This is a genomic window from Agrococcus sp. AC640b, from assembly GCF_979255995.1.
Genome location: NZ_CEEDMM010000011.1, coordinates 1 through 56,325, shown reverse-complemented (window position 1 = coordinate 56,325; position 56,325 = coordinate 1). Strand labels below are relative to the sequence as shown.

At 72.4% G+C, this 56,325-nt stretch carries 52 protein-coding genes and 1 pseudogene (1 of these 53 only partly in view); 41 read left to right on the top strand and 12 right to left on the bottom strand.

What is annotated here, in order from left to right; translation table 11 throughout:
- The 3 genes from ACZ6H8_RS06320 to ACZ6H8_RS06310 all read left to right on the top strand — a co-directional run.
- A protein-coding gene (locus tag ACZ6H8_RS06320; RefSeq protein ID WP_464145586.1) for a DUF7882 family protein crosses the window boundary here: on the top strand, positions 1-14 show its final stretch. The gene continues 322 nt to the left of window position 1, outside the view; the window shows 14 of its 336 coding nt (coding positions 323-336); its start codon lies off the left edge, out of view; its stop codon occupies positions 12-14.
- A 122-nt stretch (positions 15-136) separates the two neighbouring features.
- Positions 137-1,318, top strand: coding sequence for an acetyl-CoA C-acyltransferase (locus tag ACZ6H8_RS06315; RefSeq protein WP_464145584.1), 1,182 nt, complete (start codon positions 137-139; stop codon positions 1,316-1,318).
- Between the two features lie 19 nt (positions 1,319-1,337).
- Positions 1,338-2,357, top strand: a complete 1,020-nt coding sequence (locus ACZ6H8_RS06310; RefSeq protein ID WP_464145582.1) for an LLM class flavin-dependent oxidoreductase — start codon at positions 1,338-1,340, stop codon at positions 2,355-2,357.
- Positions 2,358-2,367: 10 nt separating this feature from the next.
- Here the strand turns inward: ACZ6H8_RS06310 and ACZ6H8_RS06305 are convergent, their stop codons facing one another.
- Positions 2,368-2,958 (bottom strand): DNA-3-methyladenine glycosylase I, encoded by a 591-nt coding sequence (locus tag ACZ6H8_RS06305; protein WP_464145580.1) that lies wholly within the window; start codon positions 2,956-2,958, stop codon positions 2,368-2,370.
- Positions 2,959-2,981: 23 nt separating this feature from the next.
- On the opposite strand from ACZ6H8_RS06305, the gene ACZ6H8_RS06300 reads away from it, so the two are divergent.
- The 5 genes from ACZ6H8_RS06300 (at position 2,982) to ACZ6H8_RS06280 (ending at position 5,969) form a co-directional block, all read left to right on the top strand.
- Positions 2,982-3,674, top strand: a complete 693-nt coding sequence (locus ACZ6H8_RS06300; RefSeq protein WP_464145578.1) for an AzlC family ABC transporter permease — start codon at positions 2,982-2,984, stop codon at positions 3,672-3,674.
- Positions 3,671-3,985: an AzlD domain-containing protein gene (locus ACZ6H8_RS06295; RefSeq protein WP_464145576.1), complete on the top strand. Its 315-nt coding sequence runs from the start codon at positions 3,671-3,673 to the stop codon at positions 3,983-3,985. The genes ACZ6H8_RS06300 and ACZ6H8_RS06295 overlap by 4 nt, the downstream gene beginning before the upstream one ends.
- Positions 3,986-4,124: 139 nt before the next feature.
- A complete protein-coding gene (locus ACZ6H8_RS06290) occupies positions 4,125-4,574 on the top strand; it encodes an FHA domain-containing protein (RefSeq protein ID WP_464145574.1) in 450 nt (149 codons plus the stop codon).
- On the top strand, positions 4,571-5,263 hold the full coding sequence (ftsR, locus tag ACZ6H8_RS06285) for a transcriptional regulator FtsR (protein ID WP_464145572.1): 693 nt from the start codon (positions 4,571-4,573) through the stop codon (positions 5,261-5,263). Before ACZ6H8_RS06290 ends, ftsR begins: the two co-directional genes overlap by 4 nt.
- A gap of 154 nt (positions 5,264-5,417) precedes the next feature.
- Positions 5,418-5,969 (top strand): MerR family transcriptional regulator, encoded by a 552-nt coding sequence (locus ACZ6H8_RS06280; protein ID WP_464145570.1) that lies wholly within the window; start codon positions 5,418-5,420, stop codon positions 5,967-5,969.
- An 83-nt stretch (positions 5,970-6,052) separates the two neighbouring features.
- Here ACZ6H8_RS06280 and ACZ6H8_RS06275 read toward each other — a convergent pair whose 3' ends face one another.
- Positions 6,053-6,970: a ParA family protein gene (locus ACZ6H8_RS06275; RefSeq protein ID WP_464145568.1), complete on the bottom strand. Its 918-nt coding sequence runs from the start codon at positions 6,968-6,970 to the stop codon at positions 6,053-6,055.
- Between the two features lie 74 nt (positions 6,971-7,044).
- Between ACZ6H8_RS06275 and ACZ6H8_RS06270 the strand changes: the two genes are divergently transcribed.
- Genes ACZ6H8_RS06270 through ACZ6H8_RS06260 form a run of 3 tightly spaced genes read left to right on the top strand, consistent with a single transcriptional unit; the run spans position 7,045 to position 12,283 of the window.
- Positions 7,045-10,443: a pyruvate carboxylase gene (locus ACZ6H8_RS06270; RefSeq protein ID WP_464145566.1), complete on the top strand. Its 3,399-nt coding sequence runs from the start codon at positions 7,045-7,047 to the stop codon at positions 10,441-10,443.
- Entirely contained in the window at positions 10,440-11,795 is a 1,356-nt protein-coding gene (locus ACZ6H8_RS06265; protein WP_464145565.1) for an FAD-dependent oxidoreductase, read from the top strand. The genes ACZ6H8_RS06270 and ACZ6H8_RS06265 overlap by 4 nt, the downstream gene beginning before the upstream one ends.
- Positions 11,792-12,283 carry a peptide deformylase gene (locus tag ACZ6H8_RS06260; protein ID WP_464145563.1) on the top strand — a complete coding sequence of 164 codons (492 nt, stop codon included), beginning with the start codon at positions 11,792-11,794 and terminating at the stop codon, positions 12,281-12,283. The genes ACZ6H8_RS06265 and ACZ6H8_RS06260 overlap by 4 nt, the downstream gene beginning before the upstream one ends.
- 64 nt (positions 12,284-12,347) lie before the next feature.
- Here the strand turns inward: ACZ6H8_RS06260 and ACZ6H8_RS06255 are convergent, their stop codons facing one another.
- Positions 12,348-14,192, bottom strand: a complete 1,845-nt coding sequence (locus ACZ6H8_RS06255) for an AMP-dependent synthetase/ligase (protein WP_464145561.1) — start codon at positions 14,190-14,192, stop codon at positions 12,348-12,350.
- 107 nt (positions 14,193-14,299) lie between these two features.
- Here ACZ6H8_RS06255 and ACZ6H8_RS06250 point away from each other — a divergent pair, with 107 nt between their 5' ends.
- Both ACZ6H8_RS06250 and ACZ6H8_RS06245 read left to right on the top strand, forming a co-directional pair.
- Positions 14,300-15,007 (top strand): lysophospholipid acyltransferase family protein, encoded by a 708-nt coding sequence (locus ACZ6H8_RS06250; RefSeq protein ID WP_464145559.1) that lies wholly within the window; start codon positions 14,300-14,302, stop codon positions 15,005-15,007.
- Positions 15,008-15,072: 65 nt separating this feature from the next.
- Entirely contained in the window at positions 15,073-16,437 is a 1,365-nt protein-coding gene (locus ACZ6H8_RS06245; RefSeq protein WP_464145558.1) for a class II 3-deoxy-7-phosphoheptulonate synthase, read from the top strand.
- A gap of 56 nt (positions 16,438-16,493) precedes the next feature.
- Here the strand turns inward: ACZ6H8_RS06245 and pknB are convergent, their stop codons facing one another.
- Positions 16,494-18,470, bottom strand: coding sequence for a Stk1 family PASTA domain-containing Ser/Thr kinase (pknB, locus tag ACZ6H8_RS06240; RefSeq protein WP_464145556.1), 1,977 nt, complete (start codon positions 18,468-18,470; stop codon positions 16,494-16,496).
- Between the two features lie 69 nt (positions 18,471-18,539).
- Between pknB and ACZ6H8_RS06235 the strand changes: the two genes are divergently transcribed.
- Positions 18,540-18,866 (top strand): Rv2175c family DNA-binding protein, encoded by a 327-nt coding sequence (locus ACZ6H8_RS06235; protein WP_464145554.1) that lies wholly within the window; start codon positions 18,540-18,542, stop codon positions 18,864-18,866.
- 13 nt (positions 18,867-18,879) lie between these two features.
- On the opposite strand, the gene ACZ6H8_RS06230 is transcribed toward ACZ6H8_RS06235, so the two are convergent.
- Positions 18,880-20,004, bottom strand: coding sequence for a polyprenyl synthetase family protein (locus tag ACZ6H8_RS06230; RefSeq protein ID WP_464145552.1), 1,125 nt, complete (start codon positions 20,002-20,004; stop codon positions 18,880-18,882).
- Positions 20,005-20,062: 58 nt separating this feature from the next.
- Between ACZ6H8_RS06230 and ACZ6H8_RS06225 the strand changes: the two genes are divergently transcribed.
- The 24 genes and pseudogenes from ACZ6H8_RS06225 to ACZ6H8_RS06110 all read left to right on the top strand — a co-directional run bounded on the left by ACZ6H8_RS06225 (position 20,063) and on the right by ACZ6H8_RS06110 (position 45,863).
- Complete coding sequence (locus tag ACZ6H8_RS06225; RefSeq protein ID WP_464145550.1) at positions 20,063-20,443, top strand: DUF3040 domain-containing protein; 381 nt, start codon at positions 20,063-20,065, stop codon at positions 20,441-20,443.
- Positions 20,444-20,748: 305 nt separating this feature from the next.
- Complete coding sequence (gene mraZ, locus ACZ6H8_RS06220) at positions 20,749-21,180, top strand: division/cell wall cluster transcriptional repressor MraZ (protein WP_464145548.1); 432 nt, start codon at positions 20,749-20,751, stop codon at positions 21,178-21,180.
- Between the two features lie 100 nt (positions 21,181-21,280).
- Positions 21,281-22,231, top strand: coding sequence for a 16S rRNA (cytosine(1402)-N(4))-methyltransferase RsmH (gene rsmH, locus ACZ6H8_RS06215; RefSeq protein ID WP_464145546.1), 951 nt, complete (start codon positions 21,281-21,283; stop codon positions 22,229-22,231).
- Positions 22,228-22,797, top strand: coding sequence for a cell division protein FtsL (ftsL, locus tag ACZ6H8_RS06210; RefSeq protein ID WP_464145544.1), 570 nt, complete (start codon positions 22,228-22,230; stop codon positions 22,795-22,797). The genes rsmH and ftsL overlap by 4 nt, the downstream gene beginning before the upstream one ends.
- Positions 22,798-22,856: 59 nt before the next feature.
- Positions 22,857-24,662, top strand: coding sequence for a peptidoglycan D,D-transpeptidase FtsI family protein (locus ACZ6H8_RS06205; protein WP_464145542.1), 1,806 nt, complete (start codon positions 22,857-22,859; stop codon positions 24,660-24,662).
- A gap of 16 nt (positions 24,663-24,678) precedes the next feature.
- A complete protein-coding gene (locus tag ACZ6H8_RS06200) occupies positions 24,679-26,208 on the top strand; it encodes a Mur ligase family protein (protein WP_464145540.1) in 1,530 nt (509 codons plus the stop codon).
- Entirely contained in the window at positions 26,205-27,605 is a 1,401-nt protein-coding gene (locus ACZ6H8_RS06195) for a UDP-N-acetylmuramoyl-tripeptide--D-alanyl-D-alanine ligase (protein WP_464145538.1), read from the top strand. The genes ACZ6H8_RS06200 and ACZ6H8_RS06195 overlap by 4 nt, the downstream gene beginning before the upstream one ends.
- A complete protein-coding gene (gene mraY, locus ACZ6H8_RS06190) occupies positions 27,602-28,747 on the top strand; it encodes a phospho-N-acetylmuramoyl-pentapeptide-transferase (RefSeq protein WP_464145536.1) in 1,146 nt (381 codons plus the stop codon). Before ACZ6H8_RS06195 ends, mraY begins: the two co-directional genes overlap by 4 nt.
- Before the next feature lie 75 nt (positions 28,748-28,822).
- Positions 28,823-29,776, top strand: a pseudogene (gene murD / locus ACZ6H8_RS06185) (UDP-N-acetylmuramoyl-L-alanine--D-glutamate ligase); the annotation flags it as partial.
- A gap of 14 nt (positions 29,777-29,790) precedes the next feature.
- On the top strand, positions 29,791-31,002 hold the full coding sequence (gene ftsW / locus ACZ6H8_RS06180; protein ID WP_464145534.1) for a putative lipid II flippase FtsW: 1,212 nt from the start codon (positions 29,791-29,793) through the stop codon (positions 31,000-31,002).
- A complete protein-coding gene (locus ACZ6H8_RS06175) occupies positions 31,002-32,081 on the top strand; it encodes a UDP-N-acetylglucosamine--N-acetylmuramyl-(pentapeptide) pyrophosphoryl-undecaprenol N-acetylglucosamine transferase (protein WP_464145531.1) in 1,080 nt (359 codons plus the stop codon). Before ftsW ends, ACZ6H8_RS06175 begins: the two co-directional genes overlap by 1 nt.
- A 13-nt stretch (positions 32,082-32,094) precedes the next feature.
- Positions 32,095-33,501: a UDP-N-acetylmuramate--L-alanine ligase gene (gene murC, locus ACZ6H8_RS06170; protein ID WP_464145529.1), complete on the top strand. Its 1,407-nt coding sequence runs from the start codon at positions 32,095-32,097 to the stop codon at positions 33,499-33,501.
- Positions 33,498-34,502 (top strand): cell division protein FtsQ/DivIB, encoded by a 1,005-nt coding sequence (locus ACZ6H8_RS06165; RefSeq protein WP_464145527.1) that lies wholly within the window; start codon positions 33,498-33,500, stop codon positions 34,500-34,502. Before murC ends, ACZ6H8_RS06165 begins: the two co-directional genes overlap by 4 nt.
- 164 nt (positions 34,503-34,666) lie before the next feature.
- Positions 34,667-35,851: a cell division protein FtsZ gene (gene ftsZ, locus ACZ6H8_RS06160; protein WP_464145525.1), complete on the top strand. Its 1,185-nt coding sequence runs from the start codon at positions 34,667-34,669 to the stop codon at positions 35,849-35,851.
- Between the two features lie 10 nt (positions 35,852-35,861).
- Complete coding sequence (locus tag ACZ6H8_RS06155) at positions 35,862-36,533, top strand: YggS family pyridoxal phosphate-dependent enzyme (protein WP_464145523.1); 672 nt, start codon at positions 35,862-35,864, stop codon at positions 36,531-36,533.
- A gap of 25 nt (positions 36,534-36,558) precedes the next feature.
- A complete protein-coding gene (locus ACZ6H8_RS06150) occupies positions 36,559-37,032 on the top strand; it encodes a cell division protein SepF (RefSeq protein WP_464145521.1) in 474 nt (157 codons plus the stop codon).
- 1 nt (position 37,033) lies between these two features.
- Entirely contained in the window at positions 37,034-37,321 is a 288-nt protein-coding gene (locus ACZ6H8_RS06145; protein ID WP_464145519.1) for a YggT family protein, read from the top strand.
- A gap of 94 nt (positions 37,322-37,415) precedes the next feature.
- A complete protein-coding gene (locus ACZ6H8_RS06140) occupies positions 37,416-38,039 on the top strand; it encodes a DivIVA domain-containing protein (RefSeq protein ID WP_464145517.1) in 624 nt (207 codons plus the stop codon).
- Positions 38,040-38,591, top strand: coding sequence for a signal peptidase II (gene lspA / locus ACZ6H8_RS06135; RefSeq protein WP_464145515.1), 552 nt, complete (start codon positions 38,040-38,042; stop codon positions 38,589-38,591).
- A complete protein-coding gene (locus ACZ6H8_RS06130) occupies positions 38,591-39,508 on the top strand; it encodes an RluA family pseudouridine synthase (RefSeq protein ID WP_464145513.1) in 918 nt (305 codons plus the stop codon). Before lspA ends, ACZ6H8_RS06130 begins: the two co-directional genes overlap by 1 nt.
- A 71-nt stretch (positions 39,509-39,579) precedes the next feature.
- On the top strand, positions 39,580-43,080 hold the full coding sequence (dnaE, locus tag ACZ6H8_RS06125) for a DNA polymerase III subunit alpha (RefSeq protein ID WP_464145511.1): 3,501 nt from the start codon (positions 39,580-39,582) through the stop codon (positions 43,078-43,080).
- 17 nt (positions 43,081-43,097) lie between these two features.
- The gene (gene hisD, locus ACZ6H8_RS06120) at positions 43,098-44,381 is read left to right on the top strand and encodes a histidinol dehydrogenase (RefSeq protein ID WP_464145509.1); all 1,284 of its coding nucleotides are present in this window, start codon (positions 43,098-43,100) and stop codon (positions 44,379-44,381) included.
- 1 nt (position 44,382) lies between these two features.
- Entirely contained in the window at positions 44,383-44,841 is a 459-nt protein-coding gene (gene nrdR, locus ACZ6H8_RS06115) for a transcriptional regulator NrdR (protein ID WP_464145507.1), read from the top strand.
- Between the two features lie 2 nt (positions 44,842-44,843).
- Positions 44,844-45,863 carry a quinone-dependent dihydroorotate dehydrogenase gene (locus ACZ6H8_RS06110; RefSeq protein WP_464145615.1) on the top strand — a complete coding sequence of 340 codons (1,020 nt, stop codon included), beginning with the start codon at positions 44,844-44,846 and terminating at the stop codon, positions 45,861-45,863.
- On the opposite strand, the gene ACZ6H8_RS06105 is transcribed toward ACZ6H8_RS06110, so the two are convergent.
- From ACZ6H8_RS06105 to ku, 4 genes are all read right to left on the bottom strand, one after another.
- Positions 45,860-46,012, bottom strand: coding sequence for a hypothetical protein (locus ACZ6H8_RS06105; RefSeq protein ID WP_464145505.1), 153 nt, complete (start codon positions 46,010-46,012; stop codon positions 45,860-45,862). The genes ACZ6H8_RS06110 and ACZ6H8_RS06105 overlap by 4 nt on opposite strands.
- 77 nt (positions 46,013-46,089) lie before the next feature.
- On the bottom strand, positions 46,090-47,037 hold the full coding sequence (locus ACZ6H8_RS06100) for a methyltransferase family protein (RefSeq protein ID WP_464145503.1): 948 nt from the start codon (positions 47,035-47,037) through the stop codon (positions 46,090-46,092).
- Positions 47,038-47,200: 163 nt separating this feature from the next.
- Positions 47,201-49,552 carry a non-homologous end-joining DNA ligase gene (gene ligD / locus ACZ6H8_RS06095; protein ID WP_464145501.1) on the bottom strand — a complete coding sequence of 784 codons (2,352 nt, stop codon included), beginning with the start codon at positions 49,550-49,552 and terminating at the stop codon, positions 47,201-47,203.
- Positions 49,553-49,561: 9 nt separating this feature from the next.
- A complete protein-coding gene (ku, locus tag ACZ6H8_RS06090; RefSeq protein WP_464145499.1) occupies positions 49,562-50,410 on the bottom strand; it encodes a non-homologous end joining protein Ku in 849 nt (282 codons plus the stop codon).
- Between the two features lie 213 nt (positions 50,411-50,623).
- Here ku and ACZ6H8_RS06085 point away from each other — a divergent pair, with 213 nt between their 5' ends.
- Positions 50,624-52,363: a hypothetical protein gene (locus ACZ6H8_RS06085; protein ID WP_464145497.1), complete on the top strand. Its 1,740-nt coding sequence runs from the start codon at positions 50,624-50,626 to the stop codon at positions 52,361-52,363.
- A gap of 76 nt (positions 52,364-52,439) precedes the next feature.
- Entirely contained in the window at positions 52,440-53,897 is a 1,458-nt protein-coding gene (locus tag ACZ6H8_RS06080) for an MFS transporter (RefSeq protein ID WP_464145496.1), read from the top strand.
- Here ACZ6H8_RS06080 and ACZ6H8_RS06075 read toward each other — a convergent pair.
- The 3 genes from ACZ6H8_RS06075 to ACZ6H8_RS06065 form a co-directional block, all read right to left on the bottom strand.
- Positions 53,894-54,400, bottom strand: coding sequence for a DUF6328 family protein (locus ACZ6H8_RS06075; RefSeq protein ID WP_464145494.1), 507 nt, complete (start codon positions 54,398-54,400; stop codon positions 53,894-53,896). The genes ACZ6H8_RS06080 and ACZ6H8_RS06075 overlap by 4 nt on opposite strands.
- Positions 54,401-54,455: 55 nt before the next feature.
- Entirely contained in the window at positions 54,456-54,713 is a 258-nt protein-coding gene (locus ACZ6H8_RS06070; RefSeq protein ID WP_464145493.1) for a Rho termination factor N-terminal domain-containing protein, read from the bottom strand.
- A gap of 108 nt (positions 54,714-54,821) precedes the next feature.
- Positions 54,822-55,736 carry a DMT family transporter gene (locus ACZ6H8_RS06065; RefSeq protein WP_464145491.1) on the bottom strand — a complete coding sequence of 305 codons (915 nt, stop codon included), beginning with the start codon at positions 55,734-55,736 and terminating at the stop codon, positions 54,822-54,824.
- Positions 55,737-55,810: 74 nt separating this feature from the next.
- Between ACZ6H8_RS06065 and ACZ6H8_RS06060 the strand changes: the two genes are divergently transcribed.
- Positions 55,811-56,325 (top strand): EI24 domain-containing protein (locus tag ACZ6H8_RS06060; RefSeq protein ID WP_464145489.1); only part of this gene is annotated, 515 nt, incomplete at its 3' end.

Genomic DNA, 56,325 nt, shown 5'->3' with positions numbered 1-56,325 from the left:
CCGCCGAGCGCTGATCCCACCCTGGCACCCCTGCTCGTCGACCGGTTCGGCGTGCAGTGGCTCGTGGACGTCGTCCCGGCACCCACCGAGCAGCGCCGTCGTAGGCTGGCCGCACCGCCACTGCGAAGGAGCAGCCATGAACGACACGATCGTCGCCGGATACGCCCGCACCCCGTTCGCCCGCTACCTGGGGCAGCTCGCGCAGACCTCGTCGATCGAGCTCGGCGGCCATGCCGCCGCCGCCGCGCTCGCGAAGGCGGGCGTCGCACCCGAGGCGGTCCAGACGGTCATCGTCGGCCAGGTGCTGCCTGCCACGGTCGGGCAGAACCCGCCGCGCCAGGCGGCCGTCGCCGCAGGCGTGCCGATGAGCGTGCCCGCGCTCGGCATCAACGCCGTGTGCCTGTCGGGCACCGAGGCCGTCGTCGCCGCCCATCGCCTCATCCAGCTCGGCGAGGCCGACGTCGTGCTCGCGATCGGGCAGGAGTCGATGTCGCTCGCGCCGCACGCGGCACCCATGCGCACCGGCCAGCGATTCGGGCAGCTCGCCCTCGTCGACACCATGGAGCACGACGGCCTCACCGACGCGTTCGAGCGCCGCTCGATGGGGGCCTCGACCGAGTCGTACAACGCAGGCCTCGGCGTGAGCCGCGACGAGCAGGACGCCTTCGCGGCCGCGTCGCATCAGCGCCTCGCCGCGGCGCAGGACGCGGGCCTGCTCGACGACGAGATCGCCCCCATCGAGGTGCGCGCGGGGCGCGACACCGTGCTCGTGAGCGTCGACGACGGCGGGCGTCGCGACACGACCGCCGAGTCGCTGTCGTCGCTGCGTCCCGCCTTCGACCGCGAGCACGGCACCATCACGGCAGGCAACGCGTCGCAGATCACCGACGGTGCAGCCGCGGTCGTGCTCGTGTCGAGCTCCTACGCGGCCGAGCACGGCATCGCGGGACTCGCGAAGGTGCGGGCGACGGGTCTCGTGGCGGGCCCCGACGTGTCGCTGCACGCGCAGCCGTCGAACGCGATCGCGCAGGCGTTGGCGCGTGCGGGCGCGAGCGCCTCCGACCTCGTCGCCGTCGAGATCAACGAGGCGTTCGCCGCGGTCGGCATCGTCTCGACGCGCGAGCTCGGCGTCGACCCGGCGATCGTGAACGCGAACGGCGGCGCGATCGCGCTCGGCCACCCCATCGGCGCCTCCGGTGCACGCATCGTCGGGCACCTCGCGCGGCGCCTGCAGGCCGCGGGTCCCGGGTCGCTCGGCGCGGTCGGCATCTGCGGCGGCGGCGGCCAGGGCAGCGCCGTCGTGCTCGAGGCGCTGTAGGGCAGGAATGGCGCGAGGGATGCGCACGTTGCCCATGCACGTGCGCATCTCCATCCTCGACCTCGCCCCCGTCAGCAGGCACGAGTCGGTCGCCGACTCCCTGAGCGGCAGCGTGCAGCTTGCCCAGGCGGCCGAGCGGCACGGCTTCGAGCGCGTCTGGTACGCCGAGCACCACAACATGCCGACGATCGCCTCGAGCGCGACGGCCGTGCTCATCGCGCACATCGCCGCCCACACCTCGACGATCCGGCTCGGCGCGGGCGGCATCATGCTGCCGAACCATGCGCCGTTGACGATCGCCGAGCAGTTCGGCACGCTCGCGACCCTGCATCCGAACCGCATCGACCTCGGCCTCGGCCGAGCGCCGGGCACCGATCAGCGCACCCTGCACGCGCTGCGGCGCGACCCGCGCGTCGCCGAGCAGTTCCCGCACGACGTCCGCGAGCTGCAGGGCTACCTGTCGGGTGCGTCGATCGTGGAGGGCGTGCAGGCCGTGCCGGGTGCGGGCACGAACGTGCCGCTGACGATCCTCGGCTCGAGCCTGTTCGGCGCGGAGCTCGCGGCGGCGTACGGCCTGCCGTACGCGTTCGCGTCGCACTTCGCCCCCGACCTGCTGCTGCAGGCGGTGCGCGTCTACCGAGACGCGTTCCAGCCCTCCGCGCAGCTCGCGGAGCCGTTCGTGATCGCCGCGTTCAACGCGATCGTCGCGCCGACCCGCGAGGAGGCCGCCGAGATGGATGCCGTGGTGCGCCGCTCGCGCATCCGCGGGTTCCTGCTCCGCGGCGCCGCGCAGGCCGAGTCGGTGTCCGACGAGGACCTCGACGTGCTGTCCGAGTCTCCGCAGGGCAGGCAGATCCTCGGCATGATGCGTCGCTCGGTCGTGGGCACGGGCGACGACGCGGCTGCGGCGATCGAGGCGTTCGCCCAGGAGGCCTCGGCCGACGAGGTCATGCTCGCGGTGCACGGCACGAGCGCCGCCGAGCGGGTGCGCGCCCTCGACCTGCTCGCCGCAGCGCGCGCAGCGGTGTCCGCCGCGTAGTCGCCCCTCGTCAGCGCCAGACGCCGCTCGAGCCGCGCCGATGGCTGCCGAGCAGGTGGGTGTCGACGATGCCGACCGCCTCCATGAGCGCGTGCATCGTCGTGGGCCCGACGTGCGCGAAGCCTGCCGCGCGCAGCGCCTTCGCCAGCGCGACCGACTCCGGGCTCGACGTGGGCACGTCTGCGGACGTCTCGGGTCGCGGCGTCGACTCGGGCTGGAACGACCACACGAAGGATGCGAGCCCTTCGCCGTCGCGCAGGGCGATCGTCGCGCGCGCGTTGCCGATCGTCGCGTCGACCTTGCGACGGTTGCGCACGATGCCGGCGTCGGCGAGCAGGCGCTCGCGGTCGGCGTCGTCGAACGCGGCGACCACGTCGGGGTCGAAGCCTGCGAACGCCGCACGGAACGCGGGACGCTTCGCGAGGATCGTGCGCCACGACAGGCCCGACTGGAACGCCTCGAGCGAGAGACGCTCGAAGAGCCCGCGCTCGTCGCGCACCGGCATGCCCCACTCGGTGTCGTAGTAGTCGCGCAGCAGCGCGTCGGACGAGGCCCACGCGGGTCTCGCGAGCCCGTCGTCGCCCACCACGAGATCCGTCATGCACTCGACCCTAGGCTGATCGGGTGACGGACTCGCGGCGCACCCTCGCCGAGCGCCAGGCGTGGCGTCAGGGCCTCTCGGTCGCGCTCGCGACCGCCGCGTACGGCGTCTCGTTCGGTGCGCTGTCGGTCGCGAGCGGCCTCGACGTGCTGCAGACGTGCGCGCTGAGCCTGCTGATGTTCTCAGGCGGATCGCAGTTCGCGCTCGTCGGCGTCGTCGCAGGCGGCGGCGCGCCCGCGACGGCCGTGGCATCCGCCGCCGTGCTGGGCGTGCGCAACGCGCTCTACGGCCTCAGCGTGCGCCCGTGGCTCGGCGCACGCGGACCCATGCGGCTCGTCGCCGCGCATCTCACGATCGACGAGTCGACCGCGGTCGGGCTCGCGCAGACCGACGATCGCGCACGCCGCATCGGCTTCTGGGTGACCGGCATCGGCATCTACGCGGGGTGGAACGTCACGACCCTCGTCGGCGCGCTCGTGGGGGACGTGCTGGGCGACGTGCGCATGTGGGGGCTCGATGCCGCCGCGGCCGCGGCGTTCGTCGGGCTGCTGTGGCCCAGGCTGCGCTCGAGGCAGGCGATCGCGGTCGGCGTGGCGAGCGCCGTCGTCGCCGCGGCGCTCGTGCCTGCGCTGCCTGCAGGCGTCCCGGTGCTCGTCGCCGTCGTGGTCGCGCTCGTCGTCGGCTGGACGAACTGGCTCGGGGAGCGCGAGCGATGACGACGTGGCACGTCATCCTGCTCGCGTCGATCCTCGTCGCAGGCACGAAGGTGCTCGGCCACGTCGTGCCGGCGGGGCCGCTCGAGGGGCCGAGGCCGCGACGCATCCTCGAGCTCGTCACGGTGTCGCTGCTCGCGGCGCTCGTCGCGGTGCAGACGCTCGCCGACGGCACGGCGATCGTGCTCGACGCGCGCGTGCCCGCCGTGCTGCTCGCCGTCGTGCTCTACCGGCTGCGCGTGCCGTTCCTCGTCGTCGTCATCGCGGCCGCGGCGGTCGCGGCGCTGCTGCGCAGGCTCGCGGGCTGGGCGTAGCCTGGCGGGCCCCAGGCGCGTGACGTAGAGTGCCAGGATCCTCGAAGCACCGGCGAGGCGATCCTGGCGATCGCGTAGTCTGAACGTGCACTCGAACGTTGAGGCCCGAACCCGGGCCGACCCTGACTCTGGAGGCGGCATGGGCGATCGCGACGACGCTTCGCACGACGGCGACAGCACGCAGTCCTGGGGGCAGGACTACCAGCAGCAGCTCGCGTCGATGCTCTCGGGCGTCGGCACCGACGAGCAGGAGGCCATCGCGGCCCTGCCGTCCGGCTCGGCGCTGCTCATCGTGCGTCGTGGCCCCGACGTCGGGGCCAGGTTCCTGCTCGACCAGGACGTCACGGTCGCAGGCAGGCACCCAGACGCCGACATCTTCCTCGACGACGTGACGGTGTCGCGTCGGCATGCCGAGTTCACGCGTGCTGGCCGTGCGTTCGAGGTTCGTGACCTCGGCTCGCTCAACGGCACGTACTCGGCGGGCGAGCGCGTCGAGCGCGCGCCCCTGCGCGACGGCACCGAGGTGCAGGTCGGCAAGTTCCGACTCACGTTCTACGCGTCGCGCCACGACGTCGGTCAGGGCGCATGAGCGCGCAGGCAGCGCCGCGCAGCCAGCACACCCTCCTGTCGATCGGCCAGGTGCTCGCGCGGCTCACGCCCGAGTTCCCGGACCTCGCCCCCTCGAAGCTGCGGTTCCTCGAGGACCAGGGCCTCGTCGCGCCGTCGCGCACGCCGAGCGGGTACCGCAAGTTCTCGGCGGCCGACGTCGAGCGCGTGCGGTACGTGCTCACGTTGCAGCGCGACCACTACCTGCCGCTCAAGGTCATCCTCAGCCACCTCGAGCAGGTCGACGCCGGCGAGGCGCAGCCGTTCACGGCCGGCAACGTCGTGTCGGAGGGGCCGAGCATCCTGCGCGTCGACCGCCGGCTGTCGCGGCGCGAGCTCGAGTCGTCGGCCGGCGCGTCGCGCACGCTCGTGCAGGAGGCGATCGTCGCGAGCCTCGTGCCGGCGGCGGAGCCGTACGACGAGCAGGCGCTGCGCGTCGTGCGCGCGCTCGTCGAGCTGCAGCGCTTCGGCATCGAGCCGCGCCATCTGCGCGGCATGCGGGCGTCGGCGGAGCGCGAGGCGTCGCTCATCGAGAGTGCCGTGCGGCCCGTGCTCGGACGGCGTGGCGAGGGCAAGCCGAGGGCTGCGGAGGCCGCGCGCGACATCGCGGGGCAGATCGCGTCGATCCGCGAGGTGCTCGGGCGGGATGCCATCGAGCGCGTCGCGCGCTGAGCGCGCGAGAATCTCCCGCGCATGTCGGAGGCCGGGCGTAGACTCGGCCGCGAAGAGCTCGACACGCCGACGCGACATGCATGGCGACGGACCCTGGGCTCTCTAGGCTTCGAGATGAAGGTTCAACTCCTGCTTGAAGGTTGATGAAGGGCACATGATGGCCGAGAACGAGACGACCCCCCGCTACGACTCGGGGCTGCTCTTCACCGACGGCCTGCCCGACGACGAGGACGTCCAGGGGTACCGCGGCGCGGATGCCGTGAAGGCCGCGGGCATCACCTACCGGCAGCTCGACTACTGGGCGCGCACCGACCTCGTCGTCCCCAGCATCCGCACGGCGCAGGGCTCGGGGTCGCAGCGCCTCTACGGCTTCCGCGACATCCTCGTGCTCAAGCTCGTCAAGCGACTGCTCGACACGGGCATCTCGCTGCAGCAGATCCGCGTCGCCGTCGCTCGACTGCGCGACGAGGGCGTCGGCGACCTCGCGCAGGTGCGCCTCGTCTCCGACGGCGCGAGCGTCTACCTCGTCACGAGCGCCGACGAGGTCATGGATCTGCTCGATCGCGGCCAGGGCGTCTTCGCCATCGCCGTCGGCACCGTCGTGCGCGAGGTGCAGAGCCAGCTCATCGAGCTCGACACGACGCCCGTCGAGCCGCTGCTCGACGAGCTCGCCGCACGCCGCGCGGCACGCACGCGCGCCTCGTAGGCCCAGCCGCACGACGCCACCGGCACGACGAAGGCGCCCACCGTGATCGGTGGGCGCCTTCGTCGTGCCGGTGGTCGCGAGCGTCAGTCGCGACGCTCCTCCTGCAGGTCCTCACCGGAGGCCTCGGCCTCGGCATCGCCGTCGGCTGCCGCGCTCGACGCGTCGAGCGCAGCGGTCGGTGCGGGCACCCGGCCGCCTGCGGCAGCCTCCTCGCCGCTCGCCGCGGCGGCGTCGAGCACGCGCTGCAGCAGCTCGTCGAACTGCAGCGCCATCTCCTGCGCGCCCTCGCCAGGCCACACGTGCAGCGGGCGCGCCGCCCCCTGCGCCTGCTGCATCGACGTGCGCTCCGGCAGGATCGTCTCGAGCACGAGCGGCCCGAACATGTCCTTGAGCTCCTGGATGCGGTACTGGTGCTCGAGCGACTGCGGGCGTGCGCGATTCACGACGATGCCGAGCGGCTGCAGCCTGGGGCTGAGGCCGCGGCGGATCTCCTCGATCGCGCGCAGGGCACGGTCGGCGGCCGCGACGGAGAAGAGGCCCGGCTCGGTGACGACCATGACGCGGTCCGACGCCGCCCACGCGGTGCGCGTGAGGGCGTTGAGGCTCGGGGCGCAGTCGATGAGCACGAGGTCGTACTCGGTCTCGAGCGTCGCGAGCGCCGTCTCGAGCCGCCAGATCTCCTTGATCGTCGGGTGCGGCCCGTCGAAGTTGATCGCGGACGGGCTGCCGATGAGCACGTCGATCGTGCCGCCGTGCCCCTCCGTCCACCCGGACGGCGCGATGGCCTGCCGCACGACCTTGTCGCGTGGATTGCCCAGCACGTCGGCGACGTTGAGACGGCCCTGGACGTCGATGTCCATGCCCGTCGACGCATCCGACTGGGGGTCCAGGTCGACCACGAGGGTGCGCAGTCCCTTCGCGAAGGCCGCCGAGGCGAGGCCGAGGGTGACGGTCGTCTTGCCGACGCCGCCCTTCAATGAGCTGATGGAGAGGACGTGCACGGTAGGTGAGCCTACCCCGACTACTGTGAGAAGACGCGCTGGCAGGCCCCTTCCGCACGATCCCTGGGAGACCCATGTTCCGCAAGATCCTCGTCGCGAACCGAGGCGAGATCGCGATCCGTGCATTCCGCGCGGCGAACGAGCTCGGCATCCGCACCGTCGCCGTGTACGCCCACGAGGATCGCAACTCGCTGCACTGCCAGAAGGCAGACGAGGCCTACCAGGTCGGCGAGCCCGGTCATCCCGTGCGCGCCTACCTCGACGTCGACGACATCGTGCGCGTCGCGAAGGAGTCCGGAGCCGACGCGATCTACCCCGGCTACGGCTTCCTCTCCGAGAACCCGCGACTCGCCACGGCCGCCGCCGAGGCCGGCATCACCTTCGTCGGCCCGCCCGCCAAGGTGCTCGCCTCGGCGGGCAACAAGGTCACCGCGAAGGAGCAGGCCATCGCCGCCGGCGTGCCCGTCCTGCGCTCGACGCCTGCGTCGAACGACCTCGACGAGCTGCTCGCCGGCGCCGACGAGATCGGCTTCCCCGTCTTCTGCAAGGCCGTCGCAGGCGGTGGAGGACGCGGCATGCGCCTCGTGCAGACGCGCGAGGAGCTCCGCTCCGCGCTCGAGGCCGCCATGCGCGAGGCCGACTCCGCGTTCGGCGACCCGACGATGTTCATCGAGCAGGCCGTCGTGCGCCCCAGGCACATCGAGGTGCAGATCCTCGCCGACGCCACCGGCGAGACCGTGCACCTGTTCGAGCGCGACTGCTCGGTGCAGCGCCGCCACCAGAAGGTCGTCGAGATCGCGCCGGCGCCCAACCTGTCGCAGGAGAAGCGCGACGAGCTGTACCGCGACGCGGTCGCGTTCGCGCGCTCCATCGACTACGTCAACGCCGGCACCGTCGAGTTCCTGCTCGACACCGCAGGCGAGCGTGCGGGCGAGCACGTGTTCATCGAGATGAACCCGCGCATCCAGGTCGAGCACACCGTGACCGAGGAGGTCACCGACGTCGACCTCGTGCAGTCGCAGATCCGCATCGCGGCAGGCGAGACGCTCGCCGACCTCGGACTGCTGCAGGACGACATCTCGATGCACGGCTTCGCGCTGCAGTGCCGCGTCACCACGGAGGACCCCGCCGACGGCTTCCGTCCGGACACCGGTCGCATCACGGCCTACCGCTCGCCGGGCGGTGCAGGCGTGCGCCTCGACGGCGGCACGATCAACCCGGGTGCCGAGATCAGCCCCCACTTCGACTCGATGCTCGCGAAGGTCACGTGCCGCGGTCGCGACCTCGCCTCGGCGATCACGCGCTCGCACCGGGCCGTGAGCGAGTTCCGCATCCGCGGCGTCGCGACGAACATCCCCTTCCTCCTCAACCTGCTCGACGACCCGCAGTTCCGCGCCGGCGACGTCTCGACGCACTTCATCGAGGAGCACCCGGAGCTCACCCGCATCACGCCGTCGCGGGACCGTGCCTCGAAGGTGCTGTCCTGGCTCGCCGACGTCACCGTCAACAAGCCGAACGGCTCCGCCGACGGCGTGATCCAGCCGTCGCTGAAGCTGCCGAGCGTCGACCTCGACGTGCCGGCCCCCGACGGCGCGAGGCAGCGGCTGCAGACCCTCGGCCCCGTCGCGTTCGCGAAGGCGCTGCGGGACCAGACGGCGCTGGCCGTCACCGACACGACGTTCCGCGACGCGCACCAGTCGCTGCTCGCGACGCGCGTGCGCACCGCCGACCTCGTGGCCGTCGCACCGCACGTCGCCAGGCTCACGCCGCAGCTGCTGTCGGTCGAGGCGTGGGGCGGGGCGACGTACGACGTCGCGCTGCGCTTCCTCGGCGAGGACCCGTGGGAGCGGCTGGTCGCGCTGCGCGAGGCGCTGCCGAACCTGCCGATCCAGATGCTGCTGCGCGGCCGCAACACCGTCGGGTACACCCCGTACCCCACGGAGGTGACGAACGCATTCGTCGACGAGGCTGCGCGCACCGGCATCGACGTCTTCCGCATCTTCGACGCCCTCAACGACGTCGACCAGATGCGCCCCGCGATCGACGCGGTGCTCGAGACGGGCTCGACCGTCGCCGAGGTGGCGCTGTGCTACTCGGGCGACCTGCTCGACCCCGCCGAGGACCTCTACACGCTCGACTACTACCTGCGGCTCGCGGAGCGCATCGTGGGCGCCGGCGCGCACATCCTCGCCATCAAGGACATGGCGGGCCTGCTGCGCGCAGGGGCGGCGTCGCAGCTCGTCTCCGCGCTGCGCGCCGAGTTCGACGTGCCCGTGCACCTGCACACGCACGACACGGCGGGCGGGCAGCTCGCGACGCTCCTGGCGGCCTCGGCAGCTGGCGTCGACGCCGTCGACGTCGCCTCGGCGGCCATGGCGGGCACGACGAGCCAGCCGCCGATGTCGGCGCTCGTCGCCGCCATCGCCCACACCGAGCGCGACACGGGCCTCGACCTGCAGGCCGTGAGCGACCTCGAGCCCTACTGGGAGGCCGTACGGCGCCTGTACAAGCCGTTCGAGTCGGGCCTGCCGGGCCCCACGGGCCGCGTCTACCACCACGAGATCCCAGGCGGCCAGCTGTCGAACCTGCGGCAGCAGGCGATCGCGCTCGGGCTCGCGGACGACTTCGAGCGCATCGAGGACTGGTACGCGGAGGCGAGCCGCATCCTCGGCCGCCCCACGAAGGTCACGCCGTCGTCGAAGGTCGTCGGCGACCTCGCGCTGCAGCTCGTCGCGCAGAACGTCGACCCTGCCGACTTCGAGGAGAACCCGGGACGCTACGACATCCCCGAGTCCGTCATCGGGTTCATGGCGGGCGAGCTCGGCGACCTGCCAGGCGGCTGGCCGGAGCCGTTCCGCACGAAGGTGCTCGAGGGACGCACGGTGCGCATCGGCGTCACCGAGCTCACCGACGAGCAGCGGGCGTCGCTCGTGGAGCCCGGCGTCGACAGGCAGCAGGCGCTCAACGCGCTGCTGTTCCCCGGGCCGACGAAGGAGTTCCACGCCACGCGCGAGGAGTACGGCGACCTGTCGGTCGTCGACACGATCGACTTCCTCTACGGCATGCAGCCCGGCGAGGAGCACCGCGTCGGCATCGGCACGGGCGTGACGCTCAACGTGGCGCTCGAGGCGATCGGCAAGCCGGGCGACGACGGCATCGTGACGGTCATGACGGCCCTCAACGGGCAGCTGCGTCCCGTCTACGTGCGCGATCGCAGCGTCACGGTCGAGAAGACCGCGGTCGAGAAGGCCGACGCCTCGCAGGCAGGGCACGTCGCCGCGCCGTTCGCGGGTGCCGTGACCGTCACGGTCGCGGAGGGCGACGAGGTCGCCGTCGGTCAGCCGATCGCGACGATCGAGGCCATGAAGATGGAGGCTGCCATCACGGCGCAGGTCGCGGGCACCGTGCAGCGGCTGGCCATCCAGGGCACGCGCCCCGTCGAGGCGGGTGACCTGATCGCGGTGATCGCATGATCGAGGTCGAGCTCGCCGTCGTCGGATCCGGCAGCGGCAACGCGGTCGTGGGTCGTGAGTGGGCTGGGCGCGCCGTCGCGATCGTCGACGATGCGCCCGCGTTCGGCGGCACGTGCCTCAATCGCGGCTGCATCCCTACGAAGATGCTCGTGCACCCGGCCGACGTCGTCGAGGCGGTGCGTGCAGGCGGACGCATCGGCGTGACCGGCACGGCGCACGCCGACTGGGCTGCCGTGCAGGAGCGCGTCTTCGGCCGCATCGACGCGAACGCGGCCTCGAGCGAGCGGTGGCGGCTCGGGCAGGAGGGCGTGCACGTCGTCCGCGAGCCCGTGACGCTCGAGGACGCGCGCACGCTCGTCACGGCGTCGGGGCAGCGCATCCGTGCAGCGCGCCTCGTGATCGCAGCGGGATCGCGGCCTCGCGACATCCCTGGCGTCGACCCGGGCCTGGTGCACACGTCGGACACGATCATGCGCGTGGCGACCCTGCCGTCGTCGATCGTGATCGTCGGCGGCGGCGCGATCGCCGTCGAGCTCGCGCACGTGCTCTCGGCGTTCGGCGTCGACGTCACGCTCGTGCTGCGCGGCGACCGCGTGCTGTCGGCGGAGGACGAGGCGGTGTCGCACCTGGCGACCGCCGCCGCCGCCGAGCGGTGGACCGTGCTGCGCCGCCGCACCGTCGTGGCCGTCGAGGCGACGAGCGGCGGGCGGCACGTGACGCTCGACGACGGCACGACGCTCGAGACGGGGCTCGTGCTGAACGCGACCGGTCGCGTGCCCAACGCCGACCGGCTCGGCGCGGATGCGCTGTTCGACACGCACGACGACGGACGCCTCGTGACGGATGCCCGCATGCGCGTGCTCGCAGACGGTGCCGTCGTCGACGGCGTCTACGCGCTGGGCGACGTCACGAGCGCCCACCAGCTGAAGCACGTCGCCAACCATCAGGCCCGCGTCGTCCGCGACAACCTGCGCGGCCTCGCGTCGGAGGACCTGCTCGCGCCGGTGCCGCAGGCGATCTTCGGCCACCCGGAGGTCGCGTCGTTCGGCGTCCGCGGCCAGGATGCGCCGGAGGGTGCCGTCGTCGTCGACCGCGCCTTCGGCTCGACGGCGTACGGCTGGGCCATGGAGGACGAGTCGTCGTTCGCGCGCCTCGTCGCGGGCTCGGACGGCACGATCCTCGGCGCGCACGTCGCGGGTCCGCACGCGGCGATCCTCATCCAGCCGCTCGTGCTCGCCGCGAGCGAGGGTCGCACGGTGCACGGGCTCGCCAGGAGCATGCACTGGCCGCACCCGGCCTTGACCGAGGTGATCGAGAACGTGCTGCTCGACGCCGAGAAGGAGCTGCGATGACCGTCCGTGAGATCCGGGTGTTCGGCGACCCCGTGCTGCGCACGCCAGGGGAGCCCGTCGACCCCGCCGACCCCGCGACGCGCCAGCTCGTCGACGACCTCGTCGAGACGGTGCGTCTGCCTGGACGTGCCGGCGTCGCGGCATGCCAGATCGGCGTCGCGGCGCGCGCGTTCAGCTACAACGTCGACGGCGACGTCGGCTACGTGCTGAACCCCGTGCTCGTCGAGGTGCGCGGCGAGCCCGAGCTCGTCGACGAGGGGTGCCTGTCGGTGCCCGGCCTCGGCTACCCCACGCCCAGGCACCCGTGGGCGCGCGTCGAGGGCGTCGACCTCGACGGCGGCCGCGTCGTCCTCGAGGGCTCCGGACTCATGGCGCAGATGCTGCAGCACGAGTGCGCCCATCTCGACGGCCGCCTGTACGTGCAGACGCTCGAGCGGGCGACGCGTGCGCAGGCCATGGCCGACATCCGCGCCTCCTCCTGGTTCTGAGGCACGCGCGACGACGCCCCGGCGACCGCGAGGTCGACCGGGGCGTCGTGACGTGGATCGTGCGCTACGGGATGGAGACGCCGTACGACTCGTCGGCGTACAGCCGCTCGATGTCGTCGCCGAAGTCCTTGACGATGTTGTGGCGCTTGATCGACATCTTCGGCGTCAGGTGCCCGTTCGCCTCGGTGAAGTCGACGGGCAGGAGGACGAACTTGCGCACGCCCTCCGCGCGGGACACGAGCGTGTTGCCGTGCTGCACCGCACGCGTGACCTCGGCGACGACGGCCTCGTTCGTCACGGCGTCCTCGACGCGCATGTCGGCGTCGAGGCCCTGGTTCGCCAGCCACGTCGGCAGCATCTCGGTGTCGAGCGTCACGAGCGCACCGACGAACGGACGCTGGTCGCCGACCGCGACGACCTGACCGACGATGAGGTTGGAGCGGATCGGGTCCTCGAGCGTCGTCGGCGCGACGTTCTTGCCGCCCGCCGTCACCATGATCTCCTTCTTGCGACCGGTGATGCGCAGGTAGCCGTCGGCGTCGATCTCGCCGACGTCGCCGGTCTTGAACCACTCGCCGTCGAACGACTCGGCGGTCGCCTCCGGGTTGTTCCAGTACTCGCGGAAGATGTTGATGCCCGCCAGCAGCACCTCGCCGTCGTCTGCGATCTTCACGCCGCAGCCGGGAAGCACGGGACCGACGGTGCCGATCTTGAACCTGTCCGGCCGGTTGACGGTCGCGGGCGCCGTCGTCTCGGTGAGGCCGTAGCCCTCGAGGATGCGGATGCCGAGGCTGCGGTAGAAGTGCCCGAGGAACGTCGACAGCGGCGCGGAGCCCGAGACGGCGTAGCGCACGCGGCCGCCGAGCGCCGCCTTGAGCTTGCGGTAGACGAGCGCGTCGAAGAGGCGGAACTGCACCGCGAGGCCCAGCGGCACCCTGCCGGCGTCGAGCGCCTTCGAGTGGGCGACGGCCACGGCTGCCGCCTTGCGGAAGATCGTGCCCTTGCCGCCGGCCTCGGCCTTCTGCTCCGAGACGTTGAAGACCTTCTCGAACACGCGTGGCACGGCCAGCAGGAACGTGGGGGAGAACGACGTCATCGACTCGACGAGCCGCTTGGTGTCGGGCTGGTGGCCCACCTTGACGCCTGCGGTGAGCGCGAGCACCGCGATGAACCTCGCGAAGACGTGCGCCGTCGTGATGAACAGCAGCGTCGAGGCGCCCGGCGCGACGACCTCCTTGAGGTCGATCGCGGCGTTGCGCGAGAGCTCGACGAAGTTCGAGTTCGTGAGCACGACGCCCTTCGGACGGCCCGTGGAGCCGGAGGTGTAGATGAGGGTCGCGACGTCGTCGGCGTTCGCGAGGCGGCTGCGACGGTCGATCTCCTCGTCCGGCACGTCGACGCCCTTCGCGACGAGCTCGTCGAGGTGGCCGGAGTCGATGCGCCAGACGTCGCCGATGCCCGGCAGGTCCGCCTGCACCTCGTCGAGGCGCGCGAGCATCTCCGCCGTCTCGACGATGACGCGCGTCGCGCCCGCGTCGGAGAGGATCCACTGGATCTGGCTCGGTGCGCTCGTCTCGTACACCGGCACGAGGATCGCGCCGGCATGCCAGACGGCGAAGTCGATGAGCGTCCACTCGTAGCGCACGCGCGACATGATGCCGATGCGGTCGCCGGGCTCGACGCCCGACGCGACGAGGCCCTTCGCGAGTGCGACGACCTGCGCGTGGAACTCGCGCGTCGAGATGTCGCGCCAGCCGCTGCCGTCTGGCACGGCGAAGAGGGGCGCGTCGGGCGTCGACGCCATCCGCTCGCGCAGGAGGTCGCACGTGTTCGCGGCTGGGTCGGGCTCGACGAGCACAGGTCGGATCTGGCCGGCGTCGGTCACGGTGGCTCCTTCGGCTCCGTACATGAGGGCTCGTCACGATCCTACGGGTTGCGTGCCGGCGACGCGGGGAGCGACGGACGGGGCGGTGGGGGAGCGTCTGGCTAGAGTGTTCGACCGGGGGTGGTGCGCCGATGTTCAACTGGCTGCTGAAGCATTGGATCGTGGGGCCGTACGTCCTCACGGTGTTCCGGCCGTGGATCAAGGGCATGGAGCACATCCCGGCGGAGGGGCCCGTGATCATCGCAGGCAACCACCTGTCGTTCATCGACTCCGTGCTCATGCCGCTCGTCGTGCGACGCCGCGTCTACTTCCTCGCGAAGTCCGACTACTTCACCGGTCGAGGCATCAAGGGCACCCTCGTGCGCTGGTTCTTCCTCGCCTCCGGTCAGCTGCCGATCGACCGCTCAGGGGGGAAGGCGAGCGAGGCGAGCCTGAACGCCGGGCTCTCGGTGCTCGCGCGCGGCGACGTGCTGGGGATCTACCCCGAGGGCACGCGCAGCCCGGACGGCAAGCTCTACCGCGGCCGCACGGGCGTCGCGCGCATGGTGCTCGAGGGCCAGGTGCCCGTCGTGCCGTGCGTCATGATCGGCACCGAGCAGATCATGCCCACCGGGCGCCTGGTGCCGAAGGTGGGCCGCGTCGGGATCGTGTTCGGCGAGCCGCTGGACTTCTCGCGCTACTACGGCCTCGACACCGACCGCTTCGTGCTGCGCTCGGTCACCGACGAGATCATGTACGCCCTCGCCCGCCTGAGCGATCAGGAGTACGTCGACGTGTACGCCTCGAGCGCGAAGGCGAAGCGCACGGAGCAGGCGACCGTGCAGGCCACGACCGCCTGACGTCGCGAGGTCTGCGTCGCGCGCGGTCGTCGTGCGGCACGCTCGCCCATCTAGACTCGATCCTCGTGACCACCGCATCCATCAGCCCCGATCCCGCCATCCTCGCCGGGCTCGACGCGTATCGCTCGCTGCCGATCAAGCAGCAGCCCGCGTGGCCGGATGCAGCGTCGATCGGTGCCGTGCGCGACGAGCTGTCGACGCTGCCGCCGCTCGTGTTCGCAGGCGAGGTCGACATGCTGCGCGATCGCCTCGCGTCGGCAGCCGCAGGGCAGGCGTTCGTGCTGCAGGGCGGCGACTGCGCAGAGACCTTCGCCGGCGCGACGGCCGACCAGATCCGCAACCGCGTCAAGACGATCCTGCAGATGGCGGTCGTGCTCACCTACGGCGCCGCGATGCCGGTCGTGAAGATGGGCCGCATGGCCGGCCAGTTCGCGAAGCCGCGCTCGAGCGACTCCGAGACGCGCGAGGGCGTGACGCTGCCTGCGTACCGCGGCGACATCGTGAACGGGTTCCCGTTCACGGCCGAGTCGCGCGCCGCCGACCCGCAGCGCATCCTGCGCGGCTACCACATGGCCGCGTCGACGCTGAACCTCGTGCGCGCCTTCACGCAGGGTGGCTTCGCCGACCTGCGCGAGGTGCACTCGTGGAACAAGGGCTTCGCGAAGAACCCGGCGAACGCGCGCTACGAGGCGCTCGCCGGCGAGATCGACCGCGCCATCCGCTTCATGGAGGCTGCAGGCGCCAACTTCGACGAGCTGCGCGCCGTGGAGTTCTACACGGGCCACGAGGGGCTGCTGCTCGACTACGAGCGCCCCATGACGCGCGTCGACTCGCGCACTGGCCTCGCGTACGACACCTCGAGCCACTTCCAGTGGATCGGCGAGCGCACCCGCGAGGTCGACGGCGCCCACGTCGACTTCTTCTCCCGCGTCCGCAACCCGATCGGCGTGAAGCTCGGACCGTCGACCACGGCCGACGACATGGAGCGCCTCGTCGACCGCCTCGACCCCGAGCGCGAGCCGGGCAGGCTCACGTTCATCACGCGCATGGGCGCCGGTCGCATCCGCGACGCGCTGCCTGCGCTGCTCGAGGCGTCGAAGTCGCTCGAGTCGACGCCGGTGTGGATCACCGATCCCATGCACGGCAACGGCATCACGACGCGCAACGGCTACAAGTCGCGGCGCTTCGACGACGTCGTCGACGAGGTGCGCGGCTTCTTCGAGGCGCACCGCGCGGCAGGCACGTTCCCTGGCGGCCTCCACGTGGAGCTCACGGGCGACGACGTCACCGAGTGCCTCGGCGGCTCGGAGCAGATCGACGAGGAGGCGCTCGAGAGCCGCTACGAGTCGCTGTGCGATCCGCGTCTCAACCACATGCAGTCGCTCGAGCTCGCGTTCCTCGTCGCCGAGGAGCTGCGCGCCATCTCCTGATCGCTCGCGCACGACGAAGGGCCGGCCCGCGACGGGCCGGCCCTTCGTCGTACGCGTCAGTACTGCGCGGAGAGCGTGACGGCCGAGCCCTCGTCGGCGGAGGCGCCGGGCTCCGGACTCACGGCCGTCGGCTGCACGATCCCCTGCAGCGGCCCCGGCACGTTCGTGTCGACCGTGACGACGAAGCCGAGCGCCTCCAGCGCCGCCTGCGCGTTCGGCAGGTTCATCGACAGGATGTCGGCGGGGATCTGCACCTGCGGCACACCGCTCGAGACGACGATCGCGACGGCGACGCCCGAGTCGGGCTGCGCGTCCTCCGGATAGGAGGCGCGCAGGATCTGCCCCTCCGGCACGTCTCGACTCGGCTCGGTCGTGACGGTGCCGAGCGCGAGGCCGACCGACTGGAGCACGGTCTGCGCGCTGGCCTGGTCGAGGCCCACGAGCCCGGGGCGCTGCCCGCGGGAGACGACGACGATCATGCGCTGGCCCCGCGGCCACTCGCCCTGCGACGCGACGGGCGTCCCCTGCCCATCGTCGACCCACGTCGTCACGATCGTGCCTGCGTCGGCGTCGTCGAACACCTCGAGGGAGCCCGCGTAGGCGAACCCGGCCTCGACGAGCGTCGCCTCGGCGTCGTCGGCCGCGGTGCCCGTGAGCTGCGGGGCAGGCAGCATCTCGATCCCGAGGGAGAGCACGAGCGTCACGGCCTCGCCGCGCGGCAGCTCCGCCCCCGGTGCGGGATCGGTGCGCAGCAGCGCGTCGACCGGCACGTCGACCGAGAACTCGCCCTGCGGGTCGTCGGCGACGACGAGCCCGGCCTCCTCGAGGGCCGCGGTGGCGTCGGCGACGCTCGTGCCCTGCGCGATGTCGGGCACGACGGTCTGGCCGCCCGGCCCGGCGTTGACCCACCAGCCGGCGCCGGCCGCGACGAGCGCGAGCACGAGGACGAGCGCGAGCAGCACCCACCCGCGTCGGCGACGCGCGAGCGCCTTGCGCTGCAGCGCCCTCGCGGCAGGCGGCACCTCGCCGGTGGCGACCGACGGCAGGTCGCCCGTGGCGACGACGCCGCGCGGCTGCCGATCCCGATGCCGGGTCCGTGCGTCCTCGCGATGCGGCTCGACGACCGTCGTCGCCGCGGTCGCCGAGGCGGGCGTCGCCGGGAGCATGCGCGTCTGCGCGCTCGTCGACGACCGCTCGCCCGCGCGCACCCGCATGACCTCCTCGAGCATCTCGCCGGCGTCGGCGGGGCGCAGGTTCGCATCGCGGTGCGTCGACCACAGCACGAGCAGGTCGAGCTCGTGCGGCGTCGACGGCTCGAGGGACGACGGCGGCGGCACCTGCTCGTGCGCGTGCTGGTAGGCGATCTGCAGCGGCTGCTCGCCCGTGAAGGGCTGCTTGCCGGTGAGCATCTCGAACAGCATGATGCCGACGGCGTAGATGTCGCTGCGCGCGTCGGCGACGCCGCGCGTGACGAGCTCGGGGGAGAGGTAGGCGATCGTGCCCAGCAGCGCCTTGCCGGTCGCGGTGTTCGCGGTGGCCGCGCGTGCGAGGCCGAAGTCGGCGATCTTGATGCGGCCGTCGTGCGCGAGCAGCACGTTCTCGGGCTTGATGTCGCGGTGGACGATGCCGGCGCGATGCGCGGCCGAGAGCCCCGCGAGCACCGCCTCGAGCACCTGCAGCGCCTGCTCCGGCCGCACGCGGCCGCGCTCGAGCAGCAGGTCGCGGAGGGTGATGGAGGGGATGTGCTCCATCGCCAGGTACGCGAGCCCCGGCTCCTCGCCCTGGTCGAGCACGTTGACGACGTTCGGATGCGCCAGGCGCGCCGCCTGCCTCGCCTCCTGGATGAACCGCTCGCGGAACTGGTCGTCGTCCGCGAGGTGCGGGTGCATGACCTTGATCGCGATGCGACGGTCGAGCCGCAGGTCGGTCGCGACGTAGACGGTCGCCATGCCGCCGCGGGCGATGCGGTCGTCGACCTGGTACCTGCCGTCGACGAGGCGCCCGATGAGGGGATCGTCGAGCGGGGCAGGCACGGCCATGAGCGTAGAGGCTCGACGGCGCTGCGCCGTGCACCCACGCGGGAGACACGGCACACTGGTGGCGTGGACACCGCATGGCTCACGATCCCCGACCTCGTCGACCGCATGGGCCTCGGCCCCTCGCGCATCAGGAGGCTCGTCGAGGAGGGCGCGCTTCCTGCGACCCGACGCGACGGCGTCCTGATGGTGCCGGAGGTCTTCCTCGTCGACGACGCCCCCATGAGCGAGCTCCGTGGCACCGTGATGCTGCTGGGCGACATGGGCTTCGACGCCGACGAGGCCGTCGCATGGATGCTCGAGGACGAGCCGTCGCTCGGGACGAGCCCCATCGCGGCGCTGCGCGCAGGCCGCAAGGCCGAGGTGCGCCGCATCGCGCAGGCGCTCGGCTGATCGACGCGTCGCGCTAGCGGTCGCGCCTGGCTGCCGCGGCGGCGAGCCGCTCGAGCTCGAGCACGGCTCCGCGCGAGAGCCGCGCGTCGCGCAGCGCCTCGAGCGCAGCGCCGACGGCGCGGTCGATCATGCCCTCGAGTCGCTCGGGGGCGCCGGCGTCGGCGATCGTGCGCTGCAGGGTGGCGATCTGCACGTCGTCGAGCTCGGGATCGCCGAGCAGCTCGTCGAGCATGGATCGCACGCCGGGCGTCAGCTGCCTGCGCGCGAGCTCGACGAGCACGGTGCGCTTGCCCTCGCGCAGGTCGTCGCCCGCGGGCTTGCCGGTGACCTCGGGGTCGCCGAACACGCCGAGCACGTCGTCGCGCATCTGGAACGCGGTGCCGACGGGCACGCCGTAGCCGCTGAGCGCCTCGCGCTGCGCGTCGTCCGCACCTGCCATGGTCGCGCCGAGCACGAGCGGCGCCTCCACGGAGTACTTCGCCGACTTGTAGACCGCGACGGTGTGCGCGCGCTGCAGCAGGCTCTGCGGCTCCTGCCGCACCCACGCGGCCTCCTCGAGCACGTCGAGGAACTGGCCGTACCCCACCTCCTCGCGCATGGTGGAGAACACGGCCATCGACGCGACGCCGCGCTCGGGGGAGAGCGCACCGGCGCCGGCGCGCGCGAGGTCGTCGGCCCACGACAGCAGCAGGTCGCCGACGAGGATGGCGCCGTTGACGCCGAACGCCTCCGCACGCCCGCGCCACTCGCTCGCGCGGTGCACGCCCTCGAGCCTGCGGTGCACGCTCGGCGCGCCCCTTCGGGTGTCGGAGGAGTCCATGACGTCGTCGTGGGCGAGCGCAGCGGCGTGGAAGACCTCGATCGCGGCGGCCATCGACACGATGGCGCCCCACTCGGGATCCTCGGGGCTGCCGGTCGTGCGCGGCGCGTCGGGGCGCGCCGCGGCGACGGCGTGCCATCCCCAGTGCAGGAAGCCAGCGCGCATGCGCTTGCCGCCGGTGGTGAGCGCGTCGATCGCGTCGAAGACGGGGGCGAGGTCGGGCGAGATCGCAGCCGCCGCGGCTCGCCGCTCGGCGAGGAAGGACTGGATTCGCGCATCGACCGCGACGGAGAAGCGGGAGCCAGGCGACACATCCATAGCCTAGTGACAGTCGCAGGGCATAGACTCGGTCGTCCGGGAACCCTGGGGGGATCACATGCCACTGAGCGAGCAGGAGCAGCGCCTTCTCGACGAGATGGAGCGCAACCTCTACAAGCACGAGGCCGACATCGTCTCGACCTCGTCGGGTCCGCGCACCGTCAACTACACGCGCGTCGCGCTCGGCATCGCGCTCGTGGCCGCCGGCCTGGCGGTCGTCGTCATCGGCGTCGTCGTGCAGATCGCCCTCGTCGGCGTCGCGGGCTTCGGTCTCGCCGTCGCAGGCGCGATGGTCGCGCTCACGGCATCGAAGCCGGCAGACCCGACCGACGAGCCGAAGCCCGGCGCACCCGCGAGCGGCACGGCGCCCAGCGCCCGGCCCAAGTCGTCGCTCATGGATCGCCTCAGCGCCGAGTGGGACAAGCGCCAGCAGCAGTAGCGCACCCTCCACCACGCTCCACGCGAGCTCGAAGGCCGGCCCCACCGGGCCGGCCTTCTCGCATGTCCGGGCACCACCCGCATCCTCCACGTCCCTCCACGACCCTGCGCCCCCGACGGCATCGCGCCGTCGGGGGCGTCGTGCTGCCCGCAGGCCTGCGATGTCCCTCCACCGTCGTTGGCCGCGCCATTCCTGGCAACTTGCCCAGCATCTCGTCGAATCAGCGCATGTTGTGGGGGGAAGTGGAGTACGGTGGAGGGAGTTGGACGCATGTCCCACCGATGGCCGGATGGAGAGGGGGCGCAGTGTTCCTCGGCACCTACGCCCCGAAGCTCGACGACAAGGGCCGCGTGATCCTCCCCGCGAAGTTCCGCCAGGACCTCGAGTCGGGCATCGTGCTCACTCGCGGCCAGGAGCGCTGCATCTACGTCTTCTCGACCATCGAGTTCCAGCAGGTGCACGACCGCATCCGCCAGGCGCCCCTCACGAGCGCAGGAGCCCGCGACTTCCTGCGCCTGTTCCTCTCCGGAGCCTCCAGCGAGTCGCCGGACAGCCAGCACCGCATCACGATCCCGCCGTCGCTGCGCGAGTACGCGGGCCTCGAGCGCGACCTCACCGTCATCGGCGTGGGCGACCGCGCCGAGATCTGGGCCACCGACGCCTGGAACGACTACTACTCGGCCAAGGAGGCCGACTTCTCGAGCACCACGGAGGAGGTGATCCCGGGCATCTTCTGACCTGCGCCTCCTCGACCCTCAGCCGAGGCCGTGCCGCACCTTCCCCGGTGGCACGACCGCGGATGAGGATCCGGGAGTCGCAGCTCGGGCCCTGCGCATCATGGACGCCAGCTCCCTCCACACCCCCGTCATGCTCGAGCGCTGCCTCGAGCTGCTCGCGCCCGCCGCGGCCCGCGACGGCGCCGTCGTCGTTGACGCGACGCTCGGCATGGGCGGCCACGCCGAGCGGCTGCTCGAGCGGCACCCCGGCCTCACCGTCGTCGGCATCGACCGCGACCCCGACGCCATCCGGCTCGCGGGGGAGCGCCTCGCACGCTTCGGCGACCGCATCCGCATCGTGCAGCACGTCTACGACGAGCTCGAGGAGTCCCTCGAGGACGCGGGCGTCGACCGCTTCGACGGCATCCTGTTCGACCTGGGCGTGTCGAGCCTGCAGCTCGACGACGCCGAGCGCGGCTTCGCCTACTCGAAGGACGCGCCGCTCGACATGCGCATGGGGCAGGAGGGCACGACGGCCGCCGACCTCGTCGCGACCCTCGACGAGCGCGAGCTCTCGCGCATCATGCACCGCTACGGCGACGAGCGGCTCGCGAGCCGCTACGCGCGCGCCATCGTGCGCGAGCGGCAGCAGCGCCCCATCGTCACGAGCGCGCACCTCGTCGACGTGCTCGACGCCGCGACGCCCGCCGCCGCCCGCAAGCAGGGGCACGTCGCCAAGCGCGTCTTCCAGGCGCTGCGCATCGTCGTCAACGACGAGCTCGGCGTGCTCGAGCGTGCGATCCCCGCGGCGCTCGACGCCCTCGGCGACGGCGGACGCATCGTCGTCATGGCCTACCAGTCGCTCGAGGACCGCATCGTGAAGCACGCGCTGCGCGACGCGACGACCGACGCCACGCCACTCGACGTGCCCTTCCCGCTGCCCGAGCACGCGGCGCCCTACCGCCTCCTCGTGCGCGGCGCCGAGGTCGCCGACGAGGCCGAGCGAGCACGCAACCCCAGATCCATCCCCGTGCGGCTGCGAGCCGCCGAGCGCATCGGAGGAGGAGCATGAGCGCGCTGCCATCCGTCCACGCACAGCCGGAGCAGACGCCGGATCGCGCCCACGAGCGACGGCGGGGACTCGTCGCGCTGCCGCGGCCCAGCGTGCGCCGCGCTCCGAGCGTCGCCCACGGCGTCGTGGCCCTCGCCGGTCTCGGCGCGATCATCCTCGGACAGCTGGGCCTGTCGATGGCGATCGGCGAGAGCGCATACGAGATCGCAGGCCTCCAGTCGACCTCCGCGTCGCTGGGCAGGCAGGAGCAGACGCTGCAGGAGCGGCTCGACACGCTCGAGTCGCCGCAGCAGGTCGCGCTCGCCGCCGAGGAGCTCGGCATGGTGCAGGGTCAGGCGAGCCAGTTCGTGCAGCTGTCGACCGGCACGATCGTCGGCGGCCCGGACGCGCTGCACATGCAGCAGCCCACGACGACGACCGACGGCGGCCTGCTCGTCGGCAACGAGCTCGTGCAGTCGACGCAGCCCGCGCCCGCACCCGTCGCTGCCGAGGAGCCCGCCGAGCCCGAGCCGTACCCGGGGATGCTTCTGCCCGCCGAGGGCGTGGCACCCGGCGTCGGCGGCTAGTCGCGGCTACCGTCGCAGCGAGCCGTCGCACGCGGGAGCAACCCGCGGGAAGGGGATCCGTGCCGTCGATCCAGCGCATCGGGCGCCACACGCGTCTGAGAGCAGTCCTCACGGGCGTCGTCATCGTCGCCCTCGTCGGCGCATGCGTCGTGCGGCTCGTGGACATCCAGCTCGTCCGGGCCGAGGCGCTGAACGCCGAGGCCGCCGGTCGCGTCGGGGCGTCCGTGCCGCTGCACGGCACGCGCGGCGACATCGTCGATGCGAACGGCACGGTGCTCGCAGGCACCGTCGACCGGTGGGATCTCACGATCTCGCCGCAGTTCGTGCACGACCTCACCGAGAACGACGGCCTGCCGGCTGGCGAGGTCGTCACGGGCGGCGAGATCTTCGAGCGGCTCGCGGCGATCACCGGCGAGGACCCGCTCGTCTACCAGGCAGCGGTGAACGCGGCGCTCCAGGAGGACGAGACCTCGGACTACCTCGTGCTCGCGCGCGGCCTCGACGGCACGCAGTACCAGCAGATGCGCGACCTGCAGACCGAGCTGCCCATCGGCTTCGTCACGATGCGCTCGAACCCGCAGCGCATCTACCCGTCCGGAGCCGTGGGCGGCAACCTCGTGGGCTTCATGGGCACCGACGGGCCGCTCGCGGGCCTCGAGATGACCGAGGACGACACGTGCCTCGCGCCCACCGACGGCACGCAGACCTTCGAGCGCGCGGAGGACGGCACCCCCATCCCCGGCAGCACCGTCGTGACGCGCGAGTCCGCCGACGGCGGCACGCTCGCGCTCACGATCGACGCCGACGTGCAGTTCCAGGCGCAGCAGCTCGCCGAGCAGTACCGGCAGCAGTACCAGGCGCAGCACGCGAACGTCATCGTCGCCCGCACCGACGGCTCGCTCGTCGCCGTCGCCGAGACGCCCTCGGTCGACCCCAACGATCCCGCGGGCACCGCATCCGAGTTCCGCGGCTCCTTCGCCTTCACGCAGGGCATCGAGCCCGGCTCCATCTTCAAGACCGTCGCGATGGCGGCGATGCTCGACCTCGGCCTCGTGCAGCCGGACGACGAGCACACCGTGCCGTGGCGCTACGACCCGGACGGCCCCGTTCGCGTGCAGGACGCGCACTCCCACCCCGACGAGCCGTGGACGACGACGGGCATCCTCGTGAACTCCTCGAACGTCGGCATGGTGCAGCTCGCGCAGGACATGGACCGCGGCGACTACTTCGACTACCTCGCTGCCATGGGCTTCGGCGAGCAGACCGTCGGCTTCCCAGGCGAGGAGGCCTTCCCGCTCTCGGCGAACCCGACGGGCCTCGACGCGCAGACGCAGCTCAACGTCCTGTTCGGCCAAGGCATCCAGGTCACGCCCATGCAGCTCGTGGGCGCCTACCAGGCGATCGCGAACGGCGGCGTGCGTCAGGACATCAGCCTCGTCGACTCGTGCACCCTCGCCGACGGCACCGTCGTCGAGCAGCCGGACGCGACCTCGAACCGCGTCGTGAGCGAGGACACGGCCGACACGCTGCTGCAGATGATGGAGCACGTCGTCACCGACTACGGCGCCGTGCAGTTCCCCATCCCCGGCTACCGCGTCGCGGCGAAGACCGGCACCGCGGAGGTCGTGCTCGACCCTGCGGCCGGCTACGACCCCGTGCAGCGCATCGTGACGACCGCGGGCGTCTTCCCTGCCGACGACCCGCAGTTCGTCGTCTACGTGCAGCTCGACCTGCCCCAGACGGAGCGCACGAGCGCGGCGGCCATCCCGCTGTTCCACGATATGGTGAGTGTCCTGATCCGGGAGTACGACATCCCGCCGAGCACGTCGCAGGCCCCTGACCTGCCGCTCGAATGGACCGACTGACATGGACGGGGGAACGGTGGAGGGAGTCGTCCCGCCGATCCTGAGGCCCGAGCACCCCACGCCCAGACCTCTCAGCGCGCTCGTCGACGAGTTCGCGCTCGAGACGGTCGGGGACGCGGATGGCGTCGAGGTCACGGGCATCACGAACGCGTCGCACGACGTGCGACCCGGCGACATCTTCGCCGCGCTGCCCGGGCTGCGCAGGCACGGAGCCGAGTTCGCGGCCGACGCCGTCGCCCGCGGCGCCGTCGCGGTCGTCACCGACCGCGCAGGCGTCGACGTCGCAGGCGTCGACGCTCCCATCATCGTGCTCGACGAGCCGCGCGCAGCGCTCGGCGAGATCGCCGCGTGGGTCTACCGCACCCGCGAGGACGCGCCCAAGCTGTACGGCATCACCGGCACGAACGGCAAGACGTCGACGGCGTTCATGCTCGAGGGGCTGCTCGCCGACCTCGGGTTCGTCACGGGCCTGTCGACGACCGCCGAGCGGCACGTCGGCGACGAGATCGTCACGTCGAAGCTCACGACCCCCGAGGCGAGCGAGCTGCACGCGCTGCTCGCGCGCATGCGCGAGGCCGGCGTGCGCGCCGCGGTGCTCGAGGTGAGCGCGCAGGCGATCGAGCGGCACCGCATCGACGGCGTCGAGTTCGACGTCGTGTCGTTCACGAACCTCAGCCACGACCACCTCGACGACTACGGCTCCATGGAGGCGTACTTCGCCGTCAAGCTCGAGCTGTTCGCTCCCGACCGCGCAGAGCGCGGCGTCGTGTGCGTCGACTCCGAATGGGGCAGGCGCGTGGCGCAGGAGACGCGCATCCCCGTCACGACGGTGTCGTCGACCGACGCCGAGGCCGACTGGCGCGTCGAGGTGCTCGAGGAGCGCCTCGACGGCACGCGCTTCGCGCTCGTCGGGCGCGAGCGCACGGTCACGGTCGAGATCCCGTTCATCGGCAGGCACCTCGCCGTCGATGCGGCGATCGCGATCCTCATGCTCGTCGAGGACGGCTTCGAGATCGACGCGATCGCCGAGTCCCTCTCGCGCGGCGTGCGCCCCACGCTGCCCGGCCGCATGGAGCGCGTCTCCGGCGAGCGGGGCCCTGCCGTGTTCGTCGACTACGGGCACAGCCCCGACGCCTTCCAGCACACGCTCGAGGCGCTGCGGCGCGTCACGCCTGGCAGGCTCGTGTTCGTCTTCGGCGCCGACGGCGACCGCGACGCGACGAAGCGCGCCGAGATGGGCAGGATCGGCGTCACCTTCGCCGACGAGCTCGTCGTCACCGACTTCAACCCGCGCACGGAGGATGCCGCGAGCATCCGCGCGCAGATCCTCGAGGGTGCGAGGGCGGTCGATGCCTCCCGCGTCCACGAGGTGAGCCCCGAGGAGGACGCCATCCGTCTCGCCGTCACCATCGCCGGCCACGGCGACACCATCCTGTGGGCGGGACCCGGCGATGCCGACTACCGCGACGTCGCAGGCGTGCGCGAGCCCTTCGTCGCCCGCGACGAGGCGATCCTGGCGCTGCACGAGGCGGGCTGGACCGAGTGATCGCGCTGCAGGCATCCGACCTCGCGCGCGTGGTCGGCGGGTCGCTCACGGGCGCCGACGTGCTCGTGACGGGCTCGGTGCAGACCGACTCGAGGCTCGTCGAGGTCGGCGACGTCTTCGTCGCCATGCCAGGCGAGGTCACCGACGGCCACCGCTTCGTCGGCATCGCCGTCGCCGCCGGCGCCGCGCTCGTCGTCTGCGAGCGCGCGATCGACGACGACGTGCCCCACGTCGTGGTCGACTCCGGCCTCGCGGCGCTGCAGGCGCTCGCCGCCCACGTCGTCGCGAGCGTGCGCGAGCACTGCACCGTCATCGGCGTGACGGGGTCGAACGGCAAGACGACGACCAAGAACATGCTGCAGGCCATCCTCGAGCGGCACGGCGAGACCGTCAGCCCCGTGAAGTCGTTCAACAACGAGGTCGGCGCGCCCATGACGATGCTGCGCGCGACCGGCTCGACGCGCTTCCTCGTGCTCGAGCTCGGCGCGAGCCGCGAGGGCGACATCGCCGCGCTCGTCTCGCTCGCGATGCCCGACGTCGCCGTCGTGCTCAAGGTGGGCCTCGCCCACGCGGGCGAGTTCGGCGGCGTCGAGCGCACGCAGCGCGCGAAGCACGAGCTCGTGCGCGACCTCCCCGAGACGGCCGTGGCGATCCTCAACCGCGACGACGACCGCGTCGCCTGGATGGCCGAGCACACCGACGCGCGCGTGCGATGGTTCGGCCTCGCCGACGCGGCGGCCCCCGGCAGCGACGGGCTCGTCGCAGACGACGTGACGTCGACCATCGACGGCACGAGCGCCACGATCCGACGCGGCGATCAGTCGTGGCCGATGACGCTGCGCATCCTCGGCGAGCACCACGTCATGAACGCCCTCGCAGCCCTCTCGGTCGCCGACGAGCTCGGCATCGCGATGCCGGACGCCATCTCGGCCCTCGAGTCGATGGTGCGTGCGGAGCGGTGGCGCATGGAGCTGCTGCGACCCGACACGGGCGTCGTCGTCGTCAACGACTCGTACAACGCGAGCCCCGACTCCATGGCAGCCGCGCTGCGCACCCTCGCGCACGTCTCCCGCGGCGCCGCGGCCCGATCCGTCGCCGTCATCGGCGCCATGACCGAGCTGGGGGAGAGCCAGGTCGAGGAGCACGATCGCGTCGGCAGGCTCGTCGTGCGACTCGGCATCGACAGGCTCGTCGTCGTCGGCGCCGGTGCGAAGGCCGTCCACGACGCGGCGGAGCACGAGTCGTCGTTCGGGCAGGACACGACGTACGTCGACACGAGCGAGCAGGCGCTCGCGCTCCTGCGCGCCACGCTCGAGGCAGGCGACGTCGTGCTCGTGAAGTCGTCCCTGTCGGCCGGGCTCAAGGACCTCGGCGATGCGATCGGAGGGGTCGCATGATCGTGCTGCTCGTCTCCGCGACGATCTCGCTCGTGTTCGCGCTCGTCGCGACGCCCCTCTACGTCCGGCTCGCGACGCGCCTCGGCTGGGGGCAGTTCATCCGTGCCGATGGGCCGCAGTCGCACCACACGAAGCGCGGCACGCCCCAGATGGGCGGCCTCGTCTTCATCGTCGCGACGATCGTCGGGTACTTCGGCGGCAAGCTCGTGGGCTCCTTCGACGGCGTGCCCAACTACCCCAGCGCGCCAGCGATGCTCGTGCTGCTGCTCATGGTGGGACTCGGCGCCGTCGGCTTCCTCGACGACTACCTGAAGGTGCGCAAGAAGCAGTCGCTCGGCCTCGGCGGCTGGCAGAAGATCGCCGGTCAGGTCGCCGTCGGCATCGTCTTCGCCGTGCTCGCGCTGCAGCTGCCCGACCAGCACGGCCAGACGCCGGCGTCGACCGCGATCTCGGCAGTGCGCGACATCGAGTGGCTCGACCTCACGAGGCTCGGGCTCGTGGTCGGCATCGGCCTCGCCGTGCTCTGGTTCGTGTTCATCATCGTCGCGACGTCGAACGCCGTGAACGTGCTCGACGGCCTCGACGGCCTCGCGTCGGGCTCGACGATCTTCTCCGCGTCGGCGTTCGTGCTCATCGGCTTCTGGCAGAACGGGCAGGCGTGCCTCGGCGGCGCGCTCGACGCCGTCGTGCCAGGCGGCGCCGTCGACGCCGACCTGTACCGCTGCTACCCGGTGCAGGCACCGCTCGATCTCGCCGTCGTGGCCGCATGCCTCGCCGCCGCGCTCATCGGCTTCCTCTGGTACAACACGAGCCCCGCGCAGCTGTTCATGGGCGACGTCGGCTCGCTGGGCCTCGGTGGCGCGCTCGCCGGTCTCGCGATCCTCACGCACACGCAGCTGCTGCTCGTGCTCATCGCCGGCCTGCCGCTCGTCGTCACCGGCAGCGTCATCCTGCAGCGCATCTACTTCAAGCTCACCCGCGGCAAGCGCATCTTCCTCATGAGCCCGCTGCACCACCACTTCGAGCTGAAGGGCTGGGCCGAGATCCGCATCGTCGTGCGGTTCTGGATCGTCTCTGGGCTCTTCGTGGCGCTCGCCGTCGGCCTCTTCTACCTCGATTGGGTGATCCATCCTGTCCCGTGACCTGACGGCGCTGACGAGCTGGCGCGACGACTGGAGCGGCATCCGCGCCGTGGTGCTCGGCCTCGGGGTGACGGGCGCGACCCCGAGGGCTTCGACGTGCTCGTCGTCGAGCTGTCGTCGTTCCAGCTGCACGCGCTCGGCGAGGTGTGGCCGCACTCGGCCGTGTGCCTCAACCTCGACGCCGACCACCTCGACTGGCACGGCGGCGCCGACGCGTACCGCGCCGCGAAGGCGAAGGTGTACAGGAACGCACGCGTCGCCGCCGTCTACAACGTCGCCGACCCGGCGACGATGGCGATGGTCGAGGAGGCGGACGTCGTCGAGGGATGCCGCGCCATCGGCTTCGGGCTCGGCATGCCGGGACGCTCCGAGCTCGGCATGGTCGAGGGGATCCTCGCCGACCGCGCGTTCCTCGACGACCGGCACGCGCAGGCGCTCGAGCTCGCGACGCTCGACGACCTCGAGGTCGCGGGGCTCGCGAGCCCCCACATGGCGCAGAACGTGCTCGCCGCCGCCGCCCTCGCGCGGGCCGTCGGCGTCGAGCCGCACGCGATCCGCGCCGCGATCCGCTCGTTCCGGCTCGACCGGCACCGCACCGAGCTCGTCGCCGACATCGGAGGCATCCGCTTCGTCGACGACTCGAAGGCGACGAACCCCCACGCGGCCAACGGATCGCTCACCGCCTTCGACCCCGTCGTGTGGATCGTCGGCGGGCTGCTGAAGGGCACCGACGTCGGCGAGCTCGTCGAGCGGCACGCGCCCAGGCTCCGCGCAGCCGTCGTCATCGGCGCCGATCGGGCTGCCGTCGTCGCCGCGTTCTCGCGACACGCGCCCGGCATCCCGGTCGTCGAGGTCGACGAGCCCGACACTGGTGAGGTCATGCGGACGGCGGTGACGGCTGCCCTGGTGCACGCGACGAGCGGCGACACGGTGCTGCTGGCTCCTGCGGCCGCATCGATGGATCAGTTCCGGGACTACGCCGACCGGGGCCGCAGGTTCCAGGAGGCGGTTCGCGCCCAGCAGGCGTGAGGACGGAGGAGCCCATGGCCACCACGGTGGTGGATGCGCCTCCGACGCCGGCGGTCGCCGGGCGAGGCAGCAGCGCGGTCGTGCGGCTGCGACGGCTCTTCCCCGTCGTGTCGGCGAACGAGCTCCTGCTCGCGGGCACGACGATCTTCCTCGTCGTCTTCGGCCTCGTCATGGTGCTGTCGTCGTCGGCGATCGAGAGCCGAGCCGAGTACGGCAGCATGCTCGGCGCCTTCCAGCGCCAGGGCGTCTTCGCGCTCGTGGGCGTGCCGCTCATGCTCATCGCCAGCCGCGTGCCCGCCAGGTGGTGGCGCCGGGTGGCGTGGCCGGGCATCCTGCTCGCGATCGCGCTGCAGGCGCTCGTGGTCTTCACGCCGCTGGGCATCGTCATCAACGGCAACCGCAACTGGCTGTCGATCGCCGGCTTCACGCTGCAGCCCGGCGAGCTCGGCAAGCTCGCGCTGTGCGTGTGGATCGCCGCGATCTTCGTGCTGAAGGACGACCTCGGCCGCCGCTTCCTGCACGCGTGGATCCCCGTGCTGCCCGTCGCGGGCGCGTTCATCCTGCTCGTGCTCGAGGGCAACGACTTCGGCACGGTCATCATCCTCGCGATGCTCGTGCTCGGCACGATGTGGTTCGCGGGCGTGAAGTGGTGGCATCTGGTGCTGCCGGCCGTCGCCGCAGGCGTCGCGGCCGTGCCCGTGCTGCTGTCGGCCGACTCGCGCGTGCGTCGACTCGAGTCGTTCTTCGTCGGCTGCCAGAACACCGACCAGGACTACTACGACACGTGCTGGCAGCAGCTGCACGGCATGTGGGCGCTGTCGAACGGCGGCCTGTTCGGCGTGGGGCTCGGCAACTCGCGCGCGAAGTGGATGTGGCTGGCCGAGGCCGACAACGACTACATCTTCGCGATCATCGGCGAGGAGCTCGGGCTCGTGGGCGCCGTCGTCGTGCTGCTGCTGTTCGTCGTGCTCGCCGTCGCGCTGCTGCGGATCATCCGCGACGCGACGCAGCCGATGACGCGCATCGTCACGGGCGGCGTGCTCGTGTGGCTCGTCGGCCAGGCGATCGTGAACGTGGCCGTCGTGCTGGGGCTCCTGCCGGTGCTCGGCGTCCCCCTGCCGCTCATCTCGGCCGGCGGGTCGCAGCTCATCGCCGCGCTGCTCGCGATCGGCATCGTGCTGTCGCTCGCACGGAACGAGGCGCGACTGCGTCAGACTGGTCGGTGATGGCGTCCTACCTGTTCGCCGGCGGTGGCACCGCCGGTCACGTGAATCCGCTGCTCGCGACGGCCGACCGGCTGCGCGAGCGCGAGCCCGACGCGCGCATCGTCGTGCTCGGCACGCACGAGGGACTCGAACGCGAGCTCGTGCCCGCATCCGGCTACGAGCTCGTGACGATCCCCAAGCTGCCCTTCCCGCGCAGGCCCGATGCGGCAGCGGTGCGCTTCGCGCGCTCGTGGGCGCCGACCGTGCGTCGCGTGCGCGACCTGCTCGCCGAGCGCGAGGTCGACGTCGTCGTCGGCTTCGGCGGCTACGCCTCCGCGCCCGCCTACCGCGCGGCGCATCGCTCCGGCGTGCCGATCGCCATCCACGAGGCCAACGCACGGCCCGGGATGGCGAACCGGCTCGGGGCGCGCTGGAGCCGGCACGTGGGCCTCACGTACGAGCCGACGACGCTGCAGGGCACCGTCGTCGGCATGCCGCTGCGGCGCTCGATCACGACGCTCGACCGTGCCGGCCTGCGCGACCAGGCGCGTCAGACGCTCGGGCTCGACCCCGACCGGCCCACGCTGCTCGTGACGGGCGGCTCGCAGGGCGCGCGCTCCATCAACCGCGCGATCGTCGCGGCCGCGCGCGCGATCGTCGATGCCGGCTGGCAGATCCTGCACCTCTCCGGAGGCAGGCAGACCGACTTCGAGCCCGCGACCGTGGAGCACTACGTCGCCGTGGAGTACCTCGACGGCATGCACCTGGCGTACGCGGCCGCCGACCTCGTCGTGTGCCGTGCAGGCAGCCTCACCGTGAGCGAGCTCATGGCCGTGGGGCTGCCCGCCGTCTACGTGCCGCTGCCCTTCGGCAACGGCGAGCAGGCGCTCAACGCCCACGACCAGGTCGCTGCGGGCGGCGCGATGCTCGTCGACGACGGCCTGCTCGCGCAGGGCTGGGCCCAGGATGCGCTCGTGCCGCTGCTCGCGGATCGCGACCGCGTCGCGGCGATGGCCACCGCCACGAGCGGCTCGGGCATCGCAGACGGCGACGATCGGATGTGCGACCTCGTGCACGAGGCGATGCAGGAGCGTCGATGAGCGAGGAGGCATCGTGATCGAGCCCGACCTGACCCAGCCCATCCCGGATGCGATCGAGCGCGTCCACATGATCGGCATCGGCGGCAGCGGCATGTCCGGCATCGCGCACATGCTGCTCGACGAGGGCGTCGCGGTGTCCGGCTCCGACCGCTCGGGGTCGGCGACCGTCGACGCGCTCGTCGCGCACGGCGCGGCCGTCGCGATCGGCCACGACGCCGCGAACCTGCCTGCCCACGTCGACGCGGTCGTCGTCACGAGCGCCCTGTGGCCGACGAACCCCGAGCTCGTCGCAGCGCAGGAGCGGGGCGTGCCCGTGCTGCACCGCTCGCAGGCGCTGCACCTGCTCGCCCGCGGCAAGCGCCTCGTCGCCGTCGCGGGTGCGCACGGCAAGACGACGTCGACGGGCATGCTCGTGTGGGCGCTGCATCGGCTCGATGCGGGCGCCGGCTACGTCAACGGCGGCACGATCGCAGGCCTCGGCGGCTCGAGCGGGCACGGCACCGGCGACCTGTTCGTGCTGGAGGCCGACGAGTCCGACGGCTCCTTCCTGCTCTACGACGTCGCCGTCGCGCTCGTGACGAACGTCGACACCGACCACCTCGACCACTACGGCACGCCCGAGGCGTTCGACGCGGCGTTCGCGCGCTTCGCCGACGCAGCGTCCGAGGCCGTCGTCATCTCGTCGGACGACGCAGGCGCCGCGCGTGTGCGCGCGCTGCTGCACCACGAGCGGGTCACGACGTTCGGCGAGGCTGCGGACGCGGACGTGCGCGTCGCCGACATCGCCACGGGCGCCGGCATCCGCTGCACGGTCGAGCACGCTGGCGAGCGCCACGAGATCGCGATGGACGTCGTCGGCAGGCACAACGCCATCAACGCGGCGGGCGCGTTCGCGTCGCTGCTGCAGCTCGGCATCGCCCCCGCGGACGCGGCGCGCGCGCTGTCGGGCTTCCGCGGCACGGGTCGACGCTTCGAGTCGCACGGCGAGCGACGCGGCGTGCGCGTGTTCGACGACTACGCCCACCACCCTGCCGAGGTCGAGGCTGCCCTGTCGGGGGCGCGCACCGTGCTGGGCGGGGGCAGGCTCATCGCCGTGCATCAGCCCCACCTGTACTCGCGCACGCGCGACATGGCAGGCGAGTTCGCGAGCGCCTACGAGCGCCTCGCCGACCACACGATCGTGCTCGACGTGTACGGCGCACGCGAGGACCCCATCCCTGGCGTCACGGGCGCGCTCGTCTCGGGCGCGTTCGACGATGCGGGCCGCGTCGACTTCCTGCCCGACTGGCAGGCGGCCGCCGACCGCGTCGGCGAGATCGCGCGCGAGGGCGACCTCGTGATGACGCTGTCGTGCGGCGACGTCTACCGCATCATCCCGCAGCTGCTCGCCTCGCTCGAGGCCACGGACGGCGACGGGTGAGGCGGCCGGAGGGGTTCGACGGACCCCCGCGGCCTCCGCGGCAGCCCGAGCGGCCTCCGGAGCCCGAGGAGCGTCCCGAGCCCGAGGTCGTCGAGGAGGCGGCTGCGCGCACGAGCGAGGTGGCGGATGCGCCGATCGTGGCGCAGGCGAAGGGCCGCAGGCGCAGCGAGTCGCACGCGAGCCGCACGGATCGGCTGCTGCGCGAGGCCGAGCTGCGGCAGCTGCGCATCGACCGCGCCGAGTCGAAGCGCGTGCAGGCAACGGCGCGGCAGGCGGATCGAGCACGGCGCCGTGCGGAGCGGTCGGAGGTGCGCAGGTTCACGGCGGGCTCGCGGCGACGGCTGCGCAGGGCGCTCGTCGTCGTCGGCGCGCTCGCGGGCGCGTTCGCGCTGCTCGTCGGCCTCGTGCACTCGCCGCTCATGGCGGTGCGCGAGATCGAGGTGCAGGGCACGCAGCGCGTCGACGCCGTCGCGATCCAGGCGGCGCTCGCCGGGCAGCTCGGCCAGCCGATCGCGACGGTGACCGATGCCGGGGTGCGCGACGACCTCGAGCGCTTCACGGGCCTCGAGTCGTTCGTCGTCGACGTCGTGCCGCCTGGCACGATCGTCGTGCGCGTCGTGGAGCGGCAGCCGGTCGTCGTCGCGTCGGTCGACGGGCAGGACGTCATGCTCGACCCCGCCGGCGTGCAGCTCGGCATGCCCGATGGCACGCAGCTGCCGAGGCTCGAGGACGTCGAGGTCGACTCCGACGCCTACCTCGCGATCGCCCAGTCGCTCGTGGCGATGCCGCAGTCGCTGCGCGACCAGGTGGCGACGATCACGGCGACGACGAGCGACGACGTCACGATGACGCTCGCGTCGGGGCAGCGCGTCGTGTGGGGGAGCGCGGAGGAGTCGGGGCTCAAGGCCGTCGTGCTCGAGACGCTCATCGCAGGATCCGATCCCGCGACGGCAGGCACGTTCGACGTGAGCGCGCCGATGCATCCCGTCGCGCGTCCCTGACCGACGCGACGCACCCGAGCGGATCCGCATCTCGGCATCCTCGCCGCGCGGCGTGTCTCGACCACGGCGTCGGCGCCCGGTCGTACCGTCGGAACCGACAACGAACGCTGAGGAAATCTCTAAACCTCTACCTGAGGTTGAAGGTTTCGACGAGGGGCCGGACCGTGACTTCGAACAACAACTACCTCGCCGTCATCAAGGTCGTCGGCGTCGGCGGCGGTGGCGTCAACGCCGTGAACCGCATGATCGACCTCGGCCTGCGAGGCGTCGAGTTCATCGCCATCAACACCGACGCGCAGGCGCTGCTGCTCAGCGACGCCGACGTCAAGCTCGACGTCGGCCGCGAGCTCACGAAGGGTCTCGGCGCTGGCGCGGATCCCGAGGTCGGCAGGCGCGCAGCCGAGGACCACGCCGAGGAGATCGAGGAGGCCCTCGCGGGCTCCGACATGGTCTTCGTCACGGCGGGCGAGGGCGGCGGCACCGGCACCGGTGGCGCACCCGTGGTCGCGCGCATCGCGAAGAGCCTCGGCGCCCTCACCGTCGGCGTCGTCACGAAGCCGTTCTCGTTCGAGGGCAAGCGCCGCCAGGCCCAGGCCGAGGCGGGCGTCGAGGCGCTGAAGAACGAGGTCGACACCCTCATCGTCGTGCCCAACGACCGTCTCCTCGAGATCTCCGACATGGGCATCTCGATGGTCGAGGCGTTCGAGACGGCCGACCAGGTGCTGCTCGCCGGCGTGCAGGGCATCACCGACCTCATCACGACGCCCGGCCTCATCAACGTCGACTTCGCCGACGTGAAGTCCGTCATGCAGGGCGCAGGCAGCGCCCTCATGGGCATCGGCTCGTCCCGCGGCGCCGACCGTGCCATCAAGGCGGCGGAGCTCGCGGTCGCGAGCCCGCTCCTCGAGGCGAAGATCGACGGCGCCCACGGCGTGCTGCTGTCGATCCAGGCGTCGTCGAACCTCGGCATCCACGAGACCTACGACGCGGCGAAGCTCGTGCAGGAGGCCGTGCACCCCGAGGCGAACATCATCTTCGGCACCGTCATCGACGACACGCTCGGCGACGAGGTGCGCGTCACCGTCATCGCCGCGGGCTTCGACGGCGGCGTGCCGATGGTGAAGAACGACGACTCCGTGCTGCGCACGACGCCCGCTCGCGACATGGGCGTGGGCGCTGGCGCAGCGGCGGTCGCGACGACGGGTGCCGAGGCGTCCGAGTCGCCGACGCCTGGACGCCACGTCGGGCCCACCCCCGAGGTGCCCGAGCACCTCACGGGCCCCGTGCAGCCGCTGTCCGACAGCGACGAGGACGAGGACGAGTTCCTGCCCGACTTCCTGCGGCAGTGACCGCCTGCGGATGACCACCGCATCGCAGCGGCTCGCAGCCATCCGCGACGAGATCGCGTCGGCGCCAGGTGGCGCCGACGCGACGCTCGTCGTCGTCACGAAGTTCCACCCCGCATCCCTCGTCGCCGAGCTCGCAGCAGCCGGCCAGCGCGACATGGGGGAGTCCCGCCACCCCGAGGCGCGCGACAAGGCCGCAGGGCTCGCACCCCTGGACCTGACGTGGCACTACGTCGGCCAGCTGCAGCGCAAGAAGGCCAGGCAGGTGGCGCGGTACGCCGACGTGCTGCACTCCATCGACCAGCCCGCGATCGTCGATGCCCTCGAGGGCGGCGAGCCGGGCGACGAGCTGCCCGTGCGCGACGCGTTCGTGCAGGTCAACCTCACGGACGATCCCGGGCGCGGCGGCGTGGCGGCAGGCGACCTCGAGGCGCTCGTCGAGCGCGTCGAGGCCTCGCAGGCCCTGCGACTGCTCGGCGTCATGGCCATCGCGCCGCTCGACGAGGAGCCCGCATCGGCATTCGCGCGCCTCGCGGCGCACGCCGAGCGCGTCCGCGCCATCGCGCCCGACGCGCGGTGGATGTCGGCAGGCATGTCGGGCGACTGGCGCATCGCGCTCGAGCACGGCGCGACACACCTGCGGATCGGCACCGCAATCACGGGAGAACGTCCATCCAGTCCGTAGCCTGGATGCAGATCGGGAGGATCGCATGAGCAACGCATTGAAGAAGGCGGCCGTCTACTTCGGCTTCGCCGAGGAGGACGAGCTGACCCAGGAGTCGCCCGCCGTGCGCAACGCCGAGTCGGAGCAGCGCGACGAGCGTTCCGAGCGCCGCTCGGAGCGTCCGCAGCAGGAGTCGAAGCCGCGCGCCGTCGCGCCGCTGCGACCCGCGAGCCAGCAGGTTGGTGCCATGCACGAGATCCTCACGGTCCACCCTCGCCAGTACAAGGACGCGCAGGAGATCGCCGGCGCGTTCCGTGACGGCACGCCCGTCATCATCAACCTCTCGCAGATGACCGACGGCGACGCTCGTCGGCTCATCGACTTCTCGGCGGGCCTCACGCAGGGCCTGCAGGGCCGCATCGAGCGCGTCACGACGAAGGTCTACCTCCTGACGCCTGAGCACATCGCGGTCGCGGGTGGGCGCATGGAGGTCGGCGAGACCGACACCTTCGCGCACTGACGTGCAGTGGGTGGCCCTCGCCGTCTGGTTGGCGGCGAACGTGTTCTTCTACGTGCTCTGGTCGCGCGTGATCCTCGACGTCGTGACGCAGATGCGGCGCGACTGGAAGCCGAAGGGCCTCTGGCTCGCGCTGTCGGTCGCGATCCTCAGCATCACCGACCCGCCGCTGCGGCTCGTGCGGCGGTTCGTGAAGCCGCTCCGCGTCGGCGGCGCCGCCATCGACCTGTCGACGATGATCCTCATGGCGCTGACGCTCGTCGTCGTCGTCATCTCGGGCTCGCTGGCCTGAGCCGACCTCCCCGGGCCGGTAGGCTGGCCCGCGATCGTTCCCCCGGAGCCGCGCACTACAGTGGACTCCGATCCACCCGAGGAAAGGCTGCACGATGGCACTGACGCCGGACGACATCGTCAACAGGACGTTCGAGACCACGCGGTTCCGCGACGGCTACGACCAGGACGAGGTCGACAACTTCCTCGACGAGATCGTCGCGGAGCTCCGAGCCGTCATCGCGGAGAAGGACCGCCTGGAGGCGCGCGTCGCCGAGCTCGAGTCCGGCGCTCCTGCTGCACCGGCGTCGTCGGCCCCCGAGTCCGAGGCCACGCAGGAGCCCGAGCCCGCCGTCGAGGCACCCGCAGCGCCCGCGAAGCCCGACGCCGACGCGGCAGCCGTGTCGCCCGAGGGTCTCCTCGCACTGGCGCAGCGCGTGCACGACGAGCACGTCGCAGAGGGGCAGCGCCGCAAGGACGAGCTCGTCGCCGAGGCCGAGAGCCAGGCCGCCGAGGTCGAGGCGCAGGCCGCGAAGCGCAAGACGGAGCTCGAGCGGGACTTCGAGAAGACGAAGGCCGACCGCGAGAAGGTCAAGGCCGAGCTCGAGACGAAGATCGACGAGCTGCAGACGTTCGAGCGCGACTACCGCCTCAAGCTGCGCGGCTACATCGAGAGCCAGCTGCGCGACCTCGACCGCACGGCGTTCGCGTTCGGCGGCTCCGCACCCACGCCGCAGTAGGTGGCGGCCGCGCACGGCGTCGCCTGGCGCCTCATCGGCCTGCTCGCCGGCATCGTCGTCGTCGTCTGGGGTCTCGACCTCCTCGTGAAGGAGTGGGTCCTCGCGACGCTTCCCGAGGGCCAGCGGGTCGAGGTCGTCGGCGAGCTGCTGCAGTGGCACTTCGTGCGCAACCCGGGCGCGGCGTTCTCGCTCGCAGCGGGGACGACGTGGATCTTCACGATCATCTCGAGCGTCGTGGCGATCGTCATCGTCGTGCAGGCGCGCCGTGTGCGATCGCTCGCGTGGGCGATCGTGCTCGGCGCGCTGCTCGGCGGCGTCCTCGGCAACCTCACCGACCGCTTCATCCGCGAGCCCGGCGGGCTCCAGGGCCACGTGATCGACTTCATCCAGGTGTGGGGCTTCCCGGCCATCTTCAACATCGCCGACATGTTCGTGGTGTGCGCGATGGGCGCGTTCATCGTGCTCGTGCTGCGCGGCGTCGGCCTCGACGGCGTGCGTCGCACCGACGAGCCGACGCCGCAGCAGGCGCCGTCGACGACCGCAGAGGACTGATGGAGGAGCGCTCCCTCATCGTGCCGCCCGGCCTCGACGGGCTGCGGGCCGACGCGGGCATCGCCCGCGTGCTCGGGCTCTCGCGCACCGCCGTCGCCGACGCGATCGAGGCGGGCGGCGCCCTGCAGGACGGTCGCGTGCTCGGCAAGTCCGACCGGCTGCGGGGCGAGGCGTGGCTCGAGGTGCGCTGGGAGGCCAGGCGCGAGCCGACGATCGAGCCGATCCCCGTGCCGGACCTCGGGATCGTGCACGACGACGACGACCTCGTCGTCGTCGACAAGCCTGCTGGCGTCGCCGCGCATCCGTCGATGGGATGGACGGGGCCGACGGTCGTCGGCGCGCTCGCTGCCGCCGGCTACCGCATCTCGACCTCGGGCGCCTCCGAGCGCCAGGGCGTCGTGCACCGGCTCGACGCCGGCACGAGCGGCCTCATGGTCGTCGCCAAGAGCGAGCGCGCCTACGCCTCGCTCAAGGCGCAGTTCCACGACCGCGAGGTCGAGAAGGTCTACCACGCTGCCGTGCAGGGACGCCCGGATCCGCTGCGGGGCACGATCGACGCCCCCATCGGCAGGCATCCTGGGCACGAGTGGCGGTTCGCGGTCGTCTCGAGCGGCAAGCACGCCGTGACGCACTACGAGACGCTCGAGGCGTTCCGCGACGGCAGCCTCGTCGAGGTGCACCTCGAGACCGGCCGCACGCATCAGATCCGCGTGCACATGGCCGCGCAGCGGCACCCGTGCCTCGGCGACGGCATGTACGGCGCCGACCCCACGCTGTCTGCTCGGCTCGGCCTCGGGCGGCAGTGGCTGCACGCGGTGCGGCTCGGCTTCACGCACCCTGGCACCGGCGAGTGGCTCGAGACCGCGAGCGAGCCGCCCGCCGATCTGCGCCACGCCCTCGAGGTGCTCGAGGGCTGAGGCATCGCAGGCGAGCCCGACGCGCGTCGGGATCGTGTCGTGTCGGTGCGCGCTCGTACGATGGAGGCCACATGAGCGAGCAGTTCGCGCACCTCCACGTGCACACCGAGTACTCCATGCTCGACGGCGCGGCCCACGTCGGGCCGCTCGTCGAGGCAGCGGTCGAGCAGGGCATGCCCGCGATCGCGATGACCGACCACGGCAACGTGTTCGGCGCGTTCGACTTCTGGAGCAAGGCCACCGCCGCGGGCATCAAGCCCATCATCGGCATGGAGGCGTACGTCACGCCTGGCACGCATCGCAGCGACCGCTCGCGCGTGCGCTGGGGCGACGACGCCGGCGGCGACGACGTCTCCGGTGGCGGCTCGTACACGCACATGACGCTGCTCGCCGAGACGACCGCGGGCATGCACAACCTGTTCCGCATGGCCTCGCGCGCGTCGATGGAGGGCTTCTACCGCAAGCCGCGCCTCGACCGCGAGCTGCTCGCCGAGTACGCGGACGGCATCATCGCGACGACCGGCTGCGTCGGCGGCGAGGTGCAGACGCGACTGCGCCTCGGCCAGTACGACGAGGCGAAGCGGGCTGCCGGGGAGTTCCGCGACATCTTCGGCAAGGACAACTTCTTCGCCGAGGTCATGGATCACGGCATCGACGTCGAGCGCCGCACGATGGGCGACCTCCTTCGCCTGGCGAAGGAGCTCGACCTGCCGCTCGTGGCGACGAACGACCTCCACTACACGCACGCCTCCGACGCCACGGCGCACTCGGCGCTGCTGTGCGTGCAGTCGGGCACGACGCTGCACGACCCGAAGCGGTTCAAGTTCGACGGCGAGGGGTACTACCTCAAGTCGGCCGCCGAGATGCGGCACATCTTCCGCGACAACCCCGAGGCGTGCGACAACACGCTGCTCATCGCCGAGCGCAGCGACGTGCGCTTCGACACGAGCGCCAACTACATGCCGCGCTTCCCCGTCCCCGACGGGCACACGGAGGAGTCCTGGTTCCGCGCCGAGGTCGCGGCCGGCCTCGCGCGACGCTATCCCGACGGGGTGAGCGAGCAGGTGCAGGCGCGTGCCGACTACGAGATGGGCGTCATCGCCCAGATGGGCTTCCCCGGCTACTTCCTCGTCGTCGCCGACTTCATCAACTGGGCGAAGGAGAACGGCATCCGGGTCGGCCCGGGTCGCGGCTCCGGCGCGGGCTCCATGGCCGCGTACGCGCTGCGCATCACCGACCTCGACCCCATCGCGCACGGCCTCCTCTTCGAGCGCTTCCTCAACCCCGACCGCGTCTCGATGCCCGACTTCGACGTCGACTTCGACGATCGTCGGCGCTCCGAGGTCATCCGCTACGTCACCGAGAAGTACGGCTCGGAGCGCGTCGCGCAGATCGTCACGTACGGCACCATCAAGTCGAAGCAGGCGCTCAAGGACGCCACGCGCGTGCTCGGCCAGCCCTTCGGCCTCGGCGAGCGACTCACGAAGGCGATGCCCGCGCCGATCATGGCGAAGGACATCCCGCTGTCGGGCATCACCGACCCCGCGCACGAACGGTACAAGGAGGCGGCCGACTTCCGCGCGATCCTCGACGCCGACCCCGATGCGCGCACCGTGTACGACACCGCGCTCGGCATCGAGAACCTCAAGCGCCAGTGGGGCGTGCACGCCGCCGGCGTCATCATGTCGTCCGACCCGCTGCTCGACATCATCCCCGTGATGAAGCGCGAGCAGGACGGCGCGATCATCACGCAGTTCGACTACCCCACGTGCGAGGCGCTCGGCCTCATCAAGATGGACTTCCTGGGGTTGCGCAACCTCACGATCATCTCCGACGCGCTCGACAACATCACCGCCAACCGCGGCGAGACGCTCGACCTCGAGACGCTCGCGCTCGACGACCAGGGCGCGTACGACCTGCTGACCCGCGGCGACTCGCTCGGCGTCTTCCAGCTCGACGGCGGGCCCCTGCGCTCGCTCATGCGCCTCATGCGACCCGACTCGTTCGAGGACATCTCGGCCCTCATCGCGCTGTACCGGCCCGGCCCCATGGGCGCGAACTCGCACACGAACTACGCGCTGCGCAAGAACGGCCAGCAGGCGATCACGCCCATCCACCCCGAGCTCGAGGAGCCGCTCGCCGAGATCCTGGAGGAGTCGTACGGGCTCATCATCTACCAGGAGCAGGTGATGGCGATCGCGCAGAAGGTCGCGGGCTTCACGCTCGGCGAGGCCGACATCCTGCGCCGCGCGATGGGCAAGAAGAAGAAGTCCGAGCTCGACAAGCAGTTCGCAGGCTTCTCGCAGGGCATGCTCGACCGCGGCTTCACGATGCCCGCCGTCGAGAAGCTGTGGGAGATCCTGCTGCCGTTCTCCGACTACGCCTTCAACAAGGCGCACTCGGCCGCCTACGGCGTCATCTCGTACTGGACCGCGTACCTCAAGGCGCACTACGCCCCGGAGTACATGGCCGCGCTGCTGACGAGCGTCGGCGACTCGAAGGACAAGATGGCGCTCTACCTCTCGGAGTGCCGCCGCATGGGCATCACGGTGCTGCCGCCGGACGTCAACGAGTCGTCGCTGCGCTTCACCGCCGTCGACGACGACATCCGCTTCGGGCTCGGCGCCGTGCGCAACGTGGGCGCGAACGTCGTCGACGCGATCGTCGGGGCGCGCTCGCCGGAGCCGTACGCGTCGTTCCACGACTACCTGCAGAAGGTGCCGGTCGCCGCCGCGAACAAGCGCACCGTCGAGTCGCTCATCAAGGCGGGCGCGTTCGACACCATGGGACCCACGCGGCGTGCGCTGCTCGAGATCCACGAGGGCGCCGTCGACCAGGCCGTCACCGACAAGAAGCGCGAGGAGTTCGGCGCCGTCGGCTTCGACTTCGACAGCCTGTGGGACGAGCCGGAGCACCAGCAGAAGGTGCCCGACCGGCCCGAGTGGGCCAAGCGCGACAAGCTCGCGTTCGAGCGCGAGATGCTCGGCCTGTACGTCTCCGACCATCCGCTCGCCGGCCTCGACCTCGAGCTCGCGAAGCATGCGAGCCATCAGGTGCAGACGCTCGCCGACGACTGCGAGGACGGCGACACCGTCACGATCGCGGGCCTCATCACGACGGCGCAGCACCGCGTCGCCAGGCAGTCGGGCAACCCGTACGGCATCCTCACGATCGAGGACTTCGGCGGCGAGGTCGACGTCATGGTGCTCGGCAAGACGTACACGGCGTTCCAGGGCGACATGCAGGCCGATCGGATCGCCGTCGTCAAGGGGCGCTTCCGCACGCGCGACGAGGGGTTCACGCTGCACGCGAACCATCTCGAGTTCCCCGACCTCATGCCCGTCGACGAGACGAAGCCGCTCGAGCTGCGCCTCATGGAACGGCGCGCGACGATCGCCATGACACGCGACCTCCGCGCCGTGCTCGAGCGCCACGCGGGCCCCACCGACGTTCGTCTGCGACTCGAGCGGCCGGGCACGGCACGCGTGTTCCGCCTGCAGCATCAGGTGCAGATCTCCTCTGCGCTGTTCGGCGAGCTGAAGAGCGTGCTGGGACCGTCGGCGCTCGCCTGACGCAATACCCTGGGAGCATGCTGCGACGACTCGATCTGTCCGCGCGCGCCGACGTCCCCGAGCTGCCGCGCGCCGCGAACGACGTCGACCGCGTGCTCGATGCGGCACGCGAGCTCGTGGAGGCCGTGCGGGCCGACGGCGCCGAGGCGCTCGTCGCGCAGGCCGTGCGGTTCGACCGCGTGCGTCCGCCGGCGCTGCGCGTGCCCGCCGACGCGCTGCAGGCCGCGCTCGCAGGGCTCGACCCCGTCGTGCGGCAGGCGCTCGAGACGGCGATCGGCCGCGTGCGGCTCGCGACCGCCGCGCAGGTCCCCGCAGGGGCGACGACGACGCTCGGCGCGGGCGCCGTCGTCGAGCAGCGATGGGTGCCGGTGGCGCGTGCCGGGGTGTACGTGCCCGGCGGCAAGGCCGTCTACCCCTCGAGCGTCGTCATGAACGTCGTCGCCGCGCAGGTCGCCGGCGTCGAGCGCATCGTCGTCGCGTCGCCCGCGCAGGCCGAGCACGGCGGGCTGCCGCATCCGACGATCCTCGCCGCCGCCGCGCTGCTGGGCATCGACGAGGTGCTCGTCGCCGGCGGCGCGGGCGCCATCGGAGCGCTCGCGTACGGCGTGCCCGACGTCGTCGAGGCCGTCGACGTGGTCACGGGGCCCGGCAACGTGTTCGTCGCCGCGGCGAAGCGCGTCGTCGGCGGACACGTCCGCGTCGACGCCGAGGCGGGTCCGACGGAGATCCTCGTCATCGCCGACGCGAGCGCCGACCCCGACCTCGTCGCCGCCGACCTCGTGAGCCAGGCGGAGCACGACGAGCTCGCCGCGGCGGTGCTCGTGACGGACTCCGTCGAGCTCGCCGACGCGGTCGACGCCGCTCTCGCCGTGCGCGTCGCTGCCACGCCGCACGCCGAGCGCGTGCGCGCGTCGCTCGGCGCCGAGCAGTCGGTCACCATCCTCGTCGCCGACCTCGACCACGCGATCGCCGTGTCCGACGCGTACGCGCCAGAGCACCTCGAGATCGTGACGGCCGACGACGACGCCGTCGTCGCCCGCATCCGCAACGCGGGCGCCATCTTCGTCGGCGCCGCGACGCCCGTGAGCCTCGGCGACTACGCCGCAGGGTCGAACCACGTGCTGCCGACGGGCGGCCAGGCGGCACGCGTGTCGGGGCTGGGGGCTGCGACGTTCCTCCGATCGCAGCAGGTGGTGCGCTACGACCTCGCGGGCCTTCGCGAGGTCGCGGGCGCCGTCGTGGCGCTCGCCGAGAGCGAGGACCTCCCCGCGCACGCCGAGGCGATCCGCGCGAGGCTCTGACATGCACTGCCCCTTCTGCCGCCACCCGGACTCGCGCGTCGTCGACACGCGGTCGTCGGACGACGGCCTCACGATCCGCCGCCGCAGGCAGTGCCCCCGATGCGAGCGCCGCTTCACGACGACGGAGTCGGCGAGCCTCCTCGTCGTCAAGCGCTCCGGCGTCGTCGAGCCGTTCAGCCGCGACAAGGTCATCGAGGGCGTGCGCAAGGCGTGCCAGGGGCGTCCGGTGACGGATGCCGACCTCGCGACCGTCGCGCAGAGCGTCGAGGAGACGATCCGTGCGACGGGCGTCAGCCAGATCGACGCGAACGACATCGGCCTCGCCGTCCTGCCGCCGCTGCGCGAGCTCGACGAGGTCGCCTACCTCCGCTTCGCGAGCGTGTACCAGGCGTTCGAGTCGCTCGAGGACTTCGAGACGGCGATCGGCCAGCTGCGCCGGGACCATGAGGGAGTCGCATGAGGATGTACGCGCCGCTGTTCGAGCATGTGCTGCGTCGCCTCGACGCCGAGCGGGCGCACCACATGGGCGCGACGGTCGTGCGCGCGGCAGGCGCGGTGCGCCCCGGGGTGCGTGCCGATCCTCGGCTGCGGGTACGGGCCCTCGGACGCGAGTTCCCGACGCCGTTCGGCCTCGCGGCGGGCTTCGACAAGGATGCGTCGATGATCGCGGGGCTCGGGGCCCTCGGCTTCGGGCACGTCGAGGTCGGCACGCTCACGGCGATCCCGCAGCCCGGCAACGATCGCCCGCGACTGTTCCGGCTCGTGGCCGATCGTGCGCTCGTGAACCGCATGGGGTTCAACAACGCAGGAGCGGCGGCAGCGGCGCGCCGCATCCGTGCCGCGCGCGCTGCGCGGTCGCGACCGGTGATCGGCGTGAACATCGGCAAGAGCCGCGTGGTCGACGTCGACGATGCGGTCGGCGACTACCTCGCCTCGACGCGGCTGCTCGCGCCCGTCGCCGACTACCTCGCCGTCAACGTGTCGTCGCCGAACACGCCGGGACTCCGCGGCCTGCAGGACGAGGAGCGGCTCGCACCGCTGCTCATCGCCGTGCGCGATGCGGCCGGCTCGACGCCCGTGCTCGTGAAGATCGCGCCCGACCTCGACGACGCCGCCGTCGAGGGCGTCGCGTCGCTCGTGCAGCGGCTGGGTCTCGCGGGCGTCATCGCGACGAACACGACCATCGACCGCGGGGGACTGCGGTCGGATGCGGCGATCGTCGAGCAGGCGGGCGCTGGCGGGCTCTCCGGGGCGCCGCTCGCCGACCGGTCGATGCAGGTGCTGCGCATCCTCCGCCGGACGTTGGCCGATGACGTCTGCGTCATCTCCGTCGGCGGCGTCACGACGGCCGCCGACGTCGCCGAGCGGCTCGCGGCGGGCGCCACGCTCGTGCAGGGCTACTCGGCGTTCGTGTACGAAGGCCCGGGGTGGGCGGCGCGCATCAACCGCGAGCTGCCCGCGCTCCTGGCGGCGCGCGCCTAGAGGCCCGACTCCTCGTCGACGTGCGACTCGGGTGCCGGTCGCTCGTGCGTGACCGGATCGTCGTGGATCCACTCGGTGTCGGGCAGCGGCGCCGCATGCTGCTCGCCCTGCACCAGGCGACCGAACTCGTCGACGGACTTCTCAACCATGAGGGGCCTCTTTCCTTGACCTCGGACGCTACGCCCGCCGCTGCCGCAGCGGAAGGGGCTGGTGCGATGCGCGGGCGTCAGCGACGGGCGTCGGGTTGCGGCGGCCTCGGCAGCCAGCACCGCACGCGGTCGCGGTAGCGCGCGTAGTCGTCGCCGAAGCGGGCGAGCAGGTCGCCCTCCTCCGCAGGTCGCACGACCTGGTTCCAGACGACGGATCCTGCAGCGGCCCAGACGACGACCATCCAGGAGCCGATGGCGAGGCCGACGGCGATGCCCTGCGCGATGCCGGCGACGGCCATGGGGTTGCGCACCCACCGGTACGGGCCGGTGACGACGAGCCTGCGCGGCATGGCCGACGGCAGCGGCGTGCCCTCGCCGACGACCGCGAGCGCACGAGCCGATGCGATGCCGAGGACGCTCGCGGCGACGAGCAGCACGATCCCGAGGGCCTGCACGATCGGTGGCGGTTCGAGGCGCAGCTGCCATCGGGCCTCGACGAGCGCGATGACCGCCGGTGCGACGACGAGGAACCCGCCCCAGAACACGACGACCTGCCGTGCGGTGCGGGCGACGTGCGTGCGCGCCGCTGCGACGGGTGCGAGGGCGAAGGCGAAGGGGCCGCGCGTGACGAGCTCGCCCGGCACGTGTCCCAGCAGCAGGAGCAGCGCGGCGGCGACGCTCGCTGCCGCAGCGGCGAGCATGAGCACGGCGCCGACGCCCGCGAGCTGCGTCACGGTGGCGTAGCCGGCCATGCCGACCGCGACGAGGCACGTCCACGCGGTGGCCAGCCACGCCGCCCAGCGGATGCCGGCGGCGGCGAGCGCCGAGCCGGCGACGAACAGCGGGATGTCGAAGGCCGCGACGGCGGCGGCGGGCAGATCGCCGAGCGTCGCCTGCCGCACGCCGGGCACCACCGCGACGCCGACCCACCACGCTGCGCCTGCGGCTGCCTGGATGCCGAAGTACGCACGCCCGAGCGAACGCGCGCCAGGCATCGGCACGGGGTCTGCCGGACCGTCGCTCATGCCAGCGAGCGTATCGACGCGGCGCACGGTCGTGCCCCTCCGCTGGGTCGTGCTCCCGTCGCTGCGCTCCCTTCGAGGCTCGCTGCGCTCGCACCTCACGGAGCGGTGCTGGTGGGCCGCCGGAGCGGGGCTGGCGCGTCGCCGCAGGCTGCAGCCAGCGATCTCAGCGCGGCGGGAGCGGCTCGAGGTCGTCGAGCGACTTGTCGGCGCGCAGTCCACGCCAGACCGGCTGGCGGAACGCGCCCGACTCCGTCACCGACGTGAAGCGCACCTCGCCGACCGCCGCGCGCATCCACGTCATGGCACGCGCGACGTCGGCGGGCACCCCCTCGACGGCGCGCGATGCGCGCGTCAGGTCGGGCAGCCGCTCGCGGATCGCAGCACGGTCGCGGGCGGAGAAGCCGGTGCCCACCCTGCCCGCGTACTGCAGCGCTCCGGCGTCCGAGGGCGCTGCGAGCACGAGCGAGCCGAACGTGCGCCCGAGCGCCCCCTCGCCCGGCAGCCAGCCGACGACCGCGACCTCGTGCGTGCGCACGTGCACGACCTTGCGCCAGTCGTCGCTGCGCGCACCCGGCTGGTACGTGCTCGCGAGCCGCTTCGCGACGAGACCCTCCATGCCGAGCCGCTGCGACGCCTCGACGATCGCCGACGTCCGACCGACGAGCTGCTCGGTGATCGCGACCCGATCGGAGGGCACGACGACGCGCTCGAGCTCCTCGCGTCGCTGCGACAGCGGCAGGCGCAGCAGCGACCTCCCGTCGACCTCGACGACGTCGAACAGCACGAGCGACACCGGCTCGCCGCGATCCACGGCGCGTCCCCGTGCGCGGCGGTCGCTGAGACGGCCCTGCAGCGACGAGAACTCGCCGCCGCCCGCGCCCGCGACGAGCTCGCCATCGAGGACGGCGCGCTCCGCCGTCACCGCCTGTCGGATCGGGGCGAGCAGCTCGGAGAAGCCATCGGTGAGCGACTGCCCGCTGCGCGAGCGCAGCCGCACGTCGTCGCCGTCGACGACGACGAGGGCGCGCCAGCCATCCCACTTCGGCTCGAACACCCAACCCTCGCCCACGTCGGCGAGCGTGTGCGTGGAGGCGAGCATGGGGGAGAGGGTGCGCGGCACGGCGGCGCCGCGTGAGCGCTGCGTGCGCTCGCCGCTCGCGCTCGGCAGCCGCATGCGGTGGCACAGCCACTGGTCGCCGTCGGTCTGCACGAGCGCGATGCGCACGGGGCCGCCACCGAGGCCGCCGTCCGAGCGGCCGTGCAAGGTGACGGCCTTGAGCGACGGATCCCAATCCTTGACCGTGTACTCGCCCGCGTCCCAGATGCGGATCTCGCCTGCGCCGTACTCGCCCTTCGGGATGACGCCCTCGAACCTGCCGTACTCGAGCGGGTGGTCCTCGGTGCGCACCGCGAGCCTGTCCTTGGCCCCGGAGGTGGGGATGCCCTTCGGGATCGCCCACGACATGAGCACGCCGTCGTGCTCGAGCCTGAGATCCCAGTGCAGGCTCGACGCGTGGTGCTCGTGGATGACGAACGACCGCCCGTAGGTCGGCTGCGGCGCCTCGTCGGGGATCGGCTCGGGCGTCTTGGCCGCGGAGCGCTTCTGCCGGTACACCGCGAGGCGGTCGACCATGGGAGGGGGTGCCAGCGGTGCGAGCAGGTCGCCGTCACGTGCGACGCGCGCGAGCACCTCCTCGAACGTGAGCTGCGCGAGGTCATCGGACTCGATCTCGTGCCACGTGCGCGGCGCGGCGACGGTCGGCGTGGGTCTGCCGCGCAGCGAGTACGGAGCGACGGTGGTCTTCGCTCCCGAGTTCTGGCTCCAGTCGACGAGCACCTTGCCGACGCGGCTCGCCGTGCGCTGCGACGACACGACGAGCTGCGGATGCAGCTCCTCGAGCGAGACGGCGATGGCCTTCGCGAGCGCCGACGCCTTCGTCGCATCCAGTCCGTCGATGCGGGCGTAGAGGTGGATGCCCTTCGATCCGCTCGTGACCGGCAGGGGCCGCAGCCCCATGTCGCCGAGCAGGTCGCGGGCGAGCAGCGCCACCTCCTGGCATTCCGCGAGCCCCGCCCCCTCGCCCGGGTCGAGGTCGAGCACGAGCCGATCGGGGTCGCGCCTGGCGCCGTCGGGGCCGAACCGCCATTGCGGCACGTGCAGCTCGAGGGCAGCCATCTGCGCGAGCCATGCGAGCGTCGCGGCATCCTCGACGAGCGGGTAGTCCTTCGACCCCTCCTTGTGCTCGATGGGTCGGCGGGGGATCCACGATGGCGCACCCTGCTCGAGCGCCTTGACGAAGAACGTCTCGCCGGGGTCGTCGGCGGTGCCGACGCCGTGCACCCAGCGCTTGCGCGTGACGGGACGGTCGCGCACGTGCGGCAGCATGACGGGCGCGACCTCCTGCAGGTAGCGCATGACGTCGGCCTTCGTCGTGCCGGCGTCGGGGTAGAGCACCTTGTCGAGGTTGGTGACGCCCAGCATCCGACCGCCGACGCGGACGCTCTGGTCTGCCATGCGGTGCGCCTAGGCGGACTTCGAGCGCTTCGAGCCCGACGCGGCGCCCTTCGCGTCCTTCGACCCGCCCGAGCCCTTCGCGCCCTTGCGGCGTTCGACGGAGCGCTGCAGCGCCTCCATGAGGTCGAGCACCTCCGCCTCCTCGGCCTCCTCGCCGAACGTCGCTGCCGTGTCGATCGCGTCGCCCTGCTCGAGCCTCGCCTCGACGAGCTGCCGCAGCTGCACCTGGTAGTCGTCCTGGTACTCCTCGGGCGCGAAGTCGCCGGAGAGCTCCTGCACGATCGCCTTCGCGAGGTCGAGCTCCTTCGCCTGGATGCGCGGCTTCTCGTCGAGGCTCGCGAACTCGGCTGCGCGGATCTCGTCGTCCCACAGCATCGTCTGCACCATGAGCACGTCGTCGTGCACGCGCAGCACCGCGAGCCGCGAGCGCTGCCGGATGGAGATGCGCACGATCGCGGTGCGCGCGGTCTCGTCGAGCACGCGTCGCAGCAGCGTGTAGGCCTTGAGCGCGGTGCCGGTGGGCTCGAGGTAGTACGACTTCTCGAGTCGGATGGGGTCGACCTGCTTCGTCGGCACGAACTGCACGACCTCGATCTCGCGGCTGCGCTCGACGGGGAGCGACTGCAGGTCGTCGTCGCGCAGCACGACCGTCTTGCCGTCCTCCTCGTACGCCTTGTCGATGTGCTCGTACGCCACGACCTCGCCGCAGACCTCGCACTTGCGCTGGTACCGGATGCGCCCGCCATCCTCGTCGTGCACCTGATGCAGGCGCACGTCGTGCGTCTCGGTCGCCGAGTACAGCTTGACCGGGACGTTCACGAGCCCGAATGCGATCGAGCCCTTCCACATGGCGCGCATGGGACCATGCTGGCCCTCGCGGCAACCTTCGACAAGCCCTTGAGGTCGTTCGGGCTACCGTGGATGGTGGGTGCACGAGGAGGGGGGCCCGCGATGGCGGCGGCGCGACGCGAGGGCGATGGCCTTCGTGCGGCCGAGGGCCGTTGGTCGCGAACCTCCTCGCCGTCTGCGCGCGCAGAGGCCGTCGCGGCTCCGCCTCCGCTCGTCCCGACGGTGCAGGTCGCCGTCGAGGGCGTCGACGTCGCGGTGACGTCGATCGCGGTCGAGGGCTCGCCGAGCCCGACGGAGCTGCGCTCGTCGCTGGCGACGCTCGTGCTCGGGCACCAGGACCCCGAGGTGCACCGCGCACGCGCCGAGCTCGCCGCGGCGGTCGCTGCGGTGCGCACGCCGCTCGGCAGGATCGCGAGCATCGAGGCGTGGCTGCGCGTCGTCGCGCGCCGCCTCGGTCCGTGGGGGCCGGTCGCGGGCGTGGCGGCTGCGCTCGCAGCGGCGTTCGGCGTCGTCGGGGCGCCCGTCTGGCTCGCGACCCTCGGCCCGGCCGTCACGCGTGCCGAGCTCGCCGCGTGCGCGCTGCTCGCGGGCGTGTCGGCGCTGCTGCTCGTCGTGGCCGTGGTCGCGAGCGCACGGCTGGGGCGCGCTGCCGACGGCGAGCACCGCGCCGCGACGCGGATCGAGCTCGCGGGGATCGTCGCGGTGGCGACGCTCGTCGCCTGCGCGGTCGCGGGTCTCGTGCAGCGGGCGACGTGGCTCGAGGCGTGGTCCGTCGGCGTCGCGATCGGCCTCGCGATGCAGATGGTGGCGCTCGCGGCCGGCGCGTGCGCCCTCGTCGTCGGCTTCGCTCCGCATCGGCTCGGGGGAGCGGCGTCGACGCCGCCGCGTGGCGTCGTGCTCGCGACGCCGGCGCATCGCCTCGCCGGCCTCGCCGAGCGGTTCGCCGCGAGCGTCGCCGAGCTCGACGACGACGCGGCGCGGGCGCTCGGCGACGCGATCGACGAGGAGGCGGAGCGTCTCGTGGCGTCGGGGGCGCTCGCGCCCGAGTCGGCGGAGGCGATGCGCGACGTCGCTGCCAGGGATCTCGAGCTCGATGCGCACCTCGCCGCGAGGCTCGCGCTGCACCCGGGTGCCGCCGTCGTGCTGCGACGGCACGTGCCGCTCGTCGCGGTCGCGACGGTGCTCGACGGCGGCGTGCACCGCGGGCGGCTCGTGCGCCGCATCGTCGCTGCCGTGACCGGCAGGAGCTCGCGTCGCCGCGTGCCGTGGGAGGCGGGCATGCTCGTCGACCTCGTCGCGGCCGCGCGCGTGCCGATGCTGGTGCGCGACACGTGGGCGACGGTCGCGGCGGCGCACGCGCGCACCATCGCGCTCGTGCTCGCGGTCGCGGCGCTCGCCGTCTCGACGGTGCCGCTCGCGACGTGGCGCGACGCCGCGACGAACGTGGAGGTCGTCGTGCACCCCGTCGCTGCGGTGGGACTCATGCTGGTCGCCGTGCTGCTCGTCGCGGCCGCCGACGTCGCCGAGCGACTCGGCCGCGTGCGCTCGGCACCTGCCACGGGTGCGTGGGCGCTCGTCGTGGTCGTGGCGGCCGTCGAGGCGACCGTGATCCTCGCGGCGACGCCGTACTCGGCGTATCTCGTCGGCGCGCGTGCGCCGTGGGCGCTCGCGATCGTCGCGATCGGGGTCGTCGCAGCCGCGCCGCTCGCGGTCCGCCTCGCCGAGCGGATGCGCGGTCGCGTCCACGACGCCGTGCACTGGGGCTCGGTGCCGTGGCCGCTGCCGCGAGCCAGGGTCGCGGTGCTCGAGCGGCGACGCGCCGCCGCGATCGCGGCGGCATCCGCTGCGCACGTCGACGCGATCGTCGCGCGGCTGCGGCCGGCGCTCGCGCTCGCCGTCGACCTCGGCTCGCTCGATGCGCGCGTGCTCGACGACCTGCCTGCGCCGCACCGCTCGCGCTGACGCACGCCGACGCCCAGCCGGCACGCGGGAGGGCGTCGCAGGAATGCCGGGGACCGTGGCGGGGTTCGCCCTCACGATGAGCACCTCCAGCGCAGCGCCCACGGCCGTCGGCCTCCGCTCGGAGCGCGGCCCGCTCCTGCTGGCGATGATGCTCTCGACGGGGCTCGTCGCGATCGACGCGACGATCCTGTCGACGGCGGTGCCGACGATCGTCGACGACCTCGGCGGGTTCGCGTCGTTCCCGTGGCTGTTCTCGATCTACCTGCTCGCGTCGTCGGTGACGACGCCCATCTACGCGAAGCTCGCCGACACGATCGGGCGCAAGCCCGTCATGCTGTTCGGCATCGCCGCGTTCCTCGTGGGCTCGCTGCTGTGCGGGTTCGCGTGGGACATGCCCTCGCTCATCGCATCGCGCGCCGTGCAGGGCATCGGCGCTGGCGCGATCCTGCCGGTGGCGATGACGATCGTCGGCGACGTGTACACGCTGCAGGAGCGGGCGCGCGTGCAGGGCTACCTCGCGAGCGTGTGGGCGATCTCGGCGGTCGTCGGGCCGACGCTCGGCGGCATCTTCGCGCAGCTCGACGCATGGCGCTGGATCTTCCTCGTGAACGTGCCGCTGTGCATCGTCGCCGGCTGGCTCGTCGTCACCAGGTTCCAGGAGCGCGTGGAGCGCACGCGGCATCGTCTCGACTGGGCGGGTGCCCTGCTGCTGACGGTGTCGCTGTCGCTGCTGATCCTCGGGGTGCTCGAGGGCGGCAGGGCGTGGGCGTGGGCGTCGCCCACCTCGTTCGCGATCCTCGGCGCCGGCGCCGTGCTGCTCGTCGCATTCGTGCTCGTCGAGCGGCGCGCAGCCGAGCCGATCCTGCCTCCGCTGCTGCTCACGCGGCGGCTGCTGCGGGTCACGGCGCTCATGGGGCTCGCGATCGGCGGTGGGCTCATCGGCCTCACCGCCTACGTGCCGACGTACCTCGAGGGCTCGATCGGCCTCGCGCCGATCTGGGCGGGCCTCGCGCTCGCGACGCTCACGATCGGCTGGCCCATCGCAGCCTCCCTCTCCGGTCGCCTGTACCTGCGCATCGGGTTCCGAGCGACGACGATCATCGGGGGCGTGATCCTCGTGGTCGCCACGACGGCGCTCGCATCGCTCGCCGGCTTCCCGTCGCCGTTCCTCGTGGGTGCGCTGTGCCTGCTCGTGGGCCTCGGGTTCGGCTTCACGGCCGTGCCGAGCGTCGTGGCGGCGCAGGCGAGCGTCGACTGGGCGGAGCGGGGCGTCGTGACGGGCGCGCAGATGTTCGCCCGCTCGATCGGGCAGGCGATCGGCGCAGCCGTGCTGGGCGCGCTCGCCAACGCGACGGTGGATGCCGCCGGCGGCGACGCGACGGATCCCGCGACGATCGTCTCGGCGTCGCAGGTGGTGTTCGTCGGCACGGCCGTGCTCTCGGTGCTCGTGCTCGTCGCAGCGCTCACGATGCCCCGCGACCGCGCGGCATCCGCGACGCCAGCGGTGGCCACCGACGCGCAGGCTGCCGACTAGGGGACGTCGGCCGAGGAGGCGGGCGCCGACCGCGCACGGAGGCGCGCTCCCACCCCGAGCCCCCACATGCCGGCTGCGACGAGCGCGGCGACGCTCGCGGCCACGACGCCGGCGACGATGCCCGCGACGAACGCGAACACGAACGCCGCGACGCCGACGACGAGCACCGTGACGACGACGAGCGTCGCGAGCAGCAGCCGGTTGCCGAGCAGCACCGTCGCCTCCTTCACCTGCCTGCGGAACAGCAGACGGTGCACGGCGACCGGTGCGAGGCCGAGGAGCGTCGCGAGGCCGGCGAGTCCGACGAGCACGAGGTAGTGCACGACGAGGGTGGGCGCGAGCTCGTCGAACCGCGACTGGAACGCGACGGCGAGCAGGAATCCCGTGATGAGCTGCGTGCCCGTGAGCGCGACGCGCAGCTCCTGCAGGATGTCGTGCCAGTTGCGATCGAGGCGTTCGTTCGCGGACTCGTCGCGGCCATCGCCGAGCACGTCGTCGCTCATGCGCTCATCCTGCACGACGACGGGACCGCGGGCGAGGGGGCCTCCGGCCCGGGCGTCAGTGCTCGCGGATCCTGTCGACGAGCTGCTGCTTGCGCAGCCGCGAGCGCCCGGCGATGCCCAGCTCCTTCGCGCGCGCTCGCAGCTCGGGCACGGTGCGGTCCTCCAGGTCCTCGGCCTTCCCGCCGCGGCTGCCGACGGCCTTCCTGCCGTCGCGTGCTGCGGCGTTCGCGATGCGCGCGGCCTTCTCGGCGCTCGCGCCGTCGTCGCGCAGCTCGCGGTAGAGGCCCTCGTCCTTGATGGATGGGTTCGGCACGGTCGGCTCCTTCGCTCGGTGATCCCTCCCAGCGTGCCGTGGCGCGCTCGGGTGCGACGAGACCCTTGACGACGCCCTCGACGTCGTCGCGGCGGGCGGCGGACCGGCTCAGGCCGGCGGTCTCCCGCTGGCGAGGCGCGGCGCCCGCCTGCTCGGCAGGCTCACGAGCACGATGCCGAGCGCGACGGCGCCGAGTCCGACCCATGCCAGGCCCGAGAGGCGCTCGTGCACGACGACGACCGCGAGCAGCGTCGCCACGACGGGCTCGGCGAGCGCGAGCGTCGTGGCCGTCGACGCCGTCAGCGCCCGCAGCGCGAACCCGAACAGCAGGTACGACAGCGCCATGGGCACGAGCGCGAGGTAGGCGAGCGTCAGCACCCCGTGGCCGGAGGCGAGCGGGCCGGGGCCGAGCACGAGGAGCAGCGGCACCATGACGACGCTGCCGACGAGGAAGATCGCCGCCATCGATCCCTGCGACGTGCGCCCGCCGGCGATGAGCCGCGCACCCGCATGCGAGTAGAGGGCGTAGCCGACGCCGGCGGCGAGCCCCAGCGCGATGCCGAGGATGGGGTTCGAGCCCGTCGTCGACTCGCCGGATCCCACCGCGAGCAGCGCGACGCCCGCCGCGGCGACCCCCGTCGCCGATCCCCATCGCGCCGTCGGTCGTCGCCCATCGAGCACCCACTCGAGCAGCGCCGCGAAGATCGGTCCCGAGCCGAGCGCGAGCACGTTGCCGACCGCGACGCCCGCGAGGTCCATCGCCGGGTAGTACGCCGTCGGGTACAGCACCGCCCCCGCGCCTCCCGCGAGCAGCCACGGCCACGCCGAACGGTCGCGCAGCACACGCGCGACGGCCCGCCAGGCGAGCGCCGCGAGCACGACGCCGCCGAAGCCGAACGTGGCCAGGCCGATGAGCAGCGGCGACGAGCCGGCGGGCGCGAAGTGCGCGACCGTGCCCGTCGTGCCCCACAGCACGGCGGCCGCGAGCACCGCGACGGTGTGGATGGGTCGCGCGTCGCTCACGGATGCGAGCCTAGGTGGCCGGGCGCATGGCGATTCGCCGTGCGTCGCGCCACGGCATCGGGGAGGATGGGCGCGTGCGCCGCATCCGAGCCCTCCTGCACGGCATGACGATCCTCGCCGCCGGATTCCGCCTCGGCTGGCGGAGCCCGAGGCTCGCGATCCTCGGCATGGTGCCCCCGCTCGTCGTGGGCGCGCTGCTCGTCGTCGGGCTCGTGATCCTCGGCGTCAACGCTGCCGCGATCGTCGAGGGCCTCACGCCGTTCGCCGACGACTGGAGCGACCCCTGGCCGGGCGTGCTGCGCGTGCTGCTCGCGATCGCGCTCGTCGTCGGCGCCGCCGCCGTCGGGGTGCTGCTGTTCGCGGCCGTGACGCTGCTCGTCGGAGCACCGTTCTACGAGCGCATCTGGCGCGCGGCCGAGCGAGAGCTCGGCGGCATCGCCGACGAGGTGGAGCTGTCGGTGGGGCAGTCGATCGCGAAGGGCGTCGACGACGGCCTGCGCCTCGCGGGCGTCGCGGTGCTGACGGGCCTCGTCGTGTTCCTGCTCGGCCTCATCCCCGTCGTCGGCAGCGTCGTCGGCTGGGTCGGCGG

Excerpts from the sequence above, each read along its gene's own strand:
- ACZ6H8_RS06105 (WP_464145505.1), bottom strand. The coding sequence starts at position 46,012 with ATGGTTGAGAAGTCCGTCGACGAGTTCGGTCGCCTGGTGCAGGGCGAG.
- ftsL (WP_464145544.1), top strand. The coding sequence starts at position 22,228 with ATGAGCGCGCTGCCATCCGTCCACGCACAGCCGGAGCAGACGCCGGAT.
- ACZ6H8_RS06100 (WP_464145503.1), bottom strand. The coding sequence starts at position 47,037 with ATGAGCGACGGTCCGGCAGACCCCGTGCCGATGCCTGGCGCGCGTTCG.
- ACZ6H8_RS06290 (WP_464145574.1), top strand. The coding sequence starts at position 4,125 with ATGGGCGATCGCGACGACGCTTCGCACGACGGCGACAGCACGCAGTCC.
- ACZ6H8_RS06110 (WP_464145615.1), top strand. The coding sequence starts at position 44,844 with ATGTACGCGCCGCTGTTCGAGCATGTGCTGCGTCGCCTCGACGCCGAG.
- ACZ6H8_RS06265 (WP_464145565.1), top strand. The coding sequence starts at position 10,440 with ATGATCGAGGTCGAGCTCGCCGTCGTCGGATCCGGCAGCGGCAACGCG.
- ACZ6H8_RS06315 (WP_464145584.1), top strand. The coding sequence starts at position 137 with ATGAACGACACGATCGTCGCCGGATACGCCCGCACCCCGTTCGCCCGC.
- dnaE (WP_464145511.1), top strand. The coding sequence starts at position 39,580 with ATGAGCGAGCAGTTCGCGCACCTCCACGTGCACACCGAGTACTCCATG.
- ku (WP_464145499.1), bottom strand. The coding sequence starts at position 50,410 with ATGCGCGCCATGTGGAAGGGCTCGATCGCATTCGGGCTCGTGAACGTC.
- ACZ6H8_RS06150 (WP_464145521.1), top strand. The coding sequence starts at position 36,559 with ATGAGCAACGCATTGAAGAAGGCGGCCGTCTACTTCGGCTTCGCCGAG.
- ACZ6H8_RS06295 (WP_464145576.1), top strand. The coding sequence starts at position 3,671 with ATGACGACGTGGCACGTCATCCTGCTCGCGTCGATCCTCGTCGCAGGC.
- ACZ6H8_RS06280 (WP_464145570.1), top strand. The coding sequence starts at position 5,418 with ATGATGGCCGAGAACGAGACGACCCCCCGCTACGACTCGGGGCTGCTC.
- ACZ6H8_RS06075 (WP_464145494.1), bottom strand. The coding sequence starts at position 54,400 with ATGAGCGACGACGTGCTCGGCGATGGCCGCGACGAGTCCGCGAACGAA.
- rsmH (WP_464145546.1), top strand. The coding sequence starts at position 21,281 with ATGGACGCCAGCTCCCTCCACACCCCCGTCATGCTCGAGCGCTGCCTC.
- ACZ6H8_RS06305 (WP_464145580.1), bottom strand. The coding sequence starts at position 2,958 with ATGACGGATCTCGTGGTGGGCGACGACGGGCTCGCGAGACCCGCGTGG.
- ACZ6H8_RS06260 (WP_464145563.1), top strand. The coding sequence starts at position 11,792 with ATGACCGTCCGTGAGATCCGGGTGTTCGGCGACCCCGTGCTGCGCACG.
- ligD (WP_464145501.1), bottom strand. The coding sequence starts at position 49,552 with ATGGCAGACCAGAGCGTCCGCGTCGGCGGTCGGATGCTGGGCGTCACC.
- ACZ6H8_RS06310 (WP_464145582.1), top strand. The coding sequence starts at position 1,338 with ATGCGCACGTTGCCCATGCACGTGCGCATCTCCATCCTCGACCTCGCC.
- ftsR (WP_464145572.1), top strand. The coding sequence starts at position 4,571 with ATGAGCGCGCAGGCAGCGCCGCGCAGCCAGCACACCCTCCTGTCGATC.
- nrdR (WP_464145507.1), top strand. The coding sequence starts at position 44,383 with ATGCACTGCCCCTTCTGCCGCCACCCGGACTCGCGCGTCGTCGACACG.
- ACZ6H8_RS06255 (WP_464145561.1), bottom strand. The coding sequence starts at position 14,192 with ATGTACGGAGCCGAAGGAGCCACCGTGACCGACGCCGGCCAGATCCGA.
- ACZ6H8_RS06225 (WP_464145550.1), top strand. The coding sequence starts at position 20,063 with ATGCCACTGAGCGAGCAGGAGCAGCGCCTTCTCGACGAGATGGAGCGC.
- ACZ6H8_RS06230 (WP_464145552.1), bottom strand. The coding sequence starts at position 20,004 with ATGGATGTGTCGCCTGGCTCCCGCTTCTCCGTCGCGGTCGATGCGCGA.
- ACZ6H8_RS06080 (WP_464145496.1), top strand. The coding sequence starts at position 52,440 with ATGAGCACCTCCAGCGCAGCGCCCACGGCCGTCGGCCTCCGCTCGGAG.
- ACZ6H8_RS06155 (WP_464145523.1), top strand. The coding sequence starts at position 35,862 with ATGACCACCGCATCGCAGCGGCTCGCAGCCATCCGCGACGAGATCGCG.
- hisD (WP_464145509.1), top strand. The coding sequence starts at position 43,098 with ATGCTGCGACGACTCGATCTGTCCGCGCGCGCCGACGTCCCCGAGCTG.
- ftsW (WP_464145534.1), top strand. The coding sequence starts at position 29,791 with ATGGCCACCACGGTGGTGGATGCGCCTCCGACGCCGGCGGTCGCCGGG.
- ACZ6H8_RS06270 (WP_464145566.1), top strand. The coding sequence starts at position 7,045 with ATGTTCCGCAAGATCCTCGTCGCGAACCGAGGCGAGATCGCGATCCGT.
- ACZ6H8_RS06130 (WP_464145513.1), top strand. The coding sequence starts at position 38,591 with ATGGAGGAGCGCTCCCTCATCGTGCCGCCCGGCCTCGACGGGCTGCGG.
- ACZ6H8_RS06175 (WP_464145531.1), top strand. The coding sequence starts at position 31,002 with ATGGCGTCCTACCTGTTCGCCGGCGGTGGCACCGCCGGTCACGTGAAT.
- mraY (WP_464145536.1), top strand. The coding sequence starts at position 27,602 with ATGATCGTGCTGCTCGTCTCCGCGACGATCTCGCTCGTGTTCGCGCTC.
- ACZ6H8_RS06250 (WP_464145559.1), top strand. The coding sequence starts at position 14,300 with ATGTTCAACTGGCTGCTGAAGCATTGGATCGTGGGGCCGTACGTCCTC.
- ACZ6H8_RS06140 (WP_464145517.1), top strand. The coding sequence starts at position 37,416 with ATGGCACTGACGCCGGACGACATCGTCAACAGGACGTTCGAGACCACG.